Origin of the sequence: Sphaerisporangium perillae (genome assembly GCF_023276435.1) — a bacterium.
Lineage (GTDB): Bacteria > Actinomycetota > Actinomycetes > Streptosporangiales > Streptosporangiaceae > Sphaerisporangium > Sphaerisporangium perillae.
Map to the genome: position 1 here is coordinate 1 of NZ_JALLPO010000044.1, position 57671 is coordinate 57671.

The 57671-nt window shown below is 71.2% G+C and carries 48 protein-coding genes; 33 read left to right on the forward strand and 15 right to left on the reverse strand.

Annotation, left to right across the window (positions count from 1 at the left end):
* The first annotated feature begins 202 nt into the window (after positions 1 to 202).
* The 15 genes from MYF83_RS33815 to MYF83_RS43280 all read left to right on the forward strand — a co-directional run bounded on the left by MYF83_RS33815 (position 203) and on the right by MYF83_RS43280 (position 18550).
* Complete coding sequence (locus MYF83_RS33815; RefSeq protein ID WP_504974986.1) at positions 203 to 1885, forward strand: peptidoglycan D,D-transpeptidase FtsI family protein; 1683 nt, start codon at positions 203 to 205, stop codon at positions 1883 to 1885.
* Between the two features lie 38 nt (positions 1886 to 1923).
* Positions 1924 to 3441 (forward strand): UDP-N-acetylmuramoyl-L-alanyl-D-glutamate--2,6-diaminopimelate ligase, encoded by a 1518-nt coding sequence (locus tag MYF83_RS33820; protein ID WP_248964882.1) that lies wholly within the window; start codon positions 1924 to 1926, stop codon positions 3439 to 3441.
* A gap of 106 nt (positions 3442 to 3547) precedes the next feature.
* Positions 3548 to 4921 carry a UDP-N-acetylmuramoyl-tripeptide--D-alanyl-D-alanine ligase gene (locus MYF83_RS33825; protein ID WP_248964824.1) on the forward strand — a complete coding sequence of 458 codons (1374 nt, stop codon included), beginning with the start codon at positions 3548 to 3550 and terminating at the stop codon, positions 4919 to 4921.
* Positions 4918 to 5976 (forward strand): phospho-N-acetylmuramoyl-pentapeptide-transferase, encoded by a 1059-nt coding sequence (mraY, locus tag MYF83_RS33830; RefSeq protein ID WP_248964825.1) that lies wholly within the window; start codon positions 4918 to 4920, stop codon positions 5974 to 5976. Before MYF83_RS33825 ends, mraY begins: the two co-directional genes overlap by 4 nt.
* Positions 5973 to 7370, forward strand: a complete 1398-nt coding sequence (gene murD / locus MYF83_RS33835; RefSeq protein WP_248964826.1) for a UDP-N-acetylmuramoyl-L-alanine--D-glutamate ligase — start codon at positions 5973 to 5975, stop codon at positions 7368 to 7370. Before mraY ends, murD begins: the two co-directional genes overlap by 4 nt.
* 13 nt (positions 7371 to 7383) lie before the next feature.
* Positions 7384 to 8688 carry a putative lipid II flippase FtsW gene (ftsW, locus tag MYF83_RS33840; protein ID WP_248964827.1) on the forward strand — a complete coding sequence of 435 codons (1305 nt, stop codon included), beginning with the start codon at positions 7384 to 7386 and terminating at the stop codon, positions 8686 to 8688.
* A gap of 10 nt (positions 8689 to 8698) precedes the next feature.
* A complete protein-coding gene (gene murG / locus MYF83_RS33845; RefSeq protein WP_248964828.1) occupies positions 8699 to 9790 on the forward strand; it encodes an undecaprenyldiphospho-muramoylpentapeptide beta-N-acetylglucosaminyltransferase in 1092 nt (363 codons plus the stop codon).
* The gene (murC, locus tag MYF83_RS33850) at positions 9787 to 11196 is read left to right on the forward strand and encodes a UDP-N-acetylmuramate--L-alanine ligase (protein ID WP_248964829.1); all 1410 of its coding nucleotides are present in this window, start codon (positions 9787 to 9789) and stop codon (positions 11194 to 11196) included. Before murG ends, murC begins: the two co-directional genes overlap by 4 nt.
* Entirely contained in the window at positions 11193 to 11873 is a 681-nt protein-coding gene (locus MYF83_RS33855) for a cell division protein FtsQ/DivIB (protein ID WP_248964830.1), read from the forward strand. The genes murC and MYF83_RS33855 overlap by 4 nt, the downstream gene beginning before the upstream one ends.
* Before the next feature lie 235 nt (positions 11874 to 12108).
* Positions 12109 to 13572, forward strand: coding sequence for a cell division protein FtsZ (gene ftsZ, locus MYF83_RS33860; RefSeq protein WP_248964831.1), 1464 nt, complete (start codon positions 12109 to 12111; stop codon positions 13570 to 13572).
* A gap of 164 nt (positions 13573 to 13736) precedes the next feature.
* Entirely contained in the window at positions 13737 to 14447 is a 711-nt protein-coding gene (locus tag MYF83_RS33865; protein WP_248964832.1) for a YggS family pyridoxal phosphate-dependent enzyme, read from the forward strand.
* A 104-nt stretch (positions 14448 to 14551) separates the two neighbouring features.
* Positions 14552 to 15061: a cell division protein SepF gene (locus MYF83_RS33870; RefSeq protein WP_248964833.1), complete on the forward strand. Its 510-nt coding sequence runs from the start codon at positions 14552 to 14554 to the stop codon at positions 15059 to 15061.
* A gap of 82 nt (positions 15062 to 15143) precedes the next feature.
* Positions 15144 to 15434: a YggT family protein gene (locus tag MYF83_RS33875; RefSeq protein WP_248964834.1), complete on the forward strand. Its 291-nt coding sequence runs from the start codon at positions 15144 to 15146 to the stop codon at positions 15432 to 15434.
* A 48-nt stretch (positions 15435 to 15482) separates the two neighbouring features.
* On the forward strand, positions 15483 to 16349 hold the full coding sequence (locus tag MYF83_RS33880) for a DivIVA domain-containing protein (RefSeq protein WP_248964835.1): 867 nt from the start codon (positions 15483 to 15485) through the stop codon (positions 16347 to 16349).
* A 44-nt stretch (positions 16350 to 16393) separates the two neighbouring features.
* Positions 16394 to 18550, forward strand: a complete 2157-nt coding sequence (locus MYF83_RS43280; RefSeq protein ID WP_279340438.1) for a hypothetical protein — start codon at positions 16394 to 16396, stop codon at positions 18548 to 18550.
* A gap of 11 nt (positions 18551 to 18561) precedes the next feature.
* On the opposite strand, the gene MYF83_RS33890 is transcribed toward MYF83_RS43280, so the two are convergent.
* Complete coding sequence (locus MYF83_RS33890) at positions 18562 to 18753, reverse strand: hypothetical protein (protein WP_248964836.1); 192 nt, start codon at positions 18751 to 18753, stop codon at positions 18562 to 18564.
* Between the two features lie 234 nt (positions 18754 to 18987).
* Here MYF83_RS33890 and MYF83_RS33895 point away from each other — a divergent pair, with 234 nt between their 5' ends.
* On the forward strand, positions 18988 to 19743 hold the full coding sequence (locus tag MYF83_RS33895; RefSeq protein ID WP_248964837.1) for an SDR family oxidoreductase: 756 nt from the start codon (positions 18988 to 18990) through the stop codon (positions 19741 to 19743).
* Positions 19744 to 19922: 179 nt separating this feature from the next.
* Here MYF83_RS33895 and MYF83_RS33900 read toward each other — a convergent pair whose 3' ends face one another.
* Entirely contained in the window at positions 19923 to 20324 is a 402-nt protein-coding gene (locus MYF83_RS33900) for a winged helix-turn-helix transcriptional regulator (protein ID WP_248964838.1), read from the reverse strand.
* Between the two features lie 133 nt (positions 20325 to 20457).
* Here MYF83_RS33900 and MYF83_RS33905 point away from each other — a divergent pair, with 133 nt between their 5' ends.
* Both MYF83_RS33905 and MYF83_RS43285 read left to right on the forward strand, forming a co-directional pair.
* Entirely contained in the window at positions 20458 to 21108 is a 651-nt protein-coding gene (locus tag MYF83_RS33905; protein WP_248964839.1) for an NADPH-dependent F420 reductase, read from the forward strand.
* Between the two features lie 95 nt (positions 21109 to 21203).
* Positions 21204 to 21407, forward strand: coding sequence for a helix-turn-helix domain-containing protein (locus MYF83_RS43285; RefSeq protein WP_372500322.1), 204 nt, complete (start codon positions 21204 to 21206; stop codon positions 21405 to 21407).
* On the opposite strand, the gene vph is transcribed toward MYF83_RS43285, so the two are convergent.
* The gene (gene vph / locus MYF83_RS33915) at positions 21398 to 22279 is read right to left on the reverse strand and encodes a viomycin phosphotransferase (protein WP_279340439.1); all 882 of its coding nucleotides are present in this window, start codon (positions 22277 to 22279) and stop codon (positions 21398 to 21400) included. The two genes, MYF83_RS43285 and vph, sit on opposite strands and share 10 nt — an antisense overlap.
* A gap of 341 nt (positions 22280 to 22620) precedes the next feature.
* On the opposite strand from vph, the gene MYF83_RS43290 reads away from it, so the two are divergent.
* Positions 22621 to 22749 carry a hypothetical protein gene (locus tag MYF83_RS43290; RefSeq protein ID WP_279340440.1) on the forward strand — a complete coding sequence of 43 codons (129 nt, stop codon included), beginning with the start codon at positions 22621 to 22623 and terminating at the stop codon, positions 22747 to 22749.
* A 378-nt stretch (positions 22750 to 23127) separates the two neighbouring features.
* Here MYF83_RS43290 and MYF83_RS33920 read toward each other — a convergent pair whose 3' ends face one another.
* Positions 23128 to 23697, reverse strand: a complete 570-nt coding sequence (locus MYF83_RS33920) for a TetR/AcrR family transcriptional regulator (RefSeq protein ID WP_248964841.1) — start codon at positions 23695 to 23697, stop codon at positions 23128 to 23130.
* 103 nt (positions 23698 to 23800) lie between these two features.
* Between MYF83_RS33920 and MYF83_RS33925 the strand changes: the two genes are divergently transcribed.
* On the forward strand, positions 23801 to 24730 hold the full coding sequence (locus MYF83_RS33925; protein ID WP_248964842.1) for a zinc-binding dehydrogenase: 930 nt from the start codon (positions 23801 to 23803) through the stop codon (positions 24728 to 24730).
* Positions 24731 to 24950: 220 nt separating this feature from the next.
* Complete coding sequence (locus MYF83_RS43295; protein ID WP_279340441.1) at positions 24951 to 25079, forward strand: hypothetical protein; 129 nt, start codon at positions 24951 to 24953, stop codon at positions 25077 to 25079.
* Positions 25080 to 25415: 336 nt separating this feature from the next.
* Here the strand turns inward: MYF83_RS43295 and MYF83_RS33930 are convergent, their stop codons facing one another.
* On the reverse strand, positions 25416 to 26207 hold the full coding sequence (locus MYF83_RS33930; RefSeq protein ID WP_248964843.1) for an arginase family protein: 792 nt from the start codon (positions 26205 to 26207) through the stop codon (positions 25416 to 25418).
* Positions 26208 to 26389: 182 nt separating this feature from the next.
* Between MYF83_RS33930 and MYF83_RS43300 the strand changes: the two genes are divergently transcribed.
* The gene (locus MYF83_RS43300; protein WP_279340442.1) at positions 26390 to 26518 is read left to right on the forward strand and encodes a hypothetical protein; all 129 of its coding nucleotides are present in this window, start codon (positions 26390 to 26392) and stop codon (positions 26516 to 26518) included.
* A 337-nt stretch (positions 26519 to 26855) separates the two neighbouring features.
* Here the strand turns inward: MYF83_RS43300 and MYF83_RS33935 are convergent, their stop codons facing one another.
* Entirely contained in the window at positions 26856 to 27659 is an 804-nt protein-coding gene (locus tag MYF83_RS33935; RefSeq protein WP_248964844.1) for an SAM-dependent methyltransferase, read from the reverse strand.
* 310 nt (positions 27660 to 27969) lie between these two features.
* Between MYF83_RS33935 and MYF83_RS33940 the strand changes: the two genes are divergently transcribed.
* Positions 27970 to 29553: an alpha/beta fold hydrolase gene (locus MYF83_RS33940; protein WP_248964845.1), complete on the forward strand. Its 1584-nt coding sequence runs from the start codon at positions 27970 to 27972 to the stop codon at positions 29551 to 29553.
* A gap of 96 nt (positions 29554 to 29649) precedes the next feature.
* Here MYF83_RS33940 and ileS read toward each other — a convergent pair whose 3' ends face one another.
* On the reverse strand, positions 29650 to 32808 hold the full coding sequence (ileS, locus tag MYF83_RS33945) for an isoleucine--tRNA ligase (protein WP_248964846.1): 3159 nt from the start codon (positions 32806 to 32808) through the stop codon (positions 29650 to 29652).
* Positions 32809 to 33139: 331 nt separating this feature from the next.
* Here ileS and MYF83_RS33950 point away from each other — a divergent pair, with 331 nt between their 5' ends.
* The 4 genes from MYF83_RS33950 (at position 33140) to MYF83_RS33965 (ending at position 35439) form a co-directional block, all read left to right on the forward strand.
* Positions 33140 to 33409, forward strand: coding sequence for a DUF167 domain-containing protein (locus MYF83_RS33950; RefSeq protein WP_248964847.1), 270 nt, complete (start codon positions 33140 to 33142; stop codon positions 33407 to 33409).
* Positions 33410 to 33495: 86 nt separating this feature from the next.
* Entirely contained in the window at positions 33496 to 33906 is a 411-nt protein-coding gene (locus MYF83_RS33955; RefSeq protein ID WP_372500323.1) for a TraR/DksA family transcriptional regulator, read from the forward strand.
* Positions 33870 to 34517, forward strand: coding sequence for a signal peptidase II (gene lspA / locus MYF83_RS33960; RefSeq protein ID WP_248964848.1), 648 nt, complete (start codon positions 33870 to 33872; stop codon positions 34515 to 34517). Before MYF83_RS33955 ends, lspA begins: the two co-directional genes overlap by 37 nt.
* On the forward strand, positions 34510 to 35439 hold the full coding sequence (locus tag MYF83_RS33965) for an RluA family pseudouridine synthase (protein WP_248964849.1): 930 nt from the start codon (positions 34510 to 34512) through the stop codon (positions 35437 to 35439). The genes lspA and MYF83_RS33965 overlap by 8 nt, the downstream gene beginning before the upstream one ends.
* A 239-nt stretch (positions 35440 to 35678) precedes the next feature.
* On the opposite strand, the gene MYF83_RS33970 is transcribed toward MYF83_RS33965, so the two are convergent.
* The 3 genes from MYF83_RS33970 to MYF83_RS33980 form a co-directional block, all read right to left on the reverse strand.
* Positions 35679 to 37151: a serine/threonine-protein kinase gene (locus MYF83_RS33970; RefSeq protein ID WP_279340444.1), complete on the reverse strand. Its 1473-nt coding sequence runs from the start codon at positions 37149 to 37151 to the stop codon at positions 35679 to 35681.
* A gap of 44 nt (positions 37152 to 37195) precedes the next feature.
* Positions 37196 to 38866, reverse strand: coding sequence for a serine/threonine-protein kinase (locus tag MYF83_RS33975; RefSeq protein WP_248964851.1), 1671 nt, complete (start codon positions 38864 to 38866; stop codon positions 37196 to 37198).
* 67 nt (positions 38867 to 38933) lie between these two features.
* Complete coding sequence (locus MYF83_RS33980) at positions 38934 to 41417, reverse strand: serine/threonine-protein kinase (protein WP_248964852.1); 2484 nt, start codon at positions 41415 to 41417, stop codon at positions 38934 to 38936.
* A gap of 352 nt (positions 41418 to 41769) precedes the next feature.
* Here MYF83_RS33980 and MYF83_RS44585 point away from each other — a divergent pair, with 352 nt between their 5' ends.
* On the forward strand, positions 41770 to 42894 hold the full coding sequence (locus MYF83_RS44585) for a chorismate mutase (RefSeq protein WP_372500325.1): 1125 nt from the start codon (positions 41770 to 41772) through the stop codon (positions 42892 to 42894).
* Between the two features lie 91 nt (positions 42895 to 42985).
* On the forward strand, positions 42986 to 46507 hold the full coding sequence (dnaE, locus tag MYF83_RS33990; RefSeq protein ID WP_248964853.1) for a DNA polymerase III subunit alpha: 3522 nt from the start codon (positions 42986 to 42988) through the stop codon (positions 46505 to 46507).
* A 202-nt stretch (positions 46508 to 46709) separates the two neighbouring features.
* On the opposite strand, the gene MYF83_RS33995 is transcribed toward dnaE, so the two are convergent.
* Together MYF83_RS33995 and MYF83_RS34000 are read right to left on the reverse strand one after the other, a co-directional pair.
* Entirely contained in the window at positions 46710 to 47966 is a 1257-nt protein-coding gene (locus MYF83_RS33995; RefSeq protein ID WP_248964854.1) for a TolB family protein, read from the reverse strand.
* Positions 47963 to 48463: a SigE family RNA polymerase sigma factor gene (locus tag MYF83_RS34000; RefSeq protein WP_248964855.1), complete on the reverse strand. Its 501-nt coding sequence runs from the start codon at positions 48461 to 48463 to the stop codon at positions 47963 to 47965. The genes MYF83_RS33995 and MYF83_RS34000 overlap by 4 nt, the downstream gene beginning before the upstream one ends.
* Positions 48464 to 48746: 283 nt before the next feature.
* On the opposite strand from MYF83_RS34000, the gene MYF83_RS34005 reads away from it, so the two are divergent.
* The 3 genes from MYF83_RS34005 (at position 48747) to MYF83_RS34015 (ending at position 51730) form a co-directional block, all read left to right on the forward strand.
* The gene (locus MYF83_RS34005; RefSeq protein WP_248964856.1) at positions 48747 to 49244 is read left to right on the forward strand and encodes an SRPBCC domain-containing protein; all 498 of its coding nucleotides are present in this window, start codon (positions 48747 to 48749) and stop codon (positions 49242 to 49244) included.
* Positions 49245 to 49596: 352 nt separating this feature from the next.
* Positions 49597 to 50295, forward strand: coding sequence for a DUF998 domain-containing protein (locus MYF83_RS34010; RefSeq protein ID WP_248964857.1), 699 nt, complete (start codon positions 49597 to 49599; stop codon positions 50293 to 50295).
* 277 nt (positions 50296 to 50572) lie between these two features.
* Positions 50573 to 51730, forward strand: coding sequence for an alkaline phosphatase PhoX (locus tag MYF83_RS34015; protein ID WP_248964858.1), 1158 nt, complete (start codon positions 50573 to 50575; stop codon positions 51728 to 51730).
* 12 nt (positions 51731 to 51742) lie between these two features.
* Here MYF83_RS34015 and MYF83_RS34020 read toward each other — a convergent pair whose 3' ends face one another.
* Both MYF83_RS34020 and murA read right to left on the reverse strand, forming a co-directional pair.
* Positions 51743 to 54133, reverse strand: a complete 2391-nt coding sequence (locus tag MYF83_RS34020; protein ID WP_248964859.1) for a transglycosylase domain-containing protein — start codon at positions 54131 to 54133, stop codon at positions 51743 to 51745.
* A 53-nt stretch (positions 54134 to 54186) separates the two neighbouring features.
* Positions 54187 to 55491, reverse strand: a complete 1305-nt coding sequence (gene murA, locus MYF83_RS34025; protein WP_248964860.1) for a UDP-N-acetylglucosamine 1-carboxyvinyltransferase — start codon at positions 55489 to 55491, stop codon at positions 54187 to 54189.
* 117 nt (positions 55492 to 55608) lie between these two features.
* On the opposite strand from murA, the gene MYF83_RS34030 reads away from it, so the two are divergent.
* Positions 55609 to 56154, forward strand: a complete 546-nt coding sequence (locus MYF83_RS34030; RefSeq protein WP_248964861.1) for a hypothetical protein — start codon at positions 55609 to 55611, stop codon at positions 56152 to 56154.
* Between the two features lie 54 nt (positions 56155 to 56208).
* On the opposite strand, the gene MYF83_RS34035 is transcribed toward MYF83_RS34030, so the two are convergent.
* Complete coding sequence (locus MYF83_RS34035) at positions 56209 to 57612, reverse strand: amidase (RefSeq protein WP_248964862.1); 1404 nt, start codon at positions 57610 to 57612, stop codon at positions 56209 to 56211.
* Positions 57613 to 57671 lie beyond the last annotated feature (59 nt).

Sequence of the window (57671 nt, forward strand, 5' to 3'; positions counted from 1 at the left end):
GCCCGAGGCCACCATCGCCACCCCGCGCCGCGTGCTCGGCACCGGGCAGGGCCCGCGGCGCGTCCCGCCACGGGGCCGTCCCGGGGAGGCCGCCGGCGGGCCCGCGCGGCGCCCGGGGCCGCGCCTGTCTTGGACGCCGCGCCCGGCCGCCCCGCTGCGCCTGGGCAACCCCTCCCGCCGGATCAACGTCGGCCTGTTGGGCATGGCCGTCGTGCTGTCGCTGTTCGCCGGGCGGCTGGTCCAGCTCCAGGGGCTCGACTCCAAGGTGTTCGAGGCCAAGGCCGCGACGCTGCGGGTCCACGAGGAGGCGCTGCCCGCCCGCCGGGGGTCCATCACCGACGTCAACGGCCACGAGCTGGCCATCACGGTCGAGGCGCGCCAGATCTCCGCCGATCCGACCAAGGTGCCGCCGGCGAAGCGTGACCAGGTCGCCGCCTCCCTGGCCGCGCTGCTCAAGGTCGACAAGAACGAGATCGTCGCCAAGCTGGCGCAGACGAAGACGCAGTACACGCTGCTGGCGGGCAACGTGCCCATGGGCACCGCCACGAGCGTGCTCAAGCTCAAGATCGACGGAGTGGCGGCCACGCCGCACTACCAGCGGCTCTACCCGGGCGGGAACCTCGCCGGCGGGCTGCTGGGCTTCGTCGGCGTCGAGGGCCACGGCCTGACGGGCTTCGAGCAGGTCTACGACAAGCTGCTCGCCGGCAAGGACGGCAGCCAGACCATCGAGACCGGCGGCACCGGGCAGCGCATCCCCATGACGCGGAGCATCCGGCAGGAGCCGGTCGCGGGGCAGGGCATCCGGCTCACCATCGACCGCGACGTCCAGTGGGCCGCGCAGGAGGCGATCGCGCGGCAGGTCAAGGACACCGGCGCCCGCAGCGGCAGCGTGATCGTCATGGACGTCCGCACGGGCCAGGTGGTCGCCATGGCCAACGCCCCCGAGGTCGACCTCAACAACTGGCGCAAGGCCCCATCGGCCGACCTCGGCAACCGCGCGGTGTCGGAGGTCTTCGAGCCGGGGAGCACGAACAAGGTCATCACGGCCGCCGCGGCGCTGGAGGCCGGAGCGGTCAGGCCCGAGACGGTGTTCGAGGTCAAGGACAAGTACCAGTGCGCGGACCGGCTGCTCAGCGACGCCCACCCGCACGCCCCCGAGCACCTGACCTTCACCGGGATCATCGCCGAGTCCAGCAACGTGGGCACGATCATGGTCGCCGACAAGGTGGGCGACCAGCCGCTGTACAACATGCTGAAGGCCTTCGGCTTCGGCGCCAAGACCGGCGCGGGGTTCTACGGCGAGGAGGCCGGGCTGCTGCCCCGGCGGGAGTCGTGGTCGGGGAGCCAGCGCTGCACGATCGCCTTCGGCCAAGGGGTCTCGGTCACGGCCCTGCAGATGGCGAGCGTCTACCAGACCATCGCCAACGGAGGCGTGCGGATCACCCCGCAGATCGTCGCGGGCACGATCGACCAGCACCACAAGCTGATCCCCGCCAAGCCGGCCAAGCAGAGCCGGGTCATCACCGCCCGCACCGCCAAGGACATCACCGGGATGCTGGAGGCGGCGGTGAGCGCCGAGGGCAGCACCGGCTCGCTCGCGGCCATCAAGGGTTACCGGGTGGCGGGTAAAACCGGCACGGCAATGCGATACGACGAGAACTGCAGAGGGTATTGCGGATATACCGCTACGTTTGTGGGGTTCACTCCCGCCGACGCGCCTCGTCTGGTGGCGCTGGCAGTCCTCCAGGCCCCGGAGAACGGCCACTTCGGCGGGGAGATCGCCGCGCCCGTGTTCAAGGATGTCATGACGTTCGCGTTGAAGAGCCGTAAGATCCCGCCGACCGGTACGACCGCTCCATCGGTGCGCATGAGCACCGACGGGTGACGGGGGAAGGTACGCTCTCGCCCGTGCGTCCCCCGTCCATGCGTCCCACGGCCTGCCCGGTCCGCCCGCTCTCCGGCCTGGCGGCCATGCTCGGCGCGCCCTCGGGCGGCCCCCGCGCGCCGCTCGCCGCCGTGACCGGAGTCACCATCGACTCCCGCCAGATCAAGCAGGGCGACCTGTACGTCGCGCTGCCGGGCAACACCGCCCACGGCGCCGCGTTCGCCGCCGCCGCCGTCTCGGGCGGGGCCGTGGCGATCCTGACCGACCCCACGGGACGCGAGGCCGCGGTCGCGACCGGGGTGCCGGTCCTGGTGGTGCCCGACCCGCGCTCGGTGCTCGGCCAGGTCGCCGCCTGGGTGTACGGGCACCCCTCCACCGGCCTGCTGCTTCTCGGCGTTACCGGCACCAGCGGCAAGTCGACCACCACGTTCCTGCTGGAGGCCGGCCTGCGGGCGGCGGGCCACCGCACCGGGCTGGTCGGCGGCGTGGAGATCCACGTCGGTGACATGACCTTCCCGCCCACGCTGACCACCCCGGAGGCCACCGACCTGCAGGGGCTGCTGGCGCTCATGCGCGAGGACGGCGTCACCGCCGCCGCCATGGAGGTCTCCAGCCACGCCCTGGCCCTCGGGCGGGTCGACGGGGTGTCCTACGACGTGGCGCTGTTCACGAACCTCTCCCAGGACCACCTGGACTTCCACAGCGATCTCGACGAGTACTTCCTGACCAAGGCCCGGCTGTTCACCCCCGAGATGTGCCGCGTGGGGGTCGTCAACCTCGACGACGGCCACGGCAGGGAGCTCGTGGGCATCGCCAAGGTGCCGGTCACGACGTTCTCGGCAGAAGGGGCCGCGGAGGCCGACTGGCGCGCCCAGGACGTGCGCCTGGGCTCCGACGGCAGCACCTTCAGGGTGATCGGGCCCGGCGGCATCGAGGCGGACGTGTCGGTGGCCCTGCCGGGCCCGTTCAACGTCGCCAACACCCTCGGCGCGCTCGTCACCCTCGTGGAGGCCGGGGTGCCGCTGCAGGCGGCCGTGCACGGAGTGGGGACGGTCACCGGCGTCCCGGGCCGCATGGAGCGGGTGCCGGGCGCCCAGGGCTTCCAGGCCATCGTCGACTACTCCCACAAGCCGGGCGCGGTCGAGTCGGTGCTGCGGGCGCTGCGCGAGGTGACCTCGGGCAACCTGATCATCGTCCTCGGGTGCGGCGGCGACCGCGACCGCGGCAAGCGCCCGATGATGGGGGAGGCGGCGGCACGCCTGGCCGACGTCGCGATCCTCACCAGCGACAACCCCCGCTCGGAGGACCCCCTGCGCATCCTTCTGGCCATGCTCGAGGGCGCGCTGAAGGTGCCCTGGCGCGAGCGGGCGCACGTGGTCGTGGAGCCCGACCGGGCCGCGGCGATCGACCTCGCCGTCGGGCGGGCCGGATCCGGCGACGTGGTGGTCGTCGCGGGCAAGGGTCACGAGCAGGGTCAGTACGTGGACGGTGAGGTGCTGCCGTTCGACGACAGGCAGGTGGTCGCGGAGGCGATCCGCAGACGTGACCGCATGTGACGGGTGGCGTTGTGCGAGGCTGATGCGATGCCGGGCCGGGTGCCCCCGTGCGAGGCGCCGGCCCCCCCGACACGCACGGACAGCTTTTGGAGAGTAGGGAAAACTGATGATCCCGTTGCCGCTGGCAAGGATCGCCGAGATCACCTCGGGTGCCCTCGCGGGCATGGCCGATCCCCGCGCCGTGGTCCGCGGGCCCGTCCTGATCGACTCGCGCGCCGCCGAGCCGGGTTCGCTGTTCGTGGCGATCAGGGGAGCGCGGGCCGACGGGCACGACTTCGCCGCGCAGGCCTGCCAGGCCGGCGCGGTCGCCGTGCTGGCGAGCAGGCCCGTCGAGGCGCCGTGCGTGATCGTGGGCGACGTCGTCGCCGCGCTGGCACGGCTCGCCACCGCCACGGCCGCCGAGCTGCCGGGCACCACCGTCGTCGGGGTCACCGGGTCGGCGGGGAAGACCACGACCAAGGACCTCCTCGCCGGGCTCACCACCCGCATCGGCGCCACCATCGCGCCGGCCGGCAGCTACAACAACGAGATCGGCCACCCCCTGACCGTGCTGCGGGCCGATCACGACACCCGCTTCCTGGTGCTGGAGCTCAGCGCCCGTGAGGAGGGCCACATCGCCTACCTCACCGGCATCGCCCGGCCGAAGATCGGCGTCGTGCTCAACGTCGGCACCGCCCACCTCGGCGTGTTCGGCGGGCGCGAGCAGATCGCCAAGGCCAAGGGAGAGCTGGTCGAGGCGCTGCCCGCCGACGGAGTCGCCGTGCTCAACGCCGACGACCCCTTCGTCCGGGCCATGGCCGACCGCACCCAGGCCCGCGTCAGCTGGTACGGGCGCTCCGCCGAGGCGGGCGTGCGCGCCGAGGAGGAGACCCTGGACGAGCGGGGCAGGGCGGCCTTCACCCTGCGCACGCCCTCGGGCTCCGCGCCGGTGCGGCTGCGCCTGTACGGCGCGCACGCCGTCGAGAACGCCCTCGCCGCCGCCGCCGCGGCCTACGAGCTCGGCCTGCCGGTGGCGACCATCGCCGAGGAGCTGTCGCGGGCCGAGCCGCGCAGTCGCTGGCGCATGGAGGTCAAGGACCGCCCCGACGGCGTCACCGTGATCAACGACGCGTACAACGCCAACCCCGACTCCATGCGCGCGGCGTTCCAGACGCTCGGCGTGCTCGGCAAGGACCGGCGCAAGTACGCCGTGATCGCCTCGATGCGCGAGCTCGGCGAAGAGAGCGACGCGCTCAACGAGGACGTCGGCCGGCTCGCCGCCCAGGCGGGCCTGTCAGGGCTCTGGGTCGTCGGCGACGACGCCTGGCCGGTCCTCGCGGGCGCCAAGGGCGCCCCGGCCGTCCACGCGCCCGACGCGGCGACCGCCGCCGCCGAGCTGTCCGCCCGGCTCGCCCCCGGCGACGTGGTGCTCGTCAAGGGCCCGCGCGCCGCCGGTCTAGAACGGGTGGCCGAGGCCCTCGCCGGTGGTGACGCCCGATGAGGGACATCCTCGTCGCCGCCGGGGTGGCGCTGCTGCTGTCGATGCTCGGCACCCCCCTCGCGATCAGGCTCTTCAGCCGCAGGGGGTATGGCCAGAACATCCGCGAGGAGGGGCCCTCAGGGCACCAGGAGAAGCGCGGCACGCCCACCATGGGCGGCACGGTGCTGGTCATCGCCTCGCTCATCGGCTTCGCCTGCTCCCACCTGGCCACCTGGTCGCCGCCGACGGCCTCGGCCGTGCTGGTGCTGTTCCTGATGACCGGCCTCGGCACGGTGGGCTTCCTCGACGACTTCATCAAGATCTACAAGCAGCGGAGCCTCGGCCTGCGCAGCGGCGCCAAGGCGCTCGGGCAGCTCATCGTCGGCGCGGTCTTCGCGGTGCTCGTGGTCCAGTTCAAGAACGCCTACTCGATCACGCCCGCCGAGACGCGCCTTTCGTTCCTGCGCGACTTCGGGCCCTCCGTCGGCATCGTGGTCTTCACGATCTGGGTCCTCATCATGATCGTGGGCTTCTCGAACGCCGTGAACCTCACCGACGGCCTCGACGGCCTGGCCAGCGGCGCCACCGGCGTCGTCCTCGCGGCGTACGTGCTCATCGGCAACTGGCAGCTCCGCAACAGCTGCCTGAACCAGCTCGGCCCCAACTGTTACTGGGTCCGCGACCCGCTCGACCTGGCGGTGGTCGCCGCGGCCGTCCTCGGCGCGCTCGTCGGCTTCCTGTGGTGGAACGCCCCGCCCGCGAAGATCTTCATGGGCGACACCGGCTCGCTGGCGCTCGGCGGGGTGCTCGCCGGCCTCGCCATCACCACCCGCACCCAGTTCCTGCTGTTCATCCTGGCCGGCCTGTGCGTCGTCATCACCGCCTCGGTGATCATCCAGGTCGGGTTCTTCAAGATGACCGGCAGACGGGTGTTCCGCATGGCACCCCTCCAGCACCACTTCGAGTTGAAGGGCTGGGCCGAGACGACGATCGTGGTGCGCTTCTGGCTGATCGCCGCCCTGTGCGCCGCCGCCGGCCTCGGCCTGTTCTACGTCGAGTGGATGCCCAAGCCATGATCCCGTCCACAATCTGCGTGGCGGGTCTCGGGGTCTCAGGGAGGGCGGCCGCGCGCAGTCTCCTGCGGGACGGCCATCACGTCGTGGTGGTCGAGGCCCGGGACGGCGATCGGCAGCGGGCCGCGGCGGCCGAGCTGGCCGGCCTCGGGGCCGAGGTCCGGTTCGGCGCCGAGCTGCCCTCCGAGGCGTCCCTCGTGGTCACCTCGCCCGGCTGGCGGCCCGACCAGCCCCTGCTCGTGGCGGCCGCGGCCAAGGGCGTCGAGGTGATCGGCGAGGTCGAGCTGGCCTGGCGGCGGCGGCCCGAGGGGGCCGCGCCCTGGCTGGCGCTGACCGGCACCAACGGCAAGACCACGGCCGTGCGCATGCTCACCGCCATGCTGCGGGCCGCCGGCCACGACGCCGTCGCGGTCGGCAACGTCGGCACGCCGATCGTGGAGGCCGTCGAGCAGCCCTACGACGTGCTGGCGGTGGAGCTGTCGAGCTTCCAGCTCCACTGGTCCTCTAGCCTGGCCCCAAGGGCCGCCGCGGTCCTGAACGTCGCCGACGACCACCTCGACTGGCACGGCTCCATGGAGGAGTACGCCCGCGTCAAGGGGCGCATCTACCAGCGGGCCGGGACGATCGTCTGCAACGCCGACGATCCCTGGTCCACCCGCCTGGCCGCGCCGTACGCGGGACAGGGGAGCGGGGCCGCGCCCGTGACGGGGTTCACGCTGCGGGTGCCCGCGCGGGGGCAGGTCGGCGTCGTGGAGGACCTGCTCGTCGACCGCGCCTTCGTCGCCGACCCCGACGGGGGCGCCGAGGAGCTCGCCACCCTGGCCGATGTCCGCCCGTTCGCGCCGCACAACGTGGCCAACGCGCTCGCCGCGGCGGCGCTCGCCCGCGCGTACGGCGTGCCCGCCGCCGCCGTGCGCCAGGGCCTGCTCGACTACGTACCGGACCCCCACCGCATCGCGCACGTCGCGCGGGTGGAGAAGGTCGACTACGTGGACGACTCCAAGGCGACCAACCCGCACGCCGCCTCGGCGTCCCTGGCCGCCTACCCGTCCATCGTGTGGGTCGCCGGCGGCCTGCTGAAGGGCGCGGAGGTCGACGACCTCGTCCGGCGGGCGGCGGCCCGGCTGCGCGGCGCCGTGCTCCTCGGGGCCGATCGGGCACGAATTCGCGAGGCTCTGGCGCGACACGCGTCGAATGTTCCGGTCGTGGAGGTCGAGGGGCAAGACACTGGGGTCATGGACCGTGTCGTCACCGAAGCCGCCCGGCTCGCCTCCCCCGGAGACACCGTGCTGCTCGCCCCCGCGGGCGCCTCGCTTGACATGTTCGCCGATTACGGTGCCCGTGGGGAGGCGTTCGCGCGAGCCGTCCACCGCCTGGCGTCCGGGTCGCCGCGATGAGCGAGGGCCCCCGATGAGCGACACGGCGATCGCCGCGGGCGGCGCGGAGGTCAAAGGATGGTGGCGCGAGCGGCTCACGGCGCTCGGCAAGCTGCTCGACCGGCCGCTGACGTCCTACTACCTGGTGCTCGGCTGCAGCGCCCTGCTGCTCGCCCTCGGCCTGATGATGGTCCTGTCCGCCTCCAGCATCATGGCGTTGCAGCTCAAGGGCGACCCGTTCTACTGGTTCCTCAAACAGTCGATCTCGGTCGCCATCGGCCTGCCGCTGATGTGGCTCTGCTCGCGGCTGCCGCCGAGGTTCTTCCGCCTCGCGGGCTACCCGCTGATGGCCATCGCGATCATCGGCCTGATCATGGTCATCTTCATCGGCGAGACCGAGCAGGGCGCCCAGCGGTGGATCTACATCGGCAGCCTGACCATCCAGCCCTCCGAGCCCGCGAAGCTCGGCCTGGTGCTGTGGGGGGCCGACCTGCTCGCGCGCAAGGCCAAGGGCGGCCTGATCGAGTGGCGGCATCTGCTGATCCCGCTCATGCCGGGCACCGCGATCCTCGCCCTTCTCGTCATGATCGGGCGCGACCTCGGCACCACGCTCGTCCTCATGCTGATCTTCCTGGCGTTGCTGTGGGTCGTCGGCGCGCCGCTGCGGCTGTTCGGCGGCATCCTCGCCGTCGCCACCCTGGCCACCACGATCATGATCAGCGTGGAAGGCTACCGCTCCGCCCGCATCCAGGGCTGGCTGGACGTCTGGGGCAACGTCCGGGGGACCGGCTACCAGGCCGCCATGGGCCAGATCGCGATGGGGTCGGGAGGCTGGTTCGGGCTCGGCCTCGGCAACGGCAGGCAGAAATGGGGCCGGGTGCCGCACGCCGAGAGCGACTTCATCTTCTCGATCATCGGCGAGGAGCTCGGCCTGATGGGCACCCTGGTGGTGGTCGCCCTGTTCGGCCTGCTCGGGTACGCCGGGCTGCGCGTGGCCTCCCGGGTGAAGGACCCGTTCATCCGGCTGACGGCCTCCGCGGCCGTCGCCTGGATCGCAGGTCAGGCGATCGTCAACATCGGCGCGGTGATCGGCGCGCTGCCGATCACCGGCATCCCGCTGCCCCTGGTGTCGTACGGGGGTTCGGCGCTGTTGCCCACGCTGGCGGCGCTCGGCATGCTGCTGTCGTTCGCCAAACTGGAGCCCGGCGCGGCCGACGCGCTGGCGGCGCGTGGACCCGGACCCGTGGCGAGGGCTCTAAGCTGGCTTGGCCTGGGTCGCCCGCCGGCGGGCATCCGCCGGCCGAAGCGGGCCAGGCCGACATCGAGGCACGTGGAGTGAAAGGACCGACATGAGGGTGGTCCTCGCGGGCGGCGGTACGGCCGGCCACATCGAACCCGCCCTGGCGCTGGCCGACGCGCTGCGCAGGCTGGACCCGGGCATCGGGATCACCTGCCTCGGCACCGAGCGCGGGCTGGAGACCAGGCTGGTTCCCGCGCGAGGGTATGAGCTGGCGCTGGTGCCCGCGGTCCCGCTGCCGCGCGCCATCACGCCGCAGCTGCTCACCGTCCCCGGCCGGCTGGCCGGGGCGATCAACGCCGCCGCGGGCATCATGGACCGCGTCCGGGCCGACGTGCTGGTCGGCTTCGGCGGCTACGTCGCCACCCCGGCCTACCTGGCCGCGCGGCGGCGCGGGGTGCCGATCGCGGTGCACGAGGCCAACCCGCGTCCCGGCCTCGCCAACCGGCTCGGCTCCCGGCTCACCGACCACGTCTACACCGGCCACCCCGACGCCGCGCTGCCGCACGCCGAGTACGTCGGCATCCCGCTGCGCAGCGAGATCGTCTCGCTCGACCGGCTGTCGACGGGCGACAAGGCCAGGTCCTACTTCGGCCTGGAGAACGACCGGCCGACGCTGCTGGTCTTCGGCGGCTCGCAGGGGGCGCGCGCGCTCAACGAGGCGGCTCTGGCCTCGGCGCCGGTGCTGCGCCACGCGGGAGTCCAGGTGCTCCACGTGATCGGCCCCAAGAACACCGTCAGCCAGGAGCCGCCGCCCGGCGACCCGCAGTACGTCGTGCTGCCCTACGTCGACCGCATGGACCTCGCCTACGCCGCCGCCGACTTCGTGCTGTGCCGCAGCGGGGCGATGACCTGCGCGGAGCTGACCGCCGTTGGGCTCCCGGCGGCCTACGTCCCGCTTCCGCACGGCAACGGCGAGCAGAAGCTCAACGCCGCGCCGATCGTCGAGGCCGGGGGAGGGATCATGGTGGACAACGCCGACCTGACCGCCGACTGGATCATCCAGCACGTGCTGCCCATCCTGCGCGACCCGGAGCGGGTGGTGCAGATGTCCGACGCCGCCTCCCGCATGGGCCGCAAGGACGCCGACATGGTGCTGGCGCGCAAGGTGATGCAGATCGCGTCCACTGGAGGCCGCCGATGAGCCTGGTGAAGCTGATCGACCCGGTGGCCGCCGGAGACCTCGGCCGCGTCCACTTCATCGGCATCGGCGGGTCCGGCATGTCCGGCATCGCGCGCATCCTGCTCAAGCGGGGGGTGGGGGTCTCCGGCAGCGACGCCCGCAGCTCCCAGATGGTCACCGAGCTTCGCGAGCTGGGCGCCACGGTGCACGTCGGCCACGCCGCCTCGCACATCAGGAACGTCGACACCGTCGTGGTCTCCACCGCGATCCGCGACTCCAACCCCGAGCTCGGGGAGGCGCTGCGCCAGGGGCTGCGCGTCATCCCCCGGGCGGCGGCGCTGGCCGCGGTCATGGTGGGGCGCACCGGCATCGCGGTCGCCGGCACCCACGGCAAGACCACCACGACCTCCATGCTCACCGTCGCCCTGCAGAAGTGCGGGCGCGACCCGTCCTACTGCGTGGGCGGCCAGCTCGTCACGACCGGCCTCGGCGCCGACGAGGGCGCGGGCGACGTGTTCGTGGCCGAAGCCGACGAGAGCGACGGCTCCTTCCTCATGCTCGCCCCCGGCGTGGCCGTGGTGACCAACGTGGAGGCCGACCACCTGGACAACTACGGCGACCCGCAGGCGGTGCACGACAGCTTCGCCCGCTTCGTCGAGCGCATCGGCTCGGTCCTCGTGGTCTGCGCCGACGACCCGGGCGCCGCCGCCCTCGTCCCCCTGGCCCGGGCAAGGGGCCTGCGGGTGCGCACGTACGGCGAGGCCGAGGGCGCGGACTTCCGCGTGACCGGCATCGCGCCCGACGGGTTCGGCGTCGCGTTCACCGTGGAGGGCAGGGGCGAGGTGCGGCTGGTCGTGCCCGGCAGGCACAACGCGCTGAACGCCACCGCCGCCCTCGCGGTCGCCGAGGAGCTCGGCGTGCCGTTCGACGAGTTCCGCGACGGGCTGGCGGCCTTCACCGGGGCCAAGCGCCGGTTCGAGGCCAAGGGCGAGGCCGCCGGGGTCGCCGTCTTCGACAGCTACGCCCACCACCCCACCGAGCTGGCCGCCGACCTGCGCGCCGCGCGTGACGTGGTGGCGTCGTTCTCCGGGCCCTCCGGCCGCGTGATCGCGGTCTTCCAGCCGCACCTGTACTCCCGCACCCGCTTCTTCGCCGACGAGTTCGGCGCCGCGCTCGGGCTCGCCGACGAGGCCATCGTGCTCGACGTCTACGGCGCGCGCGAGGACCCCGAGCCCGGCGTCTCCGGCGCGCTCGTGGCGGGCAAGGTGCCGCTGCCGGCCGCGCAGGTCGCCTACGTGCCCGACCGCGGCTCGGTCCCGGCGCTGGTGGCCGAGCGGGCGCGCGCCGGTGACATCGTGCTCACCATGGGGGCCGGAGACGTGACAGAGCTCGGCCCGCACATCGTCGCCGAGCTCGCCTCGCGGTGACCTCGCGGACGTGGCGCACGGCCTTCGTGGTCCTGCTGTCCTGCGGGGTGGTGGGGGCCGCCGCCTGGCTGGTGTTCTCCTCACCGGTCCTCGGGGTGCGCCGCGTCGCGGTCTCCGGCATCGCCGGCTCGTCGGGCCTCTCGCCCGACCAGGTCCGCCAGGCGGCCGGGGTGCCCGACCGGCAGCCGATGGCGACCGTGGACCTCGAGCTGGTCCGGCGCAGGGTCGCGGCGCTCAGGCAGGTGGAGTCGGTGAGCGTGGAGCGCGGCTGGCCGAGCACCCTCAAGGTCCGCGTCGTCGAGCGCAGGCCGGTGGCAGTGGTGCCCTCGGCCGGCAAGTCGGCGCTGGTCGACCGGCACGGCATCGTGGTCGAGGTCAGGGACGTGGCGCCCGCCGGGCTTCCCTCGCTCCACCTCGACCGCTTCGGGCAGGGCGACCCGGCGACCGTGGCCGCCCTCGCGGTCGCGGCAGGCCTCCCACGCGACCTGGCGCGCCAGGTCCAGACGCTGCGCGCCACGTCGGCGCAGGATGTCTCGCTACGGCTGGGCGATGGCCGTACGATCATGTGGGGCGGGGCCGAACGTACGCGGGACAAGGCCCGCATCGTCCGCACGCTGCTGGAACGTCCGGCCGACAGCTACGACGTCAGTTCGCCCGATGTCGTGACAGTCAAGTGATATGCCCCACAGCCGGACAGGTTCCGGCAGGAGCGAAAGGGACAGGCCGCGACACGCCGGGCGAGCTTGCGGCGCGGTGAGTTGACCCTGGGGGAGGGGCAACCCTACTGTCCGTATCATTCCTCAGGTTGACATAACTCTAAATCTCAACTTGAGGGTGAGAGTTAAACAAGAAGGTCCGGCACCGTTTCGGGCCTCACGTAATGCAAGTCAACGAGCGGAAAGGCCCCTCGTCGTGGCAGCACCGCAGAACTACCTCGCGGTCATCAAGGTCGTCGGCATCGGCGGCGGCGGAGTGAACGCCGTGAACCGGATGATCGAGGAGGGACTCAAGGGCGTCGAGTTCATCGCCATCAACACCGACGCCCAGGCGCTGCTGATGAGTGACGCCGACGTCAAGCTGGACGTGGGCCGCGAGCTCACGCGCGGCCTCGGCGCGGGAGCCAATCCCGAGGTCGGGCGCAAGGCCGCCGAGGATCATCGCGAGGAGATCGAGGAGGTCCTGAAGGGCGCCGACATGGTCTTCGTCACGGCGGGCGAGGGAGGCGGCACCGGCACCGGCGGCGCCCCCGTGGTGGCGAACATCGCCCGCTCGCTCGGCGCGCTGACCATAGGTGTGGTGACCCGGCCCTTCAGCTTCGAGGGCAGGCGCCGCGCGGCGCAGGCCGAGGCCGGCATCGAGACGCTGCGCGACGAGGTCGACACCCTCATCGTCATCCCGAACGACCGGCTGCTGTCGATCTCCGATCGGCAGGTCAGCGTGCTGGACGCCTTCAAGGCGGCCGACCAGGTCCTGCTGTCCGGTGTGCAGGGCATCACCGACCTCATCACCACGCCCGGTCTGATCAACCTGGACTTCGCCGACGTGAAGTCCGTCATGTCGGGCGCGGGCTCGGCGCTGATGGGCATCGGGCACGCGCGCGGGGACGACAGGTCCGTCGCCGCGGCCGAGATGGCGGTGTCCAGCCCGCTGCTGGAGGCCAGCATCGACGGCGCCCACGGGGTGCTGCTGTCCATCGCGGGCGGCTCCGATCTGGGCCTCTTCGAGATCAACGAGGCGGCCCAGCTGGTGTCCAGCGCCGCCGCCCTGGACGCCAACATCATCTTCGGGACGGTCATCGACGACGCGCTCGGCGACGAGGTGCGCGTGACGGTCATCGCCGCCGGCTTCGACGAACCCGTGCTGGAGAAGCAGTCCGCCCCGGCGCAGCCCGCGGCGCGCACCCAGGCTCCGGCTCGCTCCGCCCCGTCGGCGTCCGCCCCGGCCGGAGGGGCGAGCCAGCCGGCCCGTTCCGCCGCGCCCGCCTTCCCCACGCACAAGAGCGAGCCGTCGCGGGCCGAGCAGCGTCCCGCCCCCGTCCGTCCGCTGCCGTCGGCGCAGCCCGCGTCCGCCGTGCCGGCCGCGGTGCCCGACCCTGCCCCGGCCGCCGACTCGGCGCCCGCGGCCGTGAGCGCCTCCGCGTCCGGCCCTGCCGCCTTCACTCGTGAGGGCACCGCGGGGGAGGCCGGCCAGGGGTCGCAGGGTGCTCAGGGGTCGCACGGCGACCAGCAGCAGGCCACGGGGCCGGTGTCGATCCCAAGGCCGGCGCCCGAGCCCCCGACGCCGATCACCTCCCGCGTCTCCGAGCCCGCCCGGCGCCGCCCGGTGGTCTTCGAGGAGCAGGAAGAGGAGCTGGACGTCCCCGATTTCCTGAAGTGAGCACCGGCGCGTTCCCTGAGGTGAGCGCCGGCGCGTTCCATGAAGTGAGCACCGGCACGTGCCCGCCCTCCCCTGCCGGGGTGGCGGCACGTGTCTCGCGCCTTCCATAAGCTGTAGTGACCCGACTGTATGTTCCTGACTCCCTGAAGTGATCGAACCCCCACGTGAACGACCCGAACACCACCCGCCGCGACGAGATCGCGGCCGGCCTCGCCGAGGTCGAGCGCCGCATCGCGGCCGCCTGCGAGGCGGCCGGACGCGCTCGCCACGAGATCACCCTCGTCGCCGTGACCAAGACCTATCCCGCCTCCGACGTGCGGATCCTCGCGGCGCTCGGGATCGGGGACGTCGGGGAGAACCGTGACCAGGAGGCCGCGGTCAAGGCGAGCGAATGCGCCGACCTCCCGCTGACCTGGCACTTCGTCGGCCAGATCCAGACCAACAAGGCGAAGTCCGTGGTGTCCTACGCCGACGTGGTGCACTCGGTCGACCGTCCCCGGCTGGTCGAGGCGCTCGCCCGCGAGGCGGTCAGGGCGGGCAGGCAGGTGACCTGCCTGGTGCAGGTGGCGCTGGACGACGATCCCGGCCGCGGCGGCGTCGTGCCGGACGGCCTGCCGGCCCTGGCCGAGCTGATCGCGAAGTCGGAAGGACTGGTCCTCGGCGGGGTCATGGCCGTCGCCCCGCTCGGCGGCGACGCCGATCGGGCATTCGCTCGGCTTTGGCAACTTTCATCCGCTTTACAGGTCGAACATCCGAATGCGCGGGTCATTTCTGCGGGCATGAGTGGAGATCTGCGGCAGGCGATAGCCCATGGATCGACACACCTGCGTGTCGGTACGGCGTTGCTCGGTTGCCGGAAGCCCTTCGTCAGGTAATGTCCCCCCGAGTGGACCTTGATGTCCATGTATCCGAGCAGAGGTCGACAGCGGTGCCTTAGGTTGCTGGGTGCGGCGACCATGAGCAGGAGGACGACGTAGCGATGGCCGGCGCGATGCGCAAGATGGCGGTCTACCTCGGTCTCGTGGAGGACGACCGCTACCCCGATTATGGCAACTACGCCGACGACGACGATTACACCGACGACTACGTCGACCGGCGCCGCGGGGATGAGCGGGTCCTTGGAACGCCCCAAGACGGCCAGGAAGAGGTCGAAAGCCCTGTCCCCGCTCCTCGGTCGGGGGCGGCGGTCGTCGAGCGCCGTACGACGGATCTGGCGCGGATCACGACCCTTCACCCGCGCACGTACAACGAGGCGCGGACGATCGGCGAGCACTTCCGCGAGGGCACACCCGTCATCATGAATCTGACAGAAATGGTCGACAGCGACGCGAAGCGGCTTGTTGATTTCGCGGCAGGTCTGGTCTTTGGCCTACATGGCAGCATTGAACGTGTTACCAACAAGGTGTTCCTGTTGTCCCCTGCCAATGTCGAGGTGACCGCCGAGGACAAGGCCCGAATCGCGGAACGCGGGTTCTTCAACCAGAGCTAGAGTTCCACTATGAGCAGTGAACGGCCACACATGGCCCGCCCGGACCGAGGTCGGAAGATCGGGATGGAGGCAGGACGCGACCGTGGGGATCGTTAAGGACATCTTGGTCACCGTCCTGTACATCTATCTCGTGCTACTGATCGGCAGAATGATCTTTGATGCGGTGCAGGCGTTCGCCCGCTCCTGGCAGCCCCGAGGGGTGGTCCTGGTGCTGGCGGAGGTCACCTACACGGCGACCGATCCACCTCTCAAGTTCCTCCGCCGTTTCATTCCGCCCCTCCGGTTGGGTACGGTGGCCTTTGACCTAAGCTTCACAGTGCTGTTCATTGTGGTCTTGGTCATGATCCAAATCGTGTCCGCGCTTCGTTTTTGATCGGGGACCGTCCTCCGGACAGACTCCGAGCGCGCCAAGGAGACCGAAATGCCGCTGACGCCCGCTGATGTGCGGAACAAGCAGTTCAGTACGACCCGGCTCAGGCCGGGGTACGACGAGGAAGAAGTCGACGCCTTCCTTGATGAGGTGGAGGCCGAACTGGACCGCCTCATCCAGGAGAACGAGGAGCTTCGCGCGAAGCTCACCGAGTGCCTGCGTGGCAAGGTGCCAGGTGGCATGGGCATGAGCATGGCGCCGGCCCCGGTCGCCGAGCCCAGGCCCGAGATGATGGCCCCGCAGCCCGAGCCCATGAAGCCGCCGGAGCCCGTGCGGCCCGAGCCGGTGCCCGTCGGCATGGGGATGCCCCCCGCCGAGGACAACATGGACACCGCCGCCCGCGTGCTCGCCCTGGCGCAGCAGACCGCGGACCAGGCGATCGCCGACGCCCGCCGCGAGGCGGACGAGACGGTCACGCGTGCGCGACGCGAGGCCGACGAGATCCTCGGCAAGGCCCGCCGCCAGGCCGAGCAGATCATCGGTGACGCGCGCGCCCGTGCCGAGACGCTCGAGCGCGACGCGCAGGAGCGCCACCGTCAGGCGATGGGCTCGCTGGTGCAGACCCGCGACGAGCTCGAGCGCAAGGTGGAGGAGCTGCGGAGCTTCGAGCGCGAGTACCGCAGCAGGCTCAAGCTCTACCTCGAGAACCAGCTCGCCGAGCTGAACGTCTCGGCCGAGGGCAGCGGCGGCTTCCCCGTCGTGGGTGCTCAGATGGGCGGGGCTCCGGCCATGTCCCACGCTGTCGCCCCCGGTGGCCAGCAGCAGATGCAGGGCCAGAACAACCCGTTCGCCCCCGAGCCCTCGCAGCACTCCGGCGCCTTCCAGGGAGTTGACGGCCCTCACAACGATCGCCGTTAAGTTAACGGGTCAGGTCCCTCACCGACCCGCGACTGGGAGCTCCTGTGATCTACGTCAGCGCCATTCTGGTCGTCCTCGCCTTCGGCCTCTTGGTCGTGGGCGTAGTGACCGGAACAGCGGTTTTGGTCATGTGGTCGATCGTGGTCAGCGTGCTGTCCGCGCTCTTCCTGATGATCGGGGCGCTGCTGCGACGCCATGAGCTGTTCCCCTCCGGCGGCACGCCGGCGGGGACGATGTCTCCGGTGGGTGCCGGCGTCACGAGTGGTGTGATGGGGCAGCCCGGGGCGATGGTCTCGGGGGGATCAGGGATGGTGGCCTCCCCGGGGGGCCCGCCGCGCGGGCCTTCCTCACCGCTCGGCCGACCCATGGCCGCGCCGCACATGGCGCACCAGACGGCCACCCTGGCTCCGCCGCGGGGTTTCCCCGCGCCAGGGCAGGTCCGGGCCGGCGGCGGCGCGAGAGGCGGGCCGTCTCCCGACGAGATCGTCCTGGTCATTCCCGGGCGCAAGCGGTTCCACCTGCCCGGATGCCGCCAGCTCACCGGACGCGAGTTCGAGGAGCTCACCTACGAAGAGGCACGCGAGGAAGGCTTCACCGCCTGCACCACCTGCCTCCCCGACGGCTACAAGCCCGCCACACCCCCCACCCGAACTTCCGAGCCGGCCCGCTCCTCCGAGCCGAGGCGTACTCCCGAGTCGTCCCGCACCTCCGAGATCACCGGTGCCCCCGGATCGCCCGGCTCCGCCGAATCGCCCCGCACCTCCGGGTCCGCGTTCAGATCCGAGGCCGGTCGCACCTCCCTGTCCGGCCGCACGCCAGAGACGGCCCGCGATTCCGGGACCGAACGCGACTCGACGGGTGATCGCGCCTCTGAGAGAGGCGGCACCCCCGAATCAGGGCGCACTTCCACCCCGGGCCGTACCGCCGAGCCAGGTCGTTCCTCCGAATCCGGTCGCACCCCAGAGTCGGCTCTCAGGTCCGACGGCGGCCCTGCCTCCAAGGCGCAGGACCGCCCGGCCACGCAGGACCGCCCGGCTACCTCTGAGCGGGCCACGACCGGCTACCAATCCCAGGAGACGCGGCCGGTGACCCAGGTCCCCGGCGAGCAGGCGAAGGAATCGCCCGAGAGGACCCCCGGGCGCGCCGGGACTCCTCCATACCGGCCCGCTTCCGCCACGCCCGCAGACACCTCCAGAAGCGACCGTGAGGCCCCCTCACAGGCCTCCTCCCGGACAGACCGCGAGACCACCTCCCCGTCCCCGTCCCGGAGTGACCGTGAGGCCTCCTCTTCGGCCTCGTCCCCAAGTGACCGCGAGAGCGCCTCGTCCCGAAGTGACCGCGAGACCACCTCCCCGACCTCTCCGAGTTCCCGGAACGACCGTCGCGAGAGCACGTCCTCGACCTCCTCCAGGCCCGCCGAGGCCGCGGGGAGCGGTCGGGAGACCACCGCTTCCTCCCCGTCCCCGGCCTCCTCCAGGTCACCCTTCCCCTTCACGCCTCCGGTCGTCCCCGAGGCGGCCTCGCCCTTCCAGGCGTTCAAGCGGCCGGAGCCCGCCAAGCCCCCGGCCCCGCCCACCCCCGCCGGTCCGGCCAAGCCCTCCGGCGCCGAGAAGCCTTCCCCGGACGCGAGCAAGCCCCGCGATCCGGCGAACACCGCCGACCCCGAGCCGAGGCCGGAGCCGAAGAGCGCTGTGCAGAAGCCGGCGCAGTCCAAGGCAGCGGAGCAGAAGACCCCGGCGAAGAGCACGAGCACGCACGAGCCGGCCAAGAGCTCTCCGCAAGGCAGGAGCACCGCCTCCCCGCAGAGCGCCGACCCCCCCGATCGGGAGGTGGACGACACCGCGATGCTCCCCGTCATCGATGCCCGCAAGCCGACCGGCCGGCAGGGTGAGACGACCGGCAGCTCAGGCAAGGCGACGGGAGAGTCGGGCAAGGAGACGGACGGGTCCGGCAATGAGGCGGACGGGACCGGCGAGGGGACTGACAGGCCGGGCAAGACGGCCGACGCGCCCGGCCAGACGGGATCCACCGTCGAGGCCATGAGGCCCGGCATGGTCAAGATCATCCCCGGCACCCGGCGCTACCACAGCTCCGCCTGCCCCCTGATCAAGGGCTCGGAGCCCGGCACTTTGGAAACGATGTCCAAGGCCGACGCCGAAGCCGCCGGCCTCACCCACTGCTCTGTCTGTGAGAGCAGGTAACGGCGTCCTCCCTAGCCGGATTCAGGGGCCATCGTGACGGCGATCAGCAGGACGCAGACGGCTGCGATCGCCGCGACCACGGCGGCCACTCCGATCCGCGGCGCCGCGAGCGGCGGGAGCAGGATGACGGTGACGCGGCCCAGAACCAGAGCGGGATGGATGACCAGGCCGGCGAAGAACGGCAGCCGGATGGATGACGGCAAGGCACCCGTCTCTGAGAGGAAGAGGCGGAGTACCCAGCCGACCTGCACGACGGTGTTACCGCCGGCATAGCGCAGCGCGGTACGACGGCTCGCCGAGTCCTCGGCGCCGACCCGCAGCGCCGGGGATCCGCGATCCGGAGAATTTTCGCCGGAGCTGTCACAGACCGGAGGGCTGCCTTGTCTTAGCTGGCGACCGGATGGCAACGGATGCCCCGGTGGACAGGAAGGTTCGTCATGAAGATCGTGGTAATCGGCGGTACTGGTCTCATCGGGTCGAAACTCGTGACGAGACTTGGCGAGCACGGCCATGAGGCGGTGGCGGCATCACCGAACACCGGCGTCAACACCCTCACCGGTGAAGGACTCGCCGACGCCCTGGTCGGCGCGCAGGTGGTGATCGATGTGTCGAACTCCCCGTCGTTCGAGGACACCGCGGTGCTGGAGTTCTTCGAGACCTCCACCCGCAACCTGCTCGCCGCGGAGGCGGCTGCGGGCGTCGGCCACCACGTCGCGCTGTTGGTGGTGGGGACCGAGCGGTTGCCTGAGAGCGGCTACTTCCGGGCGAAGATCGTTCAGGAGAAGCTGATCGAGAACTCGTCGATCCCGTATTCGATCGTGCACGCGACGCAGTTCTTCGAGTTCGTCCGGAGCATCGCCGAGGCGGCCACGGACGGCGGCACGGTCCGGATGGCACCTGTGCTCTTCCAGCCCCTCGCGGGTGACGACGTCGCCCAGGCGGTCGGCAGGATCTCGGTGGGGTCGCCGTTGAACGGGAGGGTCGAGGTCGCCGGGCCCGAGCAGGTCCGGATGGACGAGTTCTTCCGGGACGCCCTGGCCGCCTGGAACGATCCGCGTGAGGTGGTCACGGACCCGCACGCGCCCTACTTCGGCGCCGAGCTGGGCGAGCGGACTCTGGTGCCGGGCGATGGCGCGATTCTCGGCGAGACCCGGTACAGCGACTGGCCGGGCCGGACCGCGGCCGGGAAGTAGCGCGTCCCCGCCGGGCACCGGCCCGGCTCCACCACCGATTCAGGATCCGGCGGACGTTCAGCGCGACGAAATCGGCCTTCGCGGCCTTCTCGGCGCGGTCGAGGCACTGGAAGGCGACTCCCGACCCGCCCATGGCTCCGCGGACGAAAGTGCGTCATGACCGGGGACAGACGATGTGGCTAGGTGCCGGTACGGGGATGAGTCTGCCCCTGCTTCGCGAACCGGTCCTGCGCGTCAAGTACGTCGTCCGCGTAACGCGCGGCCCACGCGCCCATCGCCCGCATTGGGCCGAGCAGCGCGCTACCCGCCTCCGTCAGCGCGTAGTCCACGCGAGGCGGTGCCTCTGCGTACGCCCGGCGCTCGACCAGGCCGTTGTACTCCAAGCGCCGCAGTGCCTCGTTGAGGACCTTGGGACTGATCCCGCCGATTCGGGTGACCAGCGCTCGCGGCCGCATAGGACCAGTCTTGCCGAGCGTGTACACCACGACGCTGTCCCAGCGGTTCGCAAGCACCTCGAACGCGACGCGCGCTTGACAGTCGGATGTGTACGCGAGCTCCGACAGGCCGGGGAGCTTCTCCATGTCCTCATCCTGCCCGATCTGATGGACACCGCGTGGTGTGCATCAGCCCGCCTAACGTCACGAACCGGTGTTCCATCTCGGATCACCTAGGAACACGCCGGATCGCTGACGATTCGGGGACAGGAGTTGCATCATGCGCATCGGCATCCTCGGCACGGGCACGATGGCCACGACGCTGGGCGGCGCGTGGGTTCGCGCGGGGCACGACGTCCTCGTCGGTGGACGCAACCGGGCAGCGGCTGCAGCGACCGCGGCCCGCATCGGTGCTGCCGGGCACGGAAGCCTCGCGGACGGGGCGACTCACGGCGATATCGTCCTCGCGGCGGTCCCGGCGGACGTGGCGCCGGAGTTGGTGAAGGGGCTCGCCGACATCCTCACCGGGCGGACGGTGATCGACTGCACGAACCCCATCGTGCCAACCGACGACGGCTTGGTGCTGGCGACAGGCGGCATGACGTCGATCGCCCAGCGGATGGCGAACGCTGCACCGGGCGCCCATGTGGCCAAGGCGTTCAACCTGTGCCACGAAAGCATCTGGACGCTGCCACTGCCGGTGTTCGAGGGTGCCCCGCTGGCCGTGCCGTTCTGCGGTGACGACCCAAGGAGCCTCGATCAGGTCGCTGCACTGATCACGTCGATGGGCTGCACGCCCGTGCCCTGCGGCGGGCTGTCTCGCGCGGTCTACGTCGAGGCGACGGCGGCGTTCGCGATCGGGGTGTGGTGGTCTGGAGCGGAGGCGCGGTTCGCCTTCCCGACACCGGCGCAGGCCCCGCAGAATCCCTAGCGCCGCAAAGATCCTTAAGGGGTTCAGTCGATCACTCGGCGTGATCGCTGGTTTCGGCCAGGTGGACGGTGCAGGCGCGTCGAGCGCCTCGCTGGGTGTGCGCTGCTCACCTGGGCACCACCGAGACGACCGTACGCAAGTGGCGTGACCGGTTCGCCACGCGCGGCATTAGGGGCCTGGTGGATCTGCCGCGCCCGGGCAGACCGGAGATCTACGGGCCCGAGGTGCGGTTGCGGGTGGTCGCCTGTGCCACCAGCGCACCCCCGGAGCCTGATCATGTGGCGAGCAGTCAGCGGTAGCCGGCTAGACCGTCCGCCAGTTCTACCTCGTCGCGGTCGCGGTACGCGGAGAGTGCCTGCTGCAGGGCGAACGTGCTGCGGATTGTGGCGATGCGGGTCGACATTTCGTTGCCCGACCAGCCGCCCAGCGCGAGTACCCGCCTCAAGAAATCCTTGCCGTAGCCGGCGCCGACGGCCGCGAGGTCCTCGGCGGGGTCGCCGATCGTGACCTCGTCCCAATCGACCACTCCGCTGAGCCACGGCAGCCCGTCGGTGCTCTCCCATAGGACGTTCTCGGCACCGAGGTCACCGTGCACCACTGCTCCGGCGACGTGGGGAAGGCTGTCGAGTGCCGCGAGCTCCCGTTCGGCCCGTTGACGCCCGCTGTGGGACATGAGCACGAACAGCTCTGCATGGACGCCCGCCGCGAACTGCCGCCACCGGCCTTCTGGTGTCCGTGGCAGCGCCGCTCGTACCTCCTCGTCGGCGCCGGCCCTGGCCAGTCCGGTCAGCAGCGTGGCGTACTGTGCCGCCACGGCCTCGGCCACCTCGGCATCTTCGAGCACGTCAGCCTCCAGCGGTGCTCCGGGAACACGGCTGAGGACCAGGAACGGCGGCTCGTCTGTGCCTGGGGCGCCGCCCTCCAACAGCGGCTCGGGAGTGTGGAAGCCGAGGTCGAGCCCGGCGACCACGCGTAGCACAGCCGCCCGTTCGGGCAGTCGGGCGGCCGCCGCCTCCGTGCGAGGCAGGCACACGACGCGGTCCGAGCCGATCACTACATGATGGAACTGACCTTGGCGGACGGTGAAACCGCTCGGTGTGACATCAGGCAGCAGCCGGCTCAGCAGAGCGCGATGCGTCTCAAGGATCTCCATGAGACGTGAACTCTCCATCTCTTCAAGGCGGCGGGAATGTTCACCGGGGCACCAGGCGGTGGCGTCGCGCCGATGCGAGCCTTCACACCATCGCACCCTACAGAGCGCCTCAGCTTGAGGGACCCCGACATCGCGTCAGAGAAGCGGCCGGGTGCGAGTGGAGCTGGTAGGCCGTCCGCCGGCACAGGTGAGGGCGACGGGATGGCGTGATGCCTCGCCGGCTCGGGGAAAAGTGTGGCAGGAAGCGGTCAGGGGCGTGCAGCTTGCTGCCGTCCATTTGTCTGGTTCGAGGGCTCGGAATACCGGAGAGTTGTTTGTGCAAGGACAAACACGAAGCCCTCCAGAAAAGAGAAAAAGAAATGTCGAACACCACTTTCTCCTCGGCCCGCTCCATCCGTTCCGCCGGCACCACCTGGGACTCGTTCTCCCGCTCGGCCGGGACCACCTGGGACGGTTACAGCCGCGCCGCCGGCACCACCTGGGACTAGGAAACAAAGAGACTCAAGAATCGGAACGACGAATCGAATATCAGCTCAACTGACCTTCCTCCTTCCTGATCAGGAAAAGCTCCACCCGGCAGTACGCGATAAATCATCATCCAGCCGATTCAGACCGTCGCCCTCCGGACATCGACCCCGACGGCATCGGCAGTGCATCGAAGCGGCGAAGCGCCGCACATTCGACACATTCGACACATTCCAGGCTTTCAGCCGCAGCGCTCCGGCATCTCCGCTCAGCTCGGCGGGCCGCATCGCTAACCGCGATCCTTCCGCGATCCTTCCGTGCCACGCCGGCTTCGGACCCCTGTGTCCTCCCGATGACCTCGCCGGCGTCGGTCGTCCGCCGTGCGCTTTCCGGTCAGGTGGTCACTGGCCGAGCAGGGCGAGGGTCAGGTCGTGGATCGAGTGGGTGAGGCGCGTCCGGCCGCCGTTGGCCGTCACGTGGCGGACGAGGTCGCCGTCGAAGCACGCCAGGAGGGTGTGGGCGACGAACTCGGCGTCCAGGTCAGGGCGGGCCTCTGCGATCAGCCCGGTGACGTGGGAGTGCCAGCGCAGATAGGTCGGGTCCTGGTACTTGTCATCCGCGCAGGCGCGGTCGTGGGCGGAGATGAGCGCGAGGTTGCGTAAGGCGAGATCGGCCAGCGCGTCCAGGAAGGCGATAAGGCGCTCCTTCGGCGGCACACCAGGTCCGAGAGGGGGCGGGCCGGTCGTGATGGCCTCCCCGATGAGCACGGCGCGATCGGCGAGCAGCTCTTGGAACAGGCCGGTGCGGCTGCCGAAGCGGCGGAACACGGTGCCCTTGCCGACACCCGCCGCGGCCGCCACCTGGTCGAGGGACACGTGGTCGGCGCCGTGCCGTTCCAGGAGCTCCTCGGTCGCGCGAAGGATGGCGAGCCGGTTGCGTGTGGCGTCGGCACGTTCTGGACGGTCGCCCATCGCGGCCCTCCTCGTTCCTGGTTGCAACCGGACTGTCGGTCCTCATAATATCGGCGCATCCAAGCGGACTGTTGGTCCGCTTAATTCCTTTGAGGAGTGCCGCATGAACGTCCGAGCGATCGTCGTCGATCCCGGGGCCCCCGCGTCGTTGCGGATCGGCGAGGTGCCGGAGCCGGAGCCCGAGGCCGGGCAGGCCGTGGTCGAGGTGCGGCACGCGTCCGTCAACTTCGGGGAGGTGCGGTACGCGGGCCACCAGCCGCCGGGAACCGTGCTCGGCTACGACGCGGCGGGCGTGGTGGTCCGTGCCGCCGCCGATGGGAGCGGACCGGCGCGGGGCAGCCGCGTCGTCGCGTTCGGCCCAGGCGCCTGGTCCCAGCGTGCGGCGTTCGCGACCGGCGATCTGGCGGAGGTGCCCGAGTCCGTCGCGCTCGCGGACGCGGCGTCGCTGCCGCTCGCCGGGATCACGGCTCTGCGCACGCTGCGCGCGGCCGGTTCCGTTCTCGGCAGGCGCGTGCTGATCACCGGTGCTTCCGGCGGCGTCGGCCGTACGGCGGTGCAGCTGGCCCGTCGCGCCGGCGCGTACGTCATCGCCTCGGTGGGATCGCCGGCTCGGGGAGAGGGGCTGGCCGCGCTCGGCGCCGACGAGGTGGTCATCGGGCTGGACTCCATCACGGACCCGGTCGACGTCGTGCTGGAGAACGTCGGCGGATCTCACCTCGTCAGGGCATGGGAGCTGCTGAAGCCGGGCGGGAACCTGCAGAGCATCGGGTGGGCCTCCGGCGAGCCCGCGGTCTTCCCGCCCAACTCGATCTTCACGCTGGGTGCGGCGAAGTCGCTGAACTCCTTCGGTGACGCCACGCGCGTGGGGCCGGACCTGGTGACGCTGATACGGCTGGTGGAGCGAGGTGAACTGTCTCCCGAGGTGGGCTGGCGGGGGCCGTGGGGGCGCGTCGCGGAGGCCGTGGAGGCGCTCTTCGGACGACGGGTGCCAGGCAAGATCGTGCTCGATGTCCCACCCCTCGAGGAGGCGTGACGCGGACTGCTCGTCCCCTCTGAAAGGTGACGTAGCGCGCGGACTCCTCATTCGGTACGCGGCGCGGTCGACTGTCACGTCAGGTCATTGCGGGTCTGGCAGGAAGTGGTCACCGGCGTGCAGCTTGCTGCCGTCCATTTGTCTGGTTCGAGGGCTTGAAATGCCGGAGAGTTGTTTGTGCAAGGACAAACACGAAGCCCTCCAGAAAAGAGACGAAGAAATGTCGAACACCACTTTCTCCCCGGCCCGCTCCATCCGTTCCGCCGGCACCACCTGGGACTCGTTCTCCCGCTCGGCCGGCACCACCTGGGACGGTTACAGCCGCGCCGCCGGCACCACCTGGGACTAGGAAACAAAAGAGACTCAAGAATCGGTACGACGAATCGAATATCAGCTCAACCGACTTCCCTCCCTTCCTGATCAGGAATAGCTCCAACGGCAGTACGCGATAAAGCATCATCCGGCCGATTGAGACCGTCGCCTCCGGACATCGACCCCGACGGCATCGGCAGTGCATGGAAGCGGCGAAGCGCCGCACATGACACGACACATTCCAGGCATCCAGGTCAACGCCCCGGTATCTCCCGGCGGGCCGCATCGCCATCCACAGCCCTTCCGCCGCCGGCTTCGGCCTCCTGTGGCCTCACGCTGTCCTGGGGCGTCCGCTATGGCCTTCGCTCGCGGGTTAGAGGGGAAGCGCGACCCCCAGCCGTCGGATCACCTCGGCATCGCCGGCATCGCTGGGGCGGCCTGACGGCATATGCTCCGTGATGGCTGCTCCGACCACGTTGGTCAGCCGCGAGACCAGATCGATCAGCCGTTGCGGCGGCACCCCGTCCGGTTCGGGATAGCCGATAGAGCCGAATTCCGTGGGGTCGAGTACGTCCAGATCGATGTGGACGTAAACCGGACCGGTGAGGCCGACGAGCACCTTTTCGAGATCCTCGACGCCGTACCGCCGGATGCCGGCCTTCCCGATGTACTCGTGTTCCGCCGCGGCGCCCGCCCGTTCTCCGGCGATTATCACCTGCTCGGGCATCAGCGGATTCTTCGGAACAAGCGGTGCCGGTCCTTCGCCGAGCAGCGTACGCAGCACCATCCCGTGGAACGAGCCCGACCGCAAGGTCTGCGGAGTGTAGAGGTCCGGGTGCGCATCGATCCACAAGACCGTCAGTCGGTCGCCGTACCGGTCGCGGGCGGCGGCGATCGGTGCCAGATCCACCCCGCAGTCACCACCGGTGGTCACCACCACATCATCGATGCCGGCCAGAGCATTCTCGGTCAGCCGCAGGTTCTCCACGAGCACGTCGAGCCCGCGTACTCCGGCATCGGGTTTGCCCCCCGTGTCGAGTACCGGCACCGTGACCCGGGCGTCGGCCGGCACCAACTCGGCGGTACGACGGGCGCCCGCCGCGAGCCGCGGCGAATCGCCTAAGCCGGATCCTTGCCACTGTGGCACGCAGAGCACTGTCGTCATGATCGGGGAGCATAGGTGCCGCGTGAGTCACACACAAACAGTTTCCGAGCGTCGAGGTTGGCAGGAAGTGGTCAGGGGTGTGCAGCTTGCTGCCGTTCATTTGTCTGGTTGGAGGGCTTGAAATGCCGGAGAGTTGTTTGTGCAAGGACAAACACGATGCCCTCCAGAAAAGAGACGAAGAAATGTCGAACACCACTTTCTCCCCGGCCCGCTCCATTCGTTCCGCCGGCACCACCTGGGACTCGTTCTCCCGCTCGGCCGGCACCACCTGGGACGGTTACACCCGCACCGCCGGCACCACCTGGGACTAGGAAACAAAAGAGACTCAAGAATCGGTACGACGAATCGAATATCAGCTCAACCGACTTCCCTCCCTTCCTGATCAGGAATAGCTCCAACGGCAGTACGCGATAAAGCATCATCCGGCCGATTGAGACCGTCGCCTCCGGACATCGACCCCCGACGGCATCGGCAGAACATCGAAAGCGACGAAGCGCCGCACATTCCAGGTGCTCGGCTCGCAGCCCGGCAACTTCGCCCGGCCCGGCGCACTACATCGCCACCCACGATCCTTCCCGGCTTCGGCCCTTCGTGGCCGTGTGCCGGTCGGTGAGCGTGGCGGCGTCAAATGACGTTCGAGATGGCCGGTCAGGACTTGTGGCCGACGCCGCCGTACAGCCATCTGGTGGCGGGTGGGGCGGGGTCGGCGGGGTCGGGGTGCCAGGTGTCGATGGTGACGAGGCCGGGGTCGACGAGGGGGAAGCGGTCGAAGAAGCGGGCGACTTCGGCGTGCTCGCGGAAGTAGATCGGGGTGGGGGTGGAGGCGTAGACGTTCTCGATCTTCTCGACCGCCTCGGTGGAGTGGCCGTCGCGGGTGACGTGGGTGGCGGTGATGTGGCTGCCGGGCGGCAAGGCGTCGTGCAGCGCGTTCATGACGCCGGCCTGCTCGTCCATCGTGAGGAAGTGGATCATGGCGATGAGCAGGACTCCGACCGGGGCGTCGAAGTCGATCAGTTCGACGGTGTCGGGGTGGCCGAGGACCTCCTCCGGGTGCCGCATGTCCGCGCCGGCCACCCGGGTGTTGCCGTCGGTGGCGAGCAGCGCGCGGCCGTGGGCGAGCACGATCGGGTCGCGGTCGACGTACACCACGCGCGCGCCCGGGATGATCGACTGGGCGATCTCGTGGGTGTTGCCGGCGGTCGGCAGGCCGGAGCCGATGTCGATGAACTGGCGGATTCCCTGCCGGGCCATGTAGCGCACGGCGCGGCGCAGGAAGGCGCGGTTCTCCTGGGCGAGCAGCCGGATCTCCGGCATGGCCTGCTCCACCTGGTCCACCGCCGCCCGGTCGACCGCGTAGTTGTCCTTGCCTCCGAGGTAGTAGTCGTACATCCGGGCGACGCTCGGCCGGGTCGTGTCGATGTCCGCGGGAATGGACGGGTCCAGTTCCGCCATGGGGGCCTCCGTCGGTGATCGTGCGGAGGCCGATGGGCGCGTGACGAGGCGAGCGCACCCATGCCGCAGGCATCCGCGTCGTGAATAGGTCGGTTCGTACTCTAGAACCTGCCTGATCTTGACGGAGCCCGTTCGGTGGCACGGCCCCCTCATGAGGGCGGGTTTCTTCCGCATGTGCCTTCGTGAACGCGGTCGCCCTCCCTCGCATCCCCTTCATGAACGTCGGCTCATTCCCTTTGGGGGTTTTCTTGACGCACGGCCGCAGGGCGTCGGACCGGTGAACCGGGCACGGGCGACGGAAGATCGGAACATGCGTGAAGTGAGGCTCGTCGCGGCGGGGATCGTGGCCGTGACCATGATCATGTCACTCCAGTGCCCGCCCGTGCCCGCCCAGGCGGGCGCCTCCGCGCAGAGCGGCCCGGTACGGCGGGCGTCCGTCTCGGAGGACGACCAGGCGTGCCAGGCGGGGGCGAGTTGTGGGGCTCTGCGGGTTCCGCTGGATTGGGATGATCCAGCGGCCGGCACCACGACGGTGGGCTACATGCTCGTGCACCGGCGCGACCGGTCCCGTCCCGCGGAGGGGACGATCGTGCCGAACCCCGGCGGACCAGGCGTCCCGGTCATCGGCCGCCGGAACTACGCGAGGGACTACAGCGCCCTGCTCGACACCCACGACCTGCTGCTGGTCGACCCCAGGGGTGTCGGCAGGTCGAGTCCGCTGACGTGCCGCTCCGCAGGGTGGGCCGACCTCACGGGCACGCGGGGGAGGGCCGTCGCGGCGGCCGCCGCGTGCGGCCGGGAGATCGGCGCGAGGCGCCGGTTCTACACCACGGCCGCCGCCGCGGACGACATCGACGCCGTCCGCGCGCACCTCGGCATCGGCCGCCTCGACCTGCTCGGCCAGTCCTACGGCACCTACCTCATGACGGTCTACGCCCGGCGGCACCCGCGCCACGTCCGCTCGATCGTCCTGTCCGCCGCCTACCCGCTCGACTTCGACACGCTGGGCCGGCCGACCGCCCGGGCCATGCGCAGGTCGGTGCGGCTGCTCTGCCACCGCTCGTACGGGGAGTGCGACGGGACGGAGGTGCTGGAGGATCTCGCAGTCATGGCCCGGCGGCTGGACCGCAGGCCGATCCGGTACGCGGGCGGCGCCGTCCTGGACGAGACCGCGCTGGCGAGCACCGTGTACAAGCTCGCCTCCGGCCACGTGGACCTGTTCGGCGGGCTGCCCGAGGCGCTGCGCGCGGCGGTCGACGGGGATCCGGGACCGCTGGTGGAGCTGGCCGAGCGGGTGCGGCCCCTCAGCGGGCTTTCCGCGGGGCTCTCCGCGGGACGCGCGGGAGTCTCCGCGAGCGACGTCACCGGGGTCTCCGGGAGGGGCGCCGCCTCCAGCATGCCGATGTTCGTCACGGTGGTGTGCAACGATTATCCGACCCTGTGGAACCGTCGCGCCTCGGTCCCGCGTCGGTTCGCGCAGTACGACGCGCGCGTGGCGCGGCTGGATCCCCACGACTACCGGCCCTTCAGCCCGAGCGCCTGGCTGGACGGGGTCGTCGACCTCGGGGATCTCTGCATCGGCTGGCCGGACCACCGGGCTCCGGTGCGGCAAGGCTCCGGTCGCATGCCCGATGTCCCGGTGCTCGTCCTGTCCGGTGAGCTGGACACCAGCACCCCGACCGAGGAGGGAGTCCAGGCCGCCGCGCAGTTCCGCGACGCGGAGGTCGTCGAGATGCCGAGCACCGGCCACGTCGCCGAGAAGGACGGCAGGGCCAAGGCCTGCGCGATCCACCTGGAGACCCAGTTCATCCGCCGATGGCACCTCACCGACACCAGATGCCTGCGCCGGATCCCTCCGGTCGAGGTCGGGCCGCCGGATCGTCCCATGCCCTGACCCGGCAGATGACGCAGCGCGGCGCCCCGCACACTACGGATCTACTTTGTAAAGGACGGGTCCCGTGGACGTCCACGGGACCCGTCGGGCGCTGGTTCAGCCTCCGGCGCGGGCCAGGTGGAAGGTGAGGCCGAGGTCGGGGTCGTGGTGGGTGGGAAGGTCGGCGGGCGGGGTGCCCTCGGCCATGCTCACCGCGAGGACCTCGTCGGCGACCTTGCCGCCGTCCGCGCGCAGGGCCTCGGCCAGATCGCCCGAGGCGGTCCACCACAGGGAGATCCGGTCGGTGATCGAAAGGCCCGTGGACTTGCGGGCGTCCTGGACCAGGCGGATCACCTCGCGGACGAGGCCGGCGCGCATCAGCTCCGGGGTGACGGTGAGGTCCAGGGCCACGGTCTCGCCGGTGCCCGAGCCGACCGCGCCGGTCTCCACCGCCCAGCCGGCGCGCGGCTGCTCGGTGATGATCACGTCGTCCGGCCCGAGGGCGACCTCCGCGCCGTCCACGACCACCGTCGCCGTCTCGCCGGCGCGGATGCGCGCGGCCAGCTCGGCGGGGTCGGCCGCGGTGACGGCCGCGGCGACGTCCTTGGTGCCGCTGCCGAACCGCTTGCCGAGCGAGCGGAAGTTCGGCTTGACGGTGAAGGACACCAGGTCGGCGGAGAACGCCGACAGGTCCTCCAGCGCCTGCACGTTCAGCTCGTCGGCGATCAGCTCGCGCAGCGAGCCGGGCAGGCCCGCCCAGCGGGGGGCGCCGATGAGGGCGCGGCCGAGCGGCTGGCGGGTCTTGACGCCGCTTCCGGCGCGCGCCGACCTGCCGAGCTCCACCAGGCGGCGGACCAGGGCCATCTGCTCCGACAGGCCCGGGTCGAGCAGTTCCTCCTTGACCTCCGGCCAGGTGGCCAGGTGCACCGACGCGGGCGCGTCGGGGGCGCGCAGCACGTCCCACAGGTAGTCGGTGAGGAACGGCACGAGCGGCGCCATGAGCCGGGTCACGGTCTCCAGGCACTCGTACAGCGTGGCGAACGCCGAGGCGTCGCCGGACCAGAACCGGCGGCGCGACCTGCGGACGTACCAGTTGGACAGATCGTCCAGGAACTCGGTCAGCCGCCGCCCGGTGCGGGTGGTGTCGAACGTCTCCAGCGCCTCGGTGACCTCGGCGACGGTGCGGTTGAGCTCCGCCAGCGCCCAGCGGTCGATCAGCGGCCGGTCGGCGTACGCGGGGGCCTCGGCGAGCCGGGACGGCGACCAGGACTCGGCGCCCGCGTAGAGGGTGAAGAAGGAGGTCGTGTTCCAGTAGGTCAGCAGGACCTTGCGGACGATCTCCTCGAGCGAGGCGTGGCCGACCCGGCGCGGCGACCACGGCGAGCCGGAGGTCGCCATGAACCAGCGCAGCGCGTCGGCGCCGTGCTGTTCCATCAGCGGGATGGGCTGCAGGACGTTGCCGAGGTGCTTGCTCATCTTGCGGCCGTCCTCGGCGAGGATCAGGCCGAGGCACAGCACGTTCTCATAGGACGACCTGTCGAACACCAGGGTGCCGACGGCCATCATCGAGTAGAACCAGCCGCGCGTCTGGTCGAGCGCCTCGCAGATGAACTGGCCCGGGTAGGAGCGTTCGAAGGCCTCCTTGTTGACGTGCGGGGCCCCCCACTGGGCGAACGGCATGGCGCCGGAGTCGTACCAGGCGTCGATGACGTCCGGGACGCGGCGGGCCTCGGCGCCGCACGTCGGGCAGGGGAAGGTGACGTCGTCGACGAACGGCCGGTGCGGGTCGAGCGCCGACAGGTCACTGCCGGCGTGCGCGCCGAGCTCCTTGAGCGAGCCGACGCAGGTCACATGGGACTCGTCGGCGGTGCACACCCACAGCGGCAGCGGCGTGCCCCAGTAACGCGACCGGGACAGCGCCCAGTCGACGTTGTTGCGGAGCCACTCGCCGTAGCGGCCCTCCTTGATCGTCGCCGGGAACCAGTTGGTCCGCTCGTTCTCGGCGAGCAGCCGGTCCTTGACGCGGGTGGTGCGGATGTACCAGGAGGGGAGCGCGTAGTACAGCAGCGGCGTGTGGCAGCGCCAGCAGTGCGGGTAGGCGTGCTCGAAGTGGCTGCCGCGCAGCAGCAGGCCGCGGGCCCGCAGGTCCTCGGTGAGGCCCTCGTCGGCGTCCTTGAAGAACCGCCCGCCGACCTGGGGCACGTCGGGCAGGAACCGGCCGTCCGGCCCGATCGGGTTGACCACGGGCAGGCCGTACCGCTTGCAGGTCGCCAGGTCGTCGGCGCCGAACGCCGGAGACTGGTGGACCAGGCCGGTGCCGTCCTCGACGGTGACGTAGTCGGCCAGCACCACGTAGTGGGCGCCGGGGATGTCGACGAGCTCGAACGGCCGGGAGTAGGTCGTGTGCTCCAGCTCGGCGCCGGGGAACCGCTCGCCGGCCGTCCAGCCCTCGCCGAGGGCGCTTTCGAACAGCGGCTCGGCGACGATCACCGGGCGCTCGCCGTCCTTGGCGGCGACCACGTAGGTCACGTCGGGGTGGACGGCGACGGCCGTGTTGGACACGAGGGTCCACGGCGTGGTCGTCCAGATCAGCAGGTCGGCGCCCTCGAAGCGCCCGGAGGTCACCGGCATCCGCACGTAGACCGACGGGCTGGAGACGTTCTCGTACCCGCCGGGCTGGCCCAGCTCGTGGTCGGACAGGCCGGTGCCGCAGCGCGGGCAGTACGGGGTGATGCGGAAGTCGCGGAACAGCAGGTCCTTTTCCCAGATGACCTTCAGCGACCACCAGACGGCCTCGACGTAGGAGGGGTCCATCGTGCGGTAGGCCTGGGACATGTCGACCCAGTAGCCCATGCGCTCGGTCATCTCCTCGAAGGCGTCCACATGGCGCCACACCGACTCGCGGCAGCGCTGGTTGAACTCGGCGATGCCGTACGCCTCGATCTCGGGCTTGCCCGAAAGGCCGAGCTCCTTCTCGACGGCCACCTCCACGGGCAGGCCGTGGCAGTCCCATCCGGCCCTGCGCGGCACGTTGAAGCCGCGCATGGACTTGTAGCGGGGGAAGACGTCCTTGAAGACGCGGGCCTCGACGTGGTGGACGCCCGGCATGCCGTTGGCGGTGGGCGGGCCCTCGTAGAACACCCAGGACGGGCCGCCGGCGTTCTGTTCGAGCGAGCGCTCGAAGACCTTGCCGTCACGCCAGCGGTCGAGCACCTCCGCCTCGAGGGCGGGCAGGTCGACCTGCGCGGGAAGCGAGCGGAAGAAGGGTGCGGACATCGTAGGGCGGACCTCCACGCGAGCGTTTCTCCATGGCGTGGAGGGACGAGGCCAGGGCCCCGCGGTACCACCCTCCTTGACCTCATTCGCAGAATTTCCCGAAATGAGGCCCACTCTTGTCACCGCTGCCGGTTCTACTGAGCCGCGCGACCCTCGGACAAGGGGTGCGGCCGTTCCTCCGGCGGCTCCGGGGTGATCTTCCCTCCGGGTCTCGCCCCGGGCTCGCACCGTCCCCGGGTCGCTCGTGCGAGGGGGCTCGGAGGTACTCGTCCCCATCAACGCCTTGCAAACTGAAACGATATCCCACGATGGGGAGAGGACCGACACATTTATGAGGCAGGCCATCAGGGTGCGCCCGGGCGCCGCGCGCGAAGCCGTCGGCGGAGCCTACGGCGATGAGGCGATCGTGGTGAAGGTCAACGCCCGCGCGGTGGACGGGAGGGCCACCGAGGCCGCGCTGCGCGCCGTGGCGGAGGCCTTCGGCGTGCGCCGGGGGGACGTACGGCTCGTCACCGGCGCGACAAGCAGGGACAAGGTCGTGGAGATAACCGGTAACGAGCAGGAATTGACCGAAAGGGCTGCGGCGTTACGGATGGCGTAAACGGTCGGCGCGTCGTTTGTTCTTCGGATATGGCCGACCTATGCTTCCCGCACTGCTCATCAGGTCGGATCGGCGAGGAGGCCTACATGGCCGGTATGACGCGGGCGGCGAAGACCGCCACGGAGACGAGTGGCGACGCCGGTTGGACCGAGGAGGAACTCTCCGGGGTCCGCGGCCGCCTCCAGGGCGAGATCGAGGAACTGAACGCGGAGGTGGCGCGGGCGGAGTCCCAGATCGCCTCGGGCGACATCAGCGACAGCGCCGGTGACGACCAGGCCGACGCGGGGGCCAAGACCTATGAGCGGGAACGCGAGATCGCCCTTACCCTGAATGCGCGAGACCTGGTCGCGCAGAACGAGCGGGCGATCGCCCGCATCGACGCAGGAACATATGGAGTGTGCGAATCGTGCCACAAGCCGATCGGCAAGGAACGCCTGCAGGCGTTCCCGAGGGCGACGCTGTGCGTGTCGTGCAAGCAGCGGGAGGAGCGCCGCTGAACACCTCGCCGGACCCCGGGGGCGAGCCCGCCGGCGAGCGGACGCCGTCGCGGCCCCGACGGATCGGTGCCCTCGCGGTGCTGGCGGTGGTCGTCTACGCGCTCGACCTCGCAACCAAGACCGTCGTGGTGAACGTGCTGGAGGGCAGGGAGCCGGTCCGCGTGATCGGCGACTTGCTGCAGCTACGGGTGATCCGCAACTCCGGCGCGGCGTTCAGCATCGGCACCGGCATGACGATCGTCTTCACCATCATCGCCGCCGGAGTGGTCATCGCGATCCTGCGCACGGCACGGCAGCTGCGCAGCTTCCCGTGGGCGATCACTCTGGGCCTGCTGCTCGGCGGCGCGATCGGCAACCTCACCGACCGGATCTTCCGCTACCCGGCGCCGTTCCAGGGGCACGTCGTCGACTGGATCGAGGTCTTCCCGATCACCCACTTCCCGGTGTTCAACGTCGCCGACTCGGCGATCGTGTGCGGCGGCATCCTCGCGGTCTTCCTCGCCTGGCGGGGCTACCAGATCGACGGGTCGCGCGCCGGTGACGAGCGGCAGGACGGCGATGCCGCCCGGCAGGACCAGGCGCAGGGACAGGAAGGGGAGTCCCGTGGCTGAGCAGCGCAGCCTGCCGGTTCCCGACGGCCTGGAGGGAGAGCGCCTGGACGCCGCGCTGGCGCGGCTGTTCGGCTTCTCCCGCACACGCGCGGCCGAGCTGATCTCCGCCGGCGACGTCCTGCTCGACGGGACGACCCCCGCGAAGTCCGACCGGGTGCACGCCGGCGCGTGGCTCGACGTCATGATCCCTCCGCCGCCCAGCCTTCCGGTGGCCGTGGCCGAGCCCGTCCCGGGCATGCGCGTCCTGTACGAGGACGACGACATCGTCGTGATCGACAAGCCGATCGGCGTGGCGGCGCACCCCACCGTGGGATGGACCGGCCCCACCGTTCTCGGCGGCCTGCTCGGCGCCGGTCACCGCGTGGCCACCAGCGGCGCGGCCGAGCGCCAGGGCATCGTCCACCGCCTGGACGCCAACACCACCGGCGTCATGGTCGTGGCCAAGAGCGAGGTGGCCTACTCACGGCTCAAGCGCGCCTTCAAGGAGCGCACGGTCGAAAAGCACTACCACGCGCTCGTCCAGGGCCATCCCGACCCGCTGCGCGGCACCGTGGACGCCCCCATCGACCGGCACCCGTCCGGTGACGGCCGGTTCGCCGTGGTGGCGGGTGGCAAGGAGTCGATCACCCACTACGACACGATCGAGGCGTTCCGGGCGGCGTCGCTGCTCGACATCAAGCTGGAGACCGGCCGCACCCACCAGATCCGCGTCCACATGGCGGCCACACGGCACCCCTGCGTGGGTGACCTCGCCTACGGCGCCGATCCCACGCTCGCGGCCCGGCTGGGCGTCACCCGCCAGTGGCTGCACGCCGTCTCGCTGGCGTTCGAGCACCCGACGGGCGGCGAACTGGTCACGTTCACCAGCGACTACCCCGACGACCTGGCCCGCTCCCTGGACACCGTCCGCGCCGAGTCCTGACCCGGGTCCCGCCGTCCGCGCCGAGTCCTGACCCGGGTCCCGCCCGCGGCCCACCGTCCGCGCCGGGTCCTGCCCGCGGCCCACCGTCCGCGCCGAGTCCTGACCCGGGTCCCGCCGCGGCCCGGCTTCCTTCCGGCGGATGGTGTTCGTGGTCCGGCGCCGCGACGGCGGGAAGGGGCTACGGCGAAGCCGGCGCCGTCGTACGTCGCGCGACCTGGTGAACGTTCCCGGACATCGCGCTAGACGCCTGGAAAGGGGACGCCTCCGTCCAGGACGGCCTGGCCGCCGTCCCGGCCCTGGTCGGGCTGCTCGCCCTGGCCGCCGTCGCTCTCCCCGGAGTCGCTCGGCTGGTCCTCGCCGCTCTCGGCCGGGGGCACGACGTTGTCCTCGGCCTTCTCCTTGGTCTTCGTCGGTTTGGCGGACGGCTCGGGCGATGTCCCCTTGTCCTTGGTCTTGTCCGGCGTCGGGTCGTCCTTGGTGGGCGTGGGCCGTGGGGCCGAGGAGGACGGCACGCCTGAGGACGGGACCTGGCCCTGGGACGGCTGGGAGGGGTCCTGGGTGGCCCGCCGGGTGACTGGCTCGGCCGTCGGGGTGACCGAGACCGTCACGCGGACCGTCGGGGAGGTCGCCGGCGCTCCACCGGAGCCGGCCGACCGCGCGGTCACCCACGCCAGGCCACCGGCCACCAGGCCGACCGACAGGATCAGGGCCGTGAGCCCGGCCAGCGCCATGCCGCGCCCGCCGCCCTGCCGCGTCTGCGGGGGCACCGCCCCGGGCGCCGTGACCGGCGATGCGGGCAGCCGCTCCCGGGTGGGCGGGGACGCCTGGGCGGGGACGGGGGCCGGCACGGGGGCGGCCGGCATCGTCGGCTCGGGCTGGATGCCCGCGGCCACCATGCGCAGGTAGCGTTCGGTCTCCCCGGCGGTGAGCCGCTCGGCCGGATCCTTCTGCAGCAACCCAATGAGGACCGGACCCAGCGGTCCCGCCAGCCGGATGGGCGCGGGCGGGTCGTGCATGACGGCTCCGAGCGTCGCCAGCGGGTTGCCGCGCTGGAACGGCGAGCGGCCCTCCACCGCGACGTACAGGGTGACGCCGAGGGACCACAGGTCGGAGGCGCGGGTCGCCTGGCCGCCGGCCGCCCGCTCCGGGGCGATGAACGCCGGGGTGCCGATGAGCGTTCCGGTGCGGGTCACGGAGGAGTCGTCGTCGAGCGTCGCGATGCCGAAGTCGGTCAGCACCGCCCGGCCGCCGTCCGTGGAGAGCAGGACGTTGTCGGGCTTGACGTCCCGGTGCAGCACTCCCGCCTGGTGGGCGGCCCGCAGCGCGGCCAGCACCTGCAGCCCGATCTCGGCCACGCGAGCCGGGGTGAGCGGCCCCTGGTCGCGCACCACGGCGCCCAGGGTGTCGGAGGGGACGTACTGCAGCACGATCCACGGGTGCCCGTTCTCCTCGAACACGTCGTACACCGTGGCGACGCCGGGGTGGCCCACCCGCCCGGCGGCGCGGGCCTCCCGGAAGGTCCGTAAAGTGAAGATCTCTCGCTCGGATCCGGTGAGCTCCGGTGGCGCGATCAGCTCCTTGACGGCGATCTCGCGGCCGAGAATCTCGTCATGGGCCCGCCAGACGGTGCCCATTCCACCTCGGCCGATTGGTTCCAGCAGGCGGTATCGGCCTGCCACGACTCGGTGCGTGACCTGGGGTGAATCCGGCATGTAGGGCTGGCTACCCTAAAATTTCGGTCACATGCCTCTTGCTGTCAGGATGGCCGAAAAGTCCTTGTAAACGTCTCAAAATAGGAATAATCGTCTTCCCAGTACTGGTCCGTGGTGTGCCAGTAGATCGCGAACTGGCGGCCGTCCGCCGTGGCGAGCGCGCGGTCGATCACGTGTGCCCGCTCCTTCTCCATCTCCCAGGTGAACTCCCAGTCGGCCGCCGCCTGGTCCCTGTAGGTGAGGGAACGCAAGGTGAGCAGCTCGTAGCCGGGCAGTTTCTTGTTCGCCAGGGACTGCTCTTCGACGTCACGCAGGGCGGTCAGCGGGTCCCCCGCCCGCCAGGGGGTCGTGTCGATCAGCAGGTAGCTGCGAGACCCCGGAAGGCGGAAGTTCACCCGGGTCTTGTCCCGCCCGAACTCCACCCAGCGCCGGGGGAGGGCGACGGTGAAGCCCAGGTCGTCGACATGGGTGCGCCAGCCCTTCGGCAGGGCCGGCGAAGGCGTGGCGGAGGGGGAGCCGGTGGGATCGGTGGAAGGGGTGGCCGGCGGGACGACGGCCGAGGACGTGGCCGTGGGGAAGGCGGAGGCGCCGGTCGGCGAGGCGGAGCCGGCCGGCGGATGTGACGCCACCGCGGCGGTGCCGGCGACCTCGCGGTAGCCGAACCAGCCGCCGGCCGCGATCGCGACCACCAGCAGCGGCAGGCCCGCCAGCAGGGCGACCCGGGAGCGGCCCCGCCCCTTGACCGTGGCCGCCGATCCCTCGACGGTGGACCACGCCGACTGACCGGCGTTCGACCACGCCGACTGACCCGCGTTCGGCATCGTGGACGACCGGACCGGCGGCCGGTCGGCCGAGGCCGGGCGGCGCGACGGCTTTCCGCGCGCCGCGCGCGTCAGCTCTCCGGCCGCCACGCGGCGCAGCGCCTCGGCGGCCTCGGCGGCGGACATGCGCTCAACGGGCTCCTTGCGGAGCAGCCCCTCGATCACCGGGCCCAGCGGGCCGGCCAGCCGCGTGGGCTCTGGCCGGTCGTTGAGCACGGCCGCCATCGTGGGCACCGGCGCGCCCCGGTCGAAGGGAGGCCTGCCCTCCACGGCCGCGTACAGCGTCGCGCCGAGGGACCACAGGTCGGACTCGGGCACGGCGGGGCGCCCCTTGAGCCGCTCGGGCGGCATGAACGCCGGGGTGCCCGACAGGTTGCCCGTCGTGGTCAGGGCCGTCTCCTCCGACATCGTCGCGATGCCGAAGTCGGTCAGCACCACCCTGCCGCCCTCGGTGAGCAGGACGTTCTCGGGTTTCACATCGCGGTGGAGCACCCCTGCGGCGTGCGCGGCGCGCAGCGCGTCCAGGACCTGCCCGCCGATCTCGGCGACCACCCTCGGCTCCAGGGGCCCGCCGGCTCTGAGCACCTCGCCCAGTGAGCGGGAACGGACCAGCTGCATGACGATCCAGGGACGGTCGTCCTCTTCGATGACGTCGTGGACGACGACCACCGACGGGTGGTCCAGACGCCCGGCGGCCCGCGCCTCGCGGATCGTCCGCCGGTTGAAGGCGGCGCGGTCCTCCTCGCTCATCGCGCGGTACAGGACCTCCTTGACCGCGACGAGGCGGTCGAGGAGCTCGTCATGGGCACGCCAGACCACGCCCATGCCACCACGGCCGATGGGCTCCAGCAGGAGATACCTGCCGGCGACCCGGCGCTGCGTCTCCGCGGTCACGTCGCCCAGTCCCTCCTTATCCGCTCCCGCATCGTCCCATAACCGGACGCCGCCCGGAACGTGACCGTTATTTGGCGGGCTTGAAGGTGGCGGCGAGGGTCTCGAAGAGCTTCTTCTTCTGCTTCCAGTCCTTGTCCTGGGTCTTGAAGAGCAGCGCGTAGCCGTTGTTCTTGTCGGTGACGAAGCCGCGGTCGATCACGCGCGACCGGTACCTGCTGTCGCCGAAGGTGAACTCCCAGTCGGCCGCGGTCTTCCAGTAGTCCTTGACCTCCCTGATCTCGATCAGGTTGTAGCCGGGGAAGTTCCCCCTCATGCCCGGCACGTCGCGCCGCCAGACCTTCAGGGCGTCGGACTCCGGAGTGGAGGTGTGGTGGACCTCCAGGTAGGTGTGCGCGTCCCCGCGGAAGCGAACCTCGCCGTTGCCCCTCCCGTCCACGCGCCATCCCTTCGGCAGCGCGAGGGAGAACCCACTGGAGTGCTTGTAGTTGTGCCAGCCGCCGGGGACGTCCCCCGGGCCGATGGCGGTCGGCTTGGGGGTGGACGACGGCTTGGCGGTCTCGCTGGGAGAGGCGGAGGACGGAGACGGCGCGGAGGAGGCGCCGGAGGACGGCGCGTCCGAGCCGCCGGTCCCGGAGGGGGCCGGCGCCGAGGCGTGCTTGGACGCCGACGCGTTCCCGGAGGGGGTGTCGGAGGCCTCCCTCGCGCCCAGCCACAGGGCGATGCCCGCCACGACGAGGATCGCCGGGATGGCCACCAGCACGATGCGCAGGACCGGCACGGGGCGCCGGGGCCCGTCGTCGTCCGGCGACATCGGGATCATCGGCGCCACCGAGGTCGCGCCGGTCTCGGGCATCCCTGCGAAGGTCGCCGGCGCCTCGGCGGCGGCCGAGGCGGGCTCGTCCGGCGCGGTGGGCGGCCTGCCGGGGACGCCCGCCGGCGCGCCCCCGTAGGGCCGCTTGCGAGTCTCGGGCCGGGTCTCCGCCTGCCCGCCCCTCACCTGCCGGGGAACGTGCGTCGGCCGCCGCTCGCCGAACTCGGACGCCGCCTGCCCCACCGGCTCGGCCGGCGGCCTGACGGGCTGGACGGGGGCCTTGACCGGCCGGCCGGCGGGTTTCCCAGTGCTGGGACGGGCGGCAGCGGGCGCGCCTTCCCCGGCTCCGGCCTCCTCGGATTCCTCGGCCGCGGCGGCCCGCGCCCCGGGCCGGCCCTCCGGCTCCGCCGCGCCTTCCGCATGGAACGCCACGTCGCGATCGGCGGGCTCGCCGGCCTCGTCCTCGCCGGGTTCGCCGGACGCCTGTGCCGCTGGGCCGGGCGTGACCTTCTTGACCGCTCCGGCCCTTCCGGCGGCCGGCGCCTTCCCGGCGGCGGGCGGCGTGGCGGGCCCGGCCTGCTCGGCAGCGGGAGCCGGATCGGCCGCCGCCTGACCGATGGCGGGGGCCGGCGCCGCTGCCTGTCCGGGCGCGGAGCCCTCCTTGGACGCCGGCGCCTGCTTCAGCGACTGGACCTTCTCCAGCGCCTCGGCCCGGCCGCGCGCGCCGGCCTCGGCGGCCGGAGCGGCCTCGGCGGCCGGGGCGGCCTCGGCGGCCGGGGCGGCCTCCGGTGGCGGGACTGCGGCGGGGGCCGGGACGGCGGCCTCGGGGCGGGCGCTCTTGGCGGGCTGCCGCGGCTGCTTGGGCTGTTTGCGCGGAGGGCTGGTGGCGGGCGCCGGGAGCGGGGTCGCCGGCAGCGTCCGCTGGCTCGTCGCGGGCGCCGAGGTGCGGTCCTCGGCGATGCTGCGCAGCATGCGCTCGGCCTGGTCGGGGCTGAGCCGGCGGTCGGGGTCCTTCTCCAGCAGGCCGGACAGGACGGCGCCGAGCCGCCCGGCCCGCAGCGCCGGCTCGGGCTCGTCGTTCAGCACGGCGTGCATGGTGGCCATCGCCATGCCCTTGTCGTGCGGCGGGCGGCCCTCGACGGCGGCGTACAGCGTCGCGCCGAGCGACCACAGGTCCGACTCGCGCTGGGCGGGGTAGCCCCGGAGGCGCTCAGGGGCGATGAAGGCGGGGGTGCCGACGAGTCCCGTGCGGGTCATCGTCGTGTCGGTCTCCATGCGGGCGATGCCGAAGTCGGTCAGCACCACCCGTCCGTCGTCGGTGAGCAGCACGTTCTCGGGCTTGACGTCGCGGTGCAGCACCCCGGCCGCGTGCGCGGTGCGCAGCGCCTCCAGCACCTGGAGCCCGATCTCCGCCACCATGCGCATCGGCAGCGGCCCATCGTCGCGCAGCACCTGGCCGAGCGAGCGGGAGTCGACCAGCTGCATGACGATCCAGGGGCGGCCGTTCTCCTCGATGACGTCGTGGACCACGACGACGTTCGGATGGGTCAGCCGGCCCGCCGCCCGCGCCTCGCGCAGCGTGCGCCTGTTGAGCTCGGCGATCTCGTCGTCCTGGGGGTCGCCGGGGTAGCGGACCTCCTTGACGGCGACCGCTCGGTCGAGCAACTCGTCGTGGGCTCGCCACACGATGCCCATGCCGCCGCGGCCGATCGGCTCCAGTAGCTGGTAGCGGTCGGCCACGCGGCGTCCCCGCCGCCGTCCATCCGGCCGTGCTTCCGACATCACCCGCCGCTACCCCCTTTCAGGCGAATGAATCGTCCCATAGCGGTGCGCACGTGCAAACGCGGCTTCTGGTGAACTGTCCGCTATGTGAGATCCGGTGTCCACCAGGTGGCGGATTCCTGATATTCTCAGCGCCATGACTTGCTATTTCGTGTTCATCGAGCCGGTTCCGGGAGAGCCGGTCGCCGTCACGATCTAGCGACCATCCGGAGCCGGCAGAGGGCGGAGACGAGAATGTCTTCGCCTTTTCGTCATTACAGACCCCCGCCGGCTCGCGGGCGACGCGGCCGGCGGCACCAAGGGAGCCGACATGTCATCGACCGGGCAGCCGGGCGCGCACTCCGTACGAATCGGGAGCCTCACCGTGGGAGAGGGCCCGGCGGTGCTGCTGGCGGGCGCCTTCGCGGGCGGTCAGGGCGCGGACGGGCGGTGGCTGAGCCTGCGCGACGACCACGCGCCGTCCGGGGTGACCGACGGCCCCGCTGGAACGGCCCGCGACGGCGGCGAGAGCGCCATCCTGGCCCGGGCGAGGGCCGGGTGGGACGGGCCGCTGCTCGTGGAACCGGCCTCGGCGGGCGTGCTGCCGGCGGTCGCCGCGCACGCCGACGCGGTGGTGCTCGGGCCGTCGTGGGCGGGCGACCCCGAGCTCCTGCGGGCGGCCTGCGCCCTCGGGCTGCCGGTCGTGTTGCGGCGGGGCGCGGCGACCTCCCTGGAGGAGTGGCTGCGGGCCGCGGACCGCTGCGCGGACGATGGCGCCGCGGGCGTGGTGCTGTGTGAGAGCGGGAGCCGCAAGGGCGCCCCCGGCCCCGCCGCGGACCTGGGTCTCGTACGGGCGGCCGGGCGGCGCTCGGGACGTCCGGTCCTCGCCTCCCCAGGCGACGACGCCGGGCTCGCGGGGGCGGTCGTGGCCGCGGGGGCGGACGGCCTGTGGCTCGGGCCGGAGGCGGGTCCCGAGGCGGTCGAGGCGGCGCGCGAGGCCGTCACCCTGATCGGCGCGCTCGTCCGCGACGAGCGGCCGGGCACGCTGACGGGGGCCCGGGAGGCCATCGACCGGGTCGACGCCGCGCTGGCCGTGCTGCTGGAACGCCGGGCGTTCCTGGCGGGCACCGTGCAGCGGCTCAAGCCCGTCGGCGGCTTCGCCGGGCGCGACATGGAACGCGAGCGACGCCTGGTCGCCGCGATGGCCCGCCGCGCCCCGGAGCTCGGGCAGGAGCGGCTCGCGCCCATCATGAACGCCGTCATCGAGGCGGGGCTGCACCTGGCGGAGGAACGCAAGGAGGCCGGGGCGCACCTGACGGAGGAACACGGGGGCGACACGCGGGAGAATGGGGCGAAGCCCACGTCCGACGGCGTCCCCCCAGGCTCCGTGGAGAGCGTTCCACGGGGTCAGGCGGGCATGGAGGCGCTCGCCGGCCGGGGGCCGGATCACGATTGAGACCGGCGGGCCCCGTGTGCCACGGGAGGCCGCCGGGACGGCGTAGGCTCTCATCCGCCGCACCGGATCGAGGGGAAAGGGACGGCCCCGCATGGCTGAATCGTTTGTGCATCTGCACGTTCACACCGAGTACTCCATGCTCGACGGAGCGGCGCGGTTGAAGCAGATGTTCAAACAGGTCGGCGATCTCGGGATGCCCGCCATCGCGATCACCGACCACGGCAACATGCACGGCGCCTACGACTTCTACAAGCAGGCGACCGGGGCCGGCATCAAGCCGATCATCGGCATCGAGGCCTACGTCGCCCCGGCCTCCCGCCACCAGAAGAAGCCCGTCCTGTGGGGCGAGCCGCACCAGAAGCGCGACGACGTGTCCGCCGGCGGCTACTACACCCACATGACGATCTGGGCGCGCGACTCCACAGGCCTGGGCAACCTGATGAAGCTCTCCTCGCGCGCCTACACCGAGGGCTTCGTGCGCAAGTGGGCCCGCATGGACGCCGAGCTGCTCGCCGAGCACGCCGATGGGCTGATGGCCACGACCGGCTGCCCCTCCGGCGAGGTGCAGACCCGCCTGCGGCTCGGGCAGTACGACGAGGCGCTGGCGGCGGCGGCCAGGTTCCAGGAGATCTTCGGCAAGGAGAACTACTACCTGGAGATCATGGACCACGGGCTCGACATCGAGCGCCGGGTCCGCGACGGGCTCACCCGCATCTCCAAAGAGCTCGAGATCCCGCCGCTGGTGACCAACGACTCCCACTACACCTACGAATCGGACGCCACCTCCCACGACGCGCTGCTGTGCATCCAGACCGGCAAGCAGCTCGCGGACCCCGACCGGTTCCGCTTCGACGGCAGCGGCTACTACATCAAGACCGCAGACGAGATGCGCGCGGTCGACTCCTCCGACCTGTGGGCCGAGGGCTGCCGCAACACCCTGCTGGTCGCCGAGAAGGTCGACCCGTCGGGCATGTTCGGCTTCAAGAACCTCATGCCGACCTTCCCGATCCCCGAGGGGCACACCGAGGAGAGCTGGTTCCGGGAGGAGATCGCCCGGGGCATGGCGCGGCGCTTCCCCGAAGGCGTGGACGAGGAGCACCAGCGCCAGATCGAGTTCGAGATGAACGTCGTCCTGCAGATGGGGTTCCCGTCGTACTTCCTCGTGGTCGCCGACTTCATCATGTGGGCCAAGAACAACGGCATCCGGGTCGGTCCCGGCCGTGGCTCGGCCGCCGGCTCGCTGGCGGCGTACGCGCTGGGCATCACCGACCTCGACCCGCTGCCGCACGGGCTGATCTTCGAGCGGTTCCTGAATCCCGACCGCGTCTCCATGCCCGACGTCGACATCGACTTCGACGAACGTCGGCGGGCCGACGTGATCCGGTACGTCACCGAGAAGTACGGCGCCGACAAGGTCGCGATGATCGCCACCTTCGGCACCATCAAGGCGAAAGCGGCCATCAAGGACGCCGCGCGCGTCCTCGGCTACCCCTACGCCCTCGGCGACAAGGTCTCCAAGGCGTTCCCGCCCGCGGTGATGGGCAAGGACATCCCGCTGTCGGGCATCTTCGACAAGGACCACCCGCGCTACAACGAGGCCGGCGAGCTGCGCAAGCTGTACGAGGAGGACGTCGACGTCAAGGCGGCGATGGACCTCGGCAGGGGCCTTGAGGGCCTGATCCGGCAGACCGGCGTGCACGCCGCGGGCGTCATCATGTCCTCGGAGGTGCTGACCGACTACATCCCGATCATGCGCCGCGACGCCGACGGCGCGATCATCACGCAGTTCGACTACCCGACCTGCGAGACGCTCGGCCTGCTGAAGATGGACTTCCTGGGCCTGCGCAACCTCACGATCATCGACGACTGCCTGAAGATGATCGAGGCCAACACCGGCAACCTGATCGACCTGCTCAAGCTGCCCCTGGACGATCCGAGGGCGTACGAGCTGCTCGGCCGGGGCGACACCCTCGGAGTGTTCCAGCTCGATGGCGGCGGCATGCGCTCGCTGCTGCGGCTGATGAAGCCCGACAACTTCGAGGACATCTCCGCCGTCGGCGCCCTGTACCGGCCGGGCCCGATGGGCGCGAACTCCCACACCAACTACGCGCTCCGCAAGAACGGCCAGCAGGAGATCACTCCGATCCACCCGGAGTTCTCCGAGTCGCTGGAGGAGATCCTCGGCACCACCCACGGCCTGATCGTGTACCAGGAGCAGGTCATGGCCATCGCGCAGAAGGTCGCCGGGTTCTCGCTCGGCAAGGCCGACCTGCTGCGCCGGGCGATGGGCAAGAAGAAGAAGGCCGAGCTGGACAAGCAGTTCGAGTCCTTCGAGCAGGGCATGAAGGACAACGGCTACTCCGCCGAGGCCATCAAGACCCTCTGGGACATCCTGCTCCCGTTCTCCGACTACGCCTTCAACAAGGCCCACAGCGCCGCCTACGGCCTGGTGTCCTACTGGACCGCCTACCTCAAGGCCAACTACCCGGCCGAGTACATGGCCGCGCTGCTCACCTCGGTCAAGGACGACAAGGACAAGTCGGCGCTCTACCTGAACGAGTGCCGGCGCATGGGCATCAAGGTGCTCCCGCCGGACGTCAACGACTCCGACTTCGACTTCACCCCGCGCGGCACCGACATCCGCTTCGGCCTGTCGGCGATCCGCAACGTCGGCGGCAACGTCGTCGACGGCATCATCTCCGCGCGCAAGGAGAAGAGCCGCTTCGCCGACTTCAAGGACTTCCTGCGCAAGGTGCCCGCGATCGTCTGCAACAAGCGCGTCATCGAGTCGCTGATCAAGGCGGGGGCGTTCGACTCGCTCGGCCACGTGCGCAAGGGCCTGGTCATGGTGCACGAGCAGGCCGTCGACGCGATCATCGACATCAAGAAGAACGAGGCCATCGGGCAGGACTCCCTGTTCGGGGCGATCGACGGGGCCGAGGACCAGACCTTCGACGTGCAGATCCCGCCGGGGGAGTGGGACAAGTCCACGCTGCTGGTCTTCGAGCGCGAGATGCTCGGCCTCTACGTCTCCGACCACCCGCTGTTCGGCGTCGAGCACATCCTGTCCGGCGGCGCCGACTGCTCGATCGCCGCGCTCCAGGCCGACGAGCGCCCCGACGGGCAGGTCGTCACCGTGGGCGGCATCCTGACCGGGCTCCAGCGGAAGGTCACCAAGAAGGGCGACACCTGGGTGCTGACCACCCTGGAGGACCTCGAAGGCGCCATCGAGGTCATGATCTTCCCGTCGGCCTACCAGCTCTGCTCAACCGTGCTCGCCGAGGACGCCATCGTCTTCGTCAAGGGCAGGCTGGACAAGCGGGAGGACGTCGCCAAGATCGTGGCGATGGAGGTGACCGCCCCCGACCTGTCCGTGGAATCGGGCGGGCCGCTGGTCGTGAGCATGCCGCTGACCCGCTGCACGCCCCCGGTGATCGGCCGGCTCAAGGAGGTGCTGACCACCCACCGCGGCACGACCGAGGTCCACCTCCAGCTGCACAACGGGCCCAAGACCACGATCATGCGCCTGGACGACCGCCTGCGGGTCGCCCCCTCACCCGCCCTGATGGGCGACCTCAAACAACTCCTCGGCCCCGCCTGCGTAGGAGCCTGACCGCGCCCCGGCGCGCTCGGTCCCCTCCCCGCGGAACCGCAGTTCACCATGCTGCACGAGGCGCTGCGTCGGTGGCGGCCGCCGGGCCGGCGGCCGCCCCCCGGTGCCGGGTACGGCTATTGGGGTCAACCGCAGTCCCCCTTGCGGCACGGGGCGCGGCGGGGGGGGCGCCCGCGGGGCGGGCGCCCGCCACCGGATCCCGCTAAGAGATCTTGCTGAAATCGATGATCACGATCTTGCCGTCTAGCGGGTAATCGAACAGCCGGCCATCGCCGCGCCGGACGTCGGGAGACATCATGCTGCTTCCACCGTCCCTGACCTCCGGCCGGATCCCGAGGTCGCCGGACCTGCCGGTGGCCAGGTCGTGCAGGACGACGCCGCGCACCCGGCCGCTCGCGATGAAGGTCGTGCTGTGGAAGCGCTCCGCCGCCAGGCCGGACATCGGGGCGAAGCCGGGCAGCCGCTTCTCCTGCGTGCCGTCGCGCAGCCGGTAGAAGCCCGTGCCATCGGCCGCCTTCTCACCGGTGCACAGGGTCAGGCCGCACCTCACCCGCCGCTCACCCGGGTTGACCGTGGCCGTCCGCCTCTCCCCGGTCTCCACGTTGACCACCTCGACGAAGGCGTCACCGTCACCGAAGGCTCCGCCCGAGCCCACCCACGGCCAGCTCAGGATGTGGTCCTTCTCCGACCCGGCGACCGGTTCCACCGTCCCGCCCCCGAGTGGGACGGTGAAAACGCCACCGCTCCTGAACGAAAAGGCGATCTTGTCGCCGGACACCGCCAGAACGGGATCGAGCGAACCGCTCTCGCCGTGCTCGTAGGAGGCCACCAGCCGTGCCTCACCACCGGAGAGCGGCACCGCCCAAAGGTCGGCCGTCTCCGTCCCGCCGGTCTTGCGCGCCGTCCACCAGACCACCTGATCCTCGCCGATGCTGAAATCGGCGGGGAACAGCACCGTCTTCGCCGGGATCGGCACATCGGCGATCTTCCGGGCCCCTCCGCCGTCCAGGTCATAGGCGTAGATGGCATCGGCCTTCTCAAAACCGGACTGGGTCTCGATGAGCAACGTGTGGTCGTCGATGAAGCGCAGTGCGTTGAACGCGCGGCCGTCGGGCAACGTGGCGGGAATGGTCCTGACCGCCTGCGGCCACACCTTCTCCACGCGGTCCGGCATCGGAAGTGACTCTTCCTCGGCGGGGGGCGGCGTCCCGGTCGCGATGCTCGGGGCGGTGGTCGGGTTCACCGCCACCGGGGCGGCCTCGCCGCCGGCCCCGCGTACGGTCACCGCGACCCCGCAGGTCACCGCCGCGACGGCGACCGCCGCGACGAGGGCCTGCGTTCGCATCTCACGCCGCCTGGAGCGGGCGGCGACGAACGCCGGCAGGCCGGTCGGCGCCTTCGGCGCCTGCTCCGAGGCGTGTCCGAGAGTCCTGCGAAGCGTGTCTTCCAAATCGTTCATCGGGCCCTCCCGTTGGTGGCTGCGGGGTCGGTCACGGCGGAGCGGAGCTTGCTCAGGCCGTGGGACGCGTTGCTGCGGACGGTCCCCCGGGAGACGCCGAGAACGCCGGCGATCTCCGCGTCGGTCAGCTCCTCGTAGTAGCGCAGGACCAGGACGGCCCGCTGCTTGCATGGCAGGCCTTCGAGTGCCTGCCACAGGCTCTGTTCGGTGTCGGACGGCAGCATGTCGAGATGGCGGACCTCCGGCAGGTCCCATGCCAGCAGTTCGCGCCGGCGCCGCCGCCAGACGCTGACGTGCAGCCGCGCCATGATGACCCTGGTGTAGCTCTCCGGATCCTGCTTACGGCGCACGCGCGACCACGCTCGGTGCAGCCGGATCAGCGCCTCCTGGGTGAGGTCGGCCGCGTCGTGAGGATTGCCGCTGAGCACGTAGCCGTAACGCAGTAACGCGTCGGCCCGCTCGGCGACGAAGTCCGCGAAGCGGGGGTCGTCGTCCAATTACCTTCGCCCTTCATCGAGTCCGTCACAGCCCAGACGCACCCAGGGGCGAAAGTGTTGAACGGCATGGCCGGTTCATCACGAAGGAGCGAATCTGCCGACCGTGGGAGGAGCCGGAGGAGCATTGACATGTGACCTATTGGTCACGTATTTTTGATTGCGACCGGTGGTGACCGCGTCCTCGAGGCGCCCACCCCACCCGGCCCACCGTTTCCGCTAGATCCGCTCGTTCCGCTCTTCGTCAGCGCTCGCCGATCCCGAAGCCGAGTTGGAGGGTCAGCAAATGACCGAAACCACGCAGCAAACGCGCACCGTCCAGGTCCACCGGGTCTACATCAAGGCCTCACCCGAGGCGATCTGGGACGCTATCACCAAGCCGGAGTGGACCGAGAGGTACGGCTACCGGTCACCCGCGCAGTTCGACCTGCGTCCCGGCGGGAGGTACGAGGCCTTCGGCAGCAAGGAGATGAGGGAGGCGGGCGCCCCGGACGTCGTCGTCGAAGGCGAGGTCCTCGAGGTGGACCCGCCGCGCAGGCTCGTGCAGACCTGGCATCCGGTCTGGGACGTCGACACGGCGGCCGAGCCGGTCACCCGCCTCACGTACGAGATCGAACCGGCCCGGGCCGGCGTCACCAGGCTGACCGTGACCCACGACGTGACCGACGCACCCCGGGTGGCCGCCATGGTCGGAGGCGAGGTCCCGAACGCCGGAGGCGGCTGGATCGAACTGCTCAGCGACCTCAAGACCCTACTGGAAACCGGCCGACCCCTCATCGGCTAACCCCGCCCCCCCGCAACCACTCACCGGCTGCCTGACCCCCGCAACCCACTCGTCGGCTGACCCTGAGCCCGGCAAGCCGCTCGCACGTCGCCCCGGCCGGCCCCGGCCGGGGCTGGCCACTGATCCGCACCGACGCGGTATCCGCCTACCTTCACCGGGTCGCCTTCCCTCTCCGTCCGTTGTGGTGCTCGGGTATTCGGCGCCGCGGCGGCGGGGGGTGGTGCGGCGATGGCGGCGCCGCCGTACGGCGGTCCACCTGGCGAACCTTCGTGGACACCGCACCGGCCAAGGGGCCCGGCGATGGGGCCGGTCGCCGGACACCGTGCAAGCCGGTCTGTCCAAGGAGAAGACGATGACCCACAACAAGCTCACCTCCCGCGAGACCCTCGCGGGCACTTCACCGGCTCCGTCCGAGGCAGTGACCCGCAGGCTCCTCACCTGCGGGCTCGTGGCGGGCCCGCTGTACGTGATCGTGGTAGGGGTCCAGATGCTCACCCGCGAGGGATTCGACATCAGCCGGCACCCGATCAGCCTGCTCAGCCTCGGATCCCTGGGGTGGATCCAGATCGCCGACTTCGTGGCCGGTGGTCTGCTCAGCGTCGCGTTCGCCGCAGGCCTGCGGCGAGCGTTACACCCGGGGCCGGCCGGGACGTGGGCCCCGCTCCTGGTCGGCCTGTACGGCGTGGGCCTGATCGCCGGCGGGATCTTCGTTCCCGACCCGGCCCTCGGTTTTCCGCCCGGAGCGCCGGGCGGAACCCCCGATCAGTTCAGCTGGCATGGCCTGCTGCACGCCTTCGCCCCGCCCGTCGCCTTCACGGCGCTGGTTCTGGCCTGCCTGGTGTTCGTCCGCCGATTCGTCGTCCTCCGGCGATGGGGATGGGCCCTCTACAGCGCCGCGACCGCGGTCACCGCTCTCGCGCTGGTGGCCTGGCCCGGCCAGGACGGGCTGAGCGTACGCCTCGCCGTCGCGGTGGTCCTGACCTTCGCCTGGACCACCGCGCTGGCGGCCCGGCTGATGGGCGAGCTCTCGTCGGCTGCCCGGCGACCGTGAATTCGAACTCCATTCTGTCCGCATACGGGTTCACCCCACTGGCATCTCGCTCAAGATGATCAAGGATGCACCTCGTCCTCACCCCGAAGAATGGCACCTGTTCCTCCGGGGCACGAAGACTGGAAGAGTCTGACGACTTGTGCGCGCGGGGCGGTGCAGGGCGGGATCAGCGTTCGGCGTGACCTCATCTGGTGTTCAGCGGGACGTCCGACGGCGCGTTTACCGTGAGGGGGCCGCGGCAATTGATCATCAAGACCCCTTCTAAGGAGGTCCGTCGATGCGACGCCGTACGTTCCTGCGTGCCTCGGTGCTCGGTGCGAGCACCATGGCGTTCACCGGAAGTCTCTGGCAGGGCGCCGCTCTGGCAGCGCCCGCCCAGAACGCCACCGGCCCCTACGGTCCCCTCGGAGCCGCCGACGCCAACGGCATCCAGCTTCCCAGCGGCTTCACCAGCCAGGTGATCGCCCGATCCACCCAGACCGTCCCAGGCACCTCCTACACCTGGCACAGCGCGCCGGATGGCGGCGCCTGCTTCGCGGACGGCAGCGGCTGGATCTACGTCTCCAACTCGGAGATCAACCCGAACGGCGGCGCCTCCGCCATCCGCTTCAACTCCGCGGGCGCGATCACCTCGGCCTCCTCCATCCTCGCCGGCACACGGCAGAACTGCGCGGGCGGCGCGACGCCGTGGAACACCTGGCTGTCCTGCGAGGAGGTCAGCCGCGGTTACGTCTACGAGACGTACCCGTTCGGCGGCGCCGCGGTGCGCCGCCCGGCGATGGGCCAGTTCAAGCACGAGGCCGCCGCCGCCGACCCGGTGCGAAGAGTCATCTATCTGACCGAGGACGAGACCGACGGCCGCTTCTACCGTTTCGTCCCCACCACCTGGGGCGACCTGTCGTCGGGCACTCTGCAGGTGCTGCGGGCGGGCACGGCCACGTCCGGCTCGTTCACCTGGGCGAACGTTCCCGACCCCGACGGGTCCCCGACCGTCACCCGCGGCCAGGTCTCCGGTTCCAAGTCCTTCAACGGCGGCGAAGGGTGCCACTACGCGAACGACACCGTGTGGTTCACCACGAAGGGCGACAACCGTGTGTGGCAGGTCAACCTGACGAACAGCACCTACGAACTCGCCTACGACGACAACCTGGTCAATCCCGGGCCCGCCCCTCTCACCGGCGTGGACAACATCACCGGCTCCGCCTTCGGGGACCTCTACGTCGCCGAGGACGGCGGCAACATGGAGATCTGCGTGATCACGCCGGACGACAAGGTCTCCCCGTTCCTTCGCATCACCGGGCAGAGCTCCTCCGAGATCACCGGCCCCGCCTTCAACCCCGCGGGCGACCGTCTGTACTTCTCCTCCCAGCGCGGCACCACCGGGTCCTCCTCCGGTGGCATCACCTACTGCGTGACCGGGCCGTTCCGCACCTGATGTGCGCCGCGCTCAGTGCCAGGGGTGTTCCCGGGCGTGCCTGTAGCGGTGCGGACGGGAGGGACGGTCGTCCGGCCAGGGGACCCAGGCGTCCTCCTCCGGGCTGGTCCAGAACCGGTCCCAGAGGCGCTGGTCCGCGGGGCGGTTCCAGTGGCGGCGCAGGCGCCGTCCCTCGCCGCGTCCCTCGGCTCCCTCCTCGTCCCGATCTCCGCGCCGGCCCTCGCGCCCGTCGGGCGCCGTCAGGGGGTCGGTGAGCTGGTCCTCGGGCTTCAGGCCGGGCGTCGAGCCGCCGCCGAAGCGGTTCATGTCGGGCGCGTGGAACGGCGTCGCGGGGCGGTGCCGCAGCGCCTCCTCCATGGACCGGACCCAGATCGGCCCCGGCAGCGAGGCGCCCTGGACGCTCCCGTAGTACTGGCCGCCGATCTCCACGTTCGTCAGCGGGTACTTGTAGGCGCCCCTGATGTCGCCGAGGCTGACGGCCGCCGCCAGGTCCGGGGTGTATCCGGCGAACCACGCCGAGGTGTACCCGTTGTTGGTGCCCGTCTTGCCGGCGGCCTCCCGGCCGATGCCCTGGCCCTTCATCGTCCCCTTGGTGAAGACGCCGCTCAGGATGTGGTTGACCGCGTCGGCGACCTCCTCCTCGACGGCCTGCGTGCAGCTCGGCGCGATGCCCGTCCGCCTGCCGTGCCGCTCGACGATCTCCAGGATGGCCATCGGCCGGCAGTAGCGCCCGCGCGCGCCGAAGGCCGCGAAGCCGGTGGCCACCGTCACCGGGTCCATCTCGTTGACCCCGAGGGTGAAGGTCGGCACCTCCTTGAGCGGCAGGCCGTCGGCCCGGGCGATGCCGACCGACCGGGCGGTGCGCACGACGTCGCACAGCCCGACCTCGCGCTCCAGCATCATGTAGAAGATGTTGACCGACTGCCAGGTGCCGGTGGACAGGCTGTAGGGCCCGCCCTTGCCCTCGCCGCCGGCGTTGTGGACGACGGTGCCCGGGGAGTTGACCTTGCTCCCCGAGCAGTCCTTGTACCCCGAGGACGGCTCGAAGCTTCCCGGCGTGTCGAAGCCCTGGTTGAACCGCCAGCCCTTCGCCAGCGCCGTGGCGAGCGTGAACAGCTTGAACGTCGACCCGGCCTGGAACCCCTGCCCGCCGCCGTGAGCGGTGTCGGCGGGCAGGTTGTAGGTGGTCCTCGGCCCGTCGTTCTTGTCGCCGGGGTTGACCCCGTACTGCTTGCTCGCGGCCAGCGCGCGGATGCGGCCGGTTCCCGGCTCGACCATCGCCTCGGCGGCCACCTGGTTGTCCTTGGCGTGCACGTGCGCGGCGATGGCCTGGTCAGCGGCCCGCTGGGCGGTGCGGTCGAGGGTCGTCCTGATCACCAGGCCGTCGCGGTACAGACGGCGTTCCCGCTCGGAGCGGGTCTGGCCGAAGGCCGGGTTGGTGACGATCTCCTTCTGCACGTAGAGGCAGAAGAAGGGGTGGTCGCTCTCGGAGCACCCGCCGGGCTCGGGGCGCAGGTTGAGCGCCAGCGGAGCCGCCTTGGCCGCGTCGGCGCGCACCTGCGGGACCATCTTGAGCTGGGCCATGCGGTCCAGGACGAGGTCGCGGCGTTCAAGCAGCCGGTTCTGGTGCTCCTCCCCGAGGGTGGGGTCGGTGTAGTAGGGCGTGCGCACGGCCCCGGCGAGGGTGGCGGCCTGGCCGAGGGTCAGCGCGGCGGCCGAGGTGCCGAAGAACCGCTGCGCGGCGGCCTGGACGCCGAAGGCGCCGCCGCCGAAGTAGGCGATGTTGAGGTAGCGCACCAGGATCTGGTCCTTGGTGTACTTCCGCTCCAGCCCCATGGCGTACCGAAGCTCCTGGAGCTTCCTGCGGATGCTCGGCGCCCGGGCGAAGTCGCGTTCGGACTCCGAGCGGGCGTTCTGCAGCAGGATGTTCTTGACGAGCTGCTGGGTGAGCGAGGACCCGCCCTGCCGGATGCTCCCCGCCCTGGTGTTGGCGATGATCGCCCGCAGGGTGCCCTTGATGTCGAGCCCGGCGTGATCGTAGAACCGCGCGTCCTCGATGGCGACGATGGCCTTCAGCATGACCGGCGCGATCTTGTCCATGTCCACGGACTGCCGGTTCTGGACGTAGAACTGCGCGAACTGCCTGCCGTCCTTGTCCAGCAGCCGGCTGCGCTCGGGCAGCGGCGCCTCGCGCAGCATCGCCGGCACCTCGAAGAAGTCGTGCGAGGCGGTCCGCGTGAGGATGCCCGCCCCGCCGACGGCGGGGAGGGCGAGCGCGGCGACGAGGAGCCCGCCGGCCACCCCGGCCACGCCCAGCACCGCGATGCCCACCACGACCGGGCGCTCCCGGCGCGGCGAGGACTCGCCGCCTGGCGTCCGGCGGCCGTCGGATCCCGAGGTCACGGGGATAGACCTGCGACGGAGAGAACGCCTGCAAACGCCCTCCCGCGGAATCTTTACGCTTCCCGGTTGATCTTCAGGCCAAGTGAGGTGAACTGGTCGAAAACGCGGTGATACCCGCGCTCGATGTGGTTGACGCCGCGCAGCGTCGAGGTGCCCTCGGCGACCGCCGCGGCGAGCACCGCGGAGAACCCGGCACGGATGTCGGGCAGCGTGACGTCCGCCCCCCGGAGCTTGGAGATGCCCCGCACGACCGCCGAGTGCTTGGCGTTGGTGTCGTGGTAGCGGCACGCGGGCCCGCCCAGGCACACGTCGAAGATCTCGATCTCGCAGCCCATCTTCTGCAGCGCGGGCACGTAGACCAGGCGGTTCTCGAAGACGGTCTCGTGCAGGACCGACATGCCCTCGGCCTGGGTGAACAGGACCATCAGCGGCGTCTGCCAGTCGGTCATGAAGCCGGGGTGGGTGTCGGTCTGCACGGCGGCGGCGCGCAGGCCGTTCGGGGCGGAGGCGGTCAGCCAGTCGTCGGTGATGTCGAACTGCGCGCCCATGCGCGCGAGGGTCGTGATGGCGGTGACGAGCCGGTCCTGCGGGCAGCCGTGCACCCGGACCTCGCCGCCGGTGATCAGCCCGGCCACCAGGTAGGAGAAGGCCTCGATGCGGTCGCCGGCCAGCCAGGTGGAGGCGCCCCGCAGGCGGTCGACGCCCTCGATGACGATGCGGCGGTCGGGGCTGAGCTCGATGCGGGCGCCCATGCGCTGCAGGAACAGCGCCAGCTCGACCACCTCGGGCTCGGTGGCCGCGCCTTTGATGACCGTCTTGCCCTCGGCGAGCACGGCCGACAGCAGGATCGTCTCGGTGGCGCCGACGCTCGGGTACGGCAGCTCGATGCGGGTGCCGCGCAGCCGGGTGGCCTTGGCGAAGATGCCCGTGTCGCCGACCTCGACCTCGGCGCCCATCGCCCGGAGCGCCTCGACGTGGAAGTTGACCGGCCGCCGCCCGATGGGGTCGCCGCCAACGAGCGGGACGAACGCCTCGCCGGCCAGGTGGAGCAGCGGGCCGAGCATCAGGATCGGGATGCGGTTGAGGCCGGTGAAGGCCGCGGGCACCCGGGGACGGATCTCCGGGCCGCGCTCAAGGGTGATCTCGCGCTGGGTGATGTCCACCTCGATGCCCAGGGCCTCGAGCATCGCCGCGGTGATCCCGACCTCGCCCACCTCGGGGGCGTTGTGCAGGGTGCTCGGGCCGCTGCCCAGCATCGCCGCGACCATGTGCTTGGACACCGCGTTCTTCGAGCCGCGTACCTCGACGTCCCCCCGTAGAGGCCCGGACGGTTCGATCAGCCATACCTCATCGCTCACGGGGGACAGCCTAACCGTGCGCCGGGCGTGGCCGAAGGCGCGGCGGGGCGGCTCGCCTCGGTACCATGAGCGGATCCGCACGATGGTGCAGGGACCGTGACAGGGCGAGGTGATCGGGTGCGGCATCTGCGGGATTTCGGGCTGACCGTCGTCGTGCTGGCCCTCATGGGGGTCGCGGCCGGCTTCCTGTGGTCGGCCCTCGCCCCACGCACGCCGTATTTGATCACCAAGTCGGGCCCGCAGCTCACCGACCCCACCACCCAGTCGCTGATCGCGGCCGACGGCTGGTTCGCCGTGATCACAGGAGTGGCCGGCCTGGCGTGCGGCATCGCCGCCTACCTGCTCGCCCGCGGGGGGCGCCCGCTCGCCCTGCTGGCGGGCCTCGCGGTCGGCGGCCTGCTGGCCGGCTTCCTGTCGCTCACCGTCGGCACCTCGGTGGGCGGCTCGATGGTCCAGGCGGCGGCGCCCGGCTCGGCCGGCGTCGGCGCGACGGTGAACGTCCTCGCGATCACCGCGCGCGGCGTGCTGCTGAGCTGGCCGCTGGTGGCGGTGGCGGTGTTCGGCATCATCGAGTCCGTCGACGGCTACCGCGAGTCCCCGCTGCGCAAGCCGTACGCCGGCGAGGGCGGGGACATCGGCGGGCACGAAGGAGCTCGTCCGTAGCCTCCGCCCCGGCGGGCGCGCTCGCTCCGCGGTTCCGCGGGCGTGGCCGGTGGGTCAGCGGCCGAACGCGGGGCGCCTGGCCCCGTGGCCGGTCGCCTGCTCGAAGGCGTAGGCCGTCCGCAGCACCGTGAGGTCCTCCCACGGCCGCCCGACGATCTGCACGCCGACCGGCAGGCCGCCGGGGGTGAAGCCGCACGGCACCGACGCCGCCGGCGCGTGCAGCACGCTGATCCAGTACGCCGAGCGCATCCACGCGAGGTAGTCGGGCATGGGCGTGCCCGCGACCTCGGTGACGTAGGGCTGGTCGACGGGGAAGGGCGGCACCTGGCTGACCGGGGCGATCAGGACGTCGAAGGTGTCGAAGAAGGCGTTCATGCGCTGGAACAGGCCGCTGCGCAGCCGCTCGGCGCGGGCGAGGTCGGCGCCGGTCACCTTGCGTCCCTGCTCGACGTTCCAGGCCACGTTAGGGCCGAGCCGGTCCTGCGGCAGGTCGCCGAAGGTGCTCGCGTAATGCCAGGCGCGGTAGGTGCGGAAGGCGTCCTCGGCGTCCGACAGGTCCAGCCGCACCTCCTCGACCTTGGCGCCGAGCCCCGCCAGCACGCCGGGCGCCCGCGCGGTCACGGCCGCCGTCTCGGGGTCCACCGGCAGGCCGCCGAGGTCGGGGCTCCAGGCCACCCGGAGGCCCTCGACGCGGGGGTCCAGCGGTCCGGCGAAGCGTGAGCCGTCCTCGCGGATCGCGAACGGCGAGGTGGGCGCGAAGCCGGAGATGACGCTCATCAGCAGCGCGGCGTCGCCGACCGTCCTGGCCATGGGCCCGGCCACGCTGAGGGTGAACCACGCCGAGGTCGGGGAGGCGTCCGGGACCCGCCCGGGCGTGGGCCGCAGCCCGACGACGTTGCAGAACGAGGCCGGGTTGCGCAGGGATCCGCCCATGTCGGATCCGTCGGCGAGCGCCACCATGCCGGAGGCGAGGGCGGCGGCGGCTCCGCCGCTGCTGCCGCCCGCGCTCCTGCTCGGGTCGTAGGGGTTGCGCGTGGCGCCGAAGATCTCGTTGACGGTGTGGGAGCCGGTGCCGAACTCGGGGGTGTTGGTCTTGCCGATCGTGATCGCGCCCGCGGCGCGGGCCCGTCGGACGACGAGCGCGTCGGCCTGCGGCACGTGCTCGGCGAACAGCGGCGAGCCGTACGTGGTGCGGATGCCCGCGGTGTCGGTGAGGTCCTTGAAGGCGATGGGCAGGCCGTGCAGCGGGCCCTGCCAGTGGCCGCGGGCCAGGCCCTCGTCGAGCCTTCGCGCCTCGTCGAGCGCCCGGTCGGCGACGAGCGTGACGATGGCGTTCACCTCGCCGCCGACCTCGCCGATCCGCCGGAGGTGTGCCTCGGTCAGCTCGGCCGCGCTGATCTGCCGGGCGCGCAGCAGTTCCAGCATCTCGACGGCGGACAGGTAGAACAGCTCGCTCACTCTCGCTCCTTAACGGCCGCGTACGGCCGGGCATACGGCGCCCCGGCACGCGGGGCTCG

Coding starts and splice junctions, on each gene's coding strand:
- MYF83_RS33815 (WP_504974986.1), top strand. CDS start 203: ATGGCCGTCGTGCTGTCGCTGTTCGCCGGGCGGCTGGTCCAGCTCCAG.
- MYF83_RS33820 (WP_248964882.1), top strand. CDS start 1,924: ATGCGTCCCACGGCCTGCCCGGTCCGCCCGCTCTCCGGCCTGGCGGCC.
- MYF83_RS33825 (WP_248964824.1), top strand. CDS start 3,548: ATGATCCCGTTGCCGCTGGCAAGGATCGCCGAGATCACCTCGGGTGCC.
- mraY (WP_248964825.1), top strand. CDS start 4,918: ATGAGGGACATCCTCGTCGCCGCCGGGGTGGCGCTGCTGCTGTCGATG.
- murD (WP_248964826.1), top strand. CDS start 5,973: ATGATCCCGTCCACAATCTGCGTGGCGGGTCTCGGGGTCTCAGGGAGG.
- ftsW (WP_248964827.1), top strand. CDS start 7,384: ATGAGCGACACGGCGATCGCCGCGGGCGGCGCGGAGGTCAAAGGATGG.
- murG (WP_248964828.1), top strand. CDS start 8,699: ATGAGGGTGGTCCTCGCGGGCGGCGGTACGGCCGGCCACATCGAACCC.
- murC (WP_248964829.1), top strand. CDS start 9,787: ATGAGCCTGGTGAAGCTGATCGACCCGGTGGCCGCCGGAGACCTCGGC.
- MYF83_RS33870 (WP_248964833.1), top strand. CDS start 14,552: ATGGCCGGCGCGATGCGCAAGATGGCGGTCTACCTCGGTCTCGTGGAG.
- MYF83_RS33880 (WP_248964835.1), top strand. CDS start 15,483: ATGCCGCTGACGCCCGCTGATGTGCGGAACAAGCAGTTCAGTACGACC.
- MYF83_RS33895 (WP_248964837.1), top strand. CDS start 18,988: ATGAAGATCGTGGTAATCGGCGGTACTGGTCTCATCGGGTCGAAACTC.
- MYF83_RS33900 (WP_248964838.1), bottom strand. CDS start 20,324: ATGGAGAAGCTCCCCGGCCTGTCGGAGCTCGCGTACACATCCGACTGT.
- MYF83_RS33905 (WP_248964839.1), top strand. CDS start 20,458: ATGCGCATCGGCATCCTCGGCACGGGCACGATGGCCACGACGCTGGGC.
- vph (WP_279340439.1), bottom strand. CDS start 22,279: ATGGAGAGTTCACGTCTCATGGAGATCCTTGAGACGCATCGCGCTCTG.
- MYF83_RS43290 (WP_279340440.1), top strand. CDS start 22,621: ATGTCGAACACCACTTTCTCCTCGGCCCGCTCCATCCGTTCCGCCGGC.
- MYF83_RS33920 (WP_248964841.1), bottom strand. CDS start 23,697: ATGGGCGACCGTCCAGAACGTGCCGACGCCACACGCAACCGGCTCGCC.
- MYF83_RS33925 (WP_248964842.1), top strand. CDS start 23,801: ATGAACGTCCGAGCGATCGTCGTCGATCCCGGGGCCCCCGCGTCGTTG.
- MYF83_RS43295 (WP_279340441.1), top strand. CDS start 24,951: ATGTCGAACACCACTTTCTCCCCGGCCCGCTCCATCCGTTCCGCCGGC.
- MYF83_RS33930 (WP_248964843.1), bottom strand. CDS start 26,207: ATGACGACAGTGCTCTGCGTGCCACAGTGGCAAGGATCCGGCTTAGGC.
- MYF83_RS43300 (WP_279340442.1), top strand. CDS start 26,390: ATGTCGAACACCACTTTCTCCCCGGCCCGCTCCATTCGTTCCGCCGGC.
- MYF83_RS33935 (WP_248964844.1), bottom strand. CDS start 27,659: ATGGCGGAACTGGACCCGTCCATTCCCGCGGACATCGACACGACCCGG.
- MYF83_RS33940 (WP_248964845.1), top strand. CDS start 27,970: ATGCGTGAAGTGAGGCTCGTCGCGGCGGGGATCGTGGCCGTGACCATG.
- ileS (WP_248964846.1), bottom strand. CDS start 32,808: ATGTCCGCACCCTTCTTCCGCTCGCTTCCCGCGCAGGTCGACCTGCCC.
- MYF83_RS33950 (WP_248964847.1), top strand. CDS start 33,140: ATGAGGCAGGCCATCAGGGTGCGCCCGGGCGCCGCGCGCGAAGCCGTC.
- MYF83_RS33955 (WP_372500323.1), top strand. CDS start 33,496: ATGGCCGGTATGACGCGGGCGGCGAAGACCGCCACGGAGACGAGTGGC.
- MYF83_RS33970 (WP_279340444.1), bottom strand. CDS start 37,151: ATGCCGGATTCACCCCAGGTCACGCACCGAGTCGTGGCAGGCCGATAC.
- MYF83_RS44585 (WP_372500325.1), top strand. CDS start 41,770: ATGTCATCGACCGGGCAGCCGGGCGCGCACTCCGTACGAATCGGGAGC.
- dnaE (WP_248964853.1), top strand. CDS start 42,986: ATGGCTGAATCGTTTGTGCATCTGCACGTTCACACCGAGTACTCCATG.
- MYF83_RS33995 (WP_248964854.1), bottom strand. CDS start 47,966: ATGAACGATTTGGAAGACACGCTTCGCAGGACTCTCGGACACGCCTCG.
- MYF83_RS34005 (WP_248964856.1), top strand. CDS start 48,747: ATGACCGAAACCACGCAGCAAACGCGCACCGTCCAGGTCCACCGGGTC.
- MYF83_RS34010 (WP_248964857.1), top strand. CDS start 49,597: ATGACCCACAACAAGCTCACCTCCCGCGAGACCCTCGCGGGCACTTCA.
- MYF83_RS34015 (WP_248964858.1), top strand. CDS start 50,573: ATGCGACGCCGTACGTTCCTGCGTGCCTCGGTGCTCGGTGCGAGCACC.